The organism is Sporosarcina luteola (genome assembly GCF_023715585.1).
Lineage (GTDB): Bacteria > Bacillota > Bacilli > Bacillales_A > Planococcaceae > Sporosarcina > Sporosarcina luteola_D.
In genome coordinates this window covers 1-57671 of record NZ_JAMBOK010000004.1, presented here as the reverse complement: position 1 = coordinate 57671, position 57671 = coordinate 1, and the positions used below count along the sequence as shown (strand labels likewise).

Sequence of the window (57671 nt, the reverse complement as noted above, 5' to 3'; positions counted from 1 at the left end):
CACATCGATCGGGTTATCTTTATAGGAGTCCCATGTAAATATGACATAGTAAATTCTTGCGCTTATGATGGATAACGGCACTGCCCATATGAGCAGATCCGTTAAGAAATCCGGGTGCATCCCCCGTTTCACCATTTCTTTTTGTACGACAAGAAATGCAAGGATGATGCCGGTCGTGATTAATATTCCATACCACCGTATATCTATTGGCCCCAGACTGAAGGCCGTCGGATCAATTGTCAGTAAATCGAACATTAGTTTACTCTATCCCCTCTACTTCAGAATTCCCTGCCTCTTGGCTGATCGCCAAATCAAGCTTTTTCGAAAACGCTTCCGCTGCATTAATGCCTAACCGTTTCATCCGATAATCCATGGCGGCCACTTCAATGATGACAGATAAATTCCGCCCCGGCCTAACAGGTACAGTTAGCTTCGTCAAATCCGAATCCATGACCTTCATTTTTTCTTCATCGATGCCTAACCGGTCATATACTTTCTCCGGATCCCATACTTCCAAATCAATGACCATGAGAATCCGCTTATCATCCTTCACCGCGCTTGCACCGAACAACGTCATCATATCGATAATGCCGACACCTCGGATTTCAAGCATATGACTCAGAAGCTTCGGCGCATTTCCGATCAGGACGTTTTTCGCCACTTGCCGTATTTCAACAGCATCGTCCGCTACGAGGCGATGTCCGCGTTTTACAAGCTCCAATGCGGTTTCGCTCTTTCCTACACCGCTCTTTCCGGTAATCAAAACACCTATCCCGTAGACATCGACAAGTACCCCGTGAACCGTCGTCATCGGAGCCAGCCGGCCTTCCAGGAAATTCGTCAGCATTCCCGAAAACCGCGTAGTCGGATGCTCGGTCTGCAGCACCGCAATTCCACGCTCTTCCGCAATTTCCTTAAGTTCAATCGGACATTCAATATTATGTGCGAGGATGAAAGCCGGTGTTTCATTCGTGCAAAGGCGATCCATCCGACTCCACCGTTCCGCCTCATTCAATTTGTTGAAAAAGGATATTTCCGTTTTGCCGAGCAGTTGAATCCGTGCCGACGTGTAAAAATCGAAATAGCCAGCCATTTCCAGACCTGGCCTGGAGATGTCGCTCGTAAAGATATTCCGTTCAATACCATTCCCGCCTGCAACGATTTCAAGTCCAAAATGAGTTTGAACGTCTTCCACTGTAACAACCGACATTAGCCCGCCGCCTTTCTATGTTGAACCTGCATTCGATCGCTTCAAGAAGCGAAAGATCTCTGTCAGTTCAAGTATCCCTGCCCTCTATTTTACCATGAACGGATTCAATTGAAATGATTTCGTCCGAATTTGTCCACTAATGATGCGAAACAGACTATATAACTTACGAGGAGGAGATAACATGGCAACAATCATACTGGATGCAGGGCACGGACCCCTTACCCCAGGAAAACGTTCACCTGACGGCAAGCTGTTGGAATTCCATTTCAACGTGGAGCTTGCTGAACGGATTAGGCATTATTTGCTTTTGGAAGGGGTCGACGTCTTTTATTCCCATGAAAACAGCCGGGATGTACCATTAACAGAAAGGGCTGCAATTGCAAACAAGTTGGATGCAGATGCGTTCGTATCACTCCATGCCAATGCATTCGGCAACGGCTGGAATGAAACGCAAGGCATCGAAACGTATATGTACCCGCAAGCGAGCAAACGGACTGCGGCATTGGCTGAACAGGTGCATCGCTCACTGATCGCAGCTTGCGGAAGGAAAGACCGAGGGGTGAAAACCGCAAATTTCTCAGTGTTGAGGGAGACGAGAATGCCGGCAGCATTAGTGGAGTGCGGTTTCATGACGAATCGCGAAGAGGCGGGATTATTGCTCTCGAGTGCGTACCGCGTTCAATGCGCAAGAGCAATCGGCTTCGGCATACTGAATTGGCTTTATCACGAGAAGATCATCTAATTGGCGGCTCGCTTTGAGCGCGGGGGGAGATTTCTTGAGCGCGGGAGCAGAACTCTTGAGCACGGATCCGATTTCTTGAGCGCGGGAGTAGAACTCTTGAGCGCCGATTCAATTTCTTGGGCGCGGGGAGCAGAATTCTTGAGCGAGGATCCAATTTCTTGAGCGCGTGAGCAGACTTCTTGAGCGAGGATCCAATTTCTTGAGCGCGGGAGTAGAACTCTTGAGCGCTGATTCGATTTCTTGAGCGCGGAGCGGCATGATCTCGGTGCGAGCTGCTCGCAGTAACCGTCAGCATAATCGGCGATTTCTAAGGGCATAATAAATTTCATGCTCTGTTACAAAAGGAGAGGGATAGACGTTGAAGAAATACAATTTCTTACTCTTAATCGGGGTATTTTGCTTTTCGCCGATTATTGCAAATGCCCATGTAAAATGGTTTACAGAACTAGAGCCAGAGAAGGTATCTATTGAACAGATCCTTTCGAGGGAATTCATAGTGTTATCCTTGATCATTGCTCTTTTCTTAGCATTATTGTCGCAGTTCATACCGCAGTTGATGAAGATTCCAGGTGTCGCTACTATTGATATGAAATTAGATGAGTATCGCAAATACTCCCGTTATATTTTACAGTACGGTACAGCTGCCTCATTTATTCTGCAAGTTGTAAACAGAACGATGTTTGCACCGGAGTTCACTATCCACCATAGTTGGCAAACAGCCATAATGTGGGCCATTATCGTTTTACTCCTTATTCCATATCATGTAACGACGAAATTGGCCGCATTAGCAATGCTTGGCTTATTTCTTTATATTTGGAGCTACTCCGGTTGGTTCCACATGTTGGATTACGGGTTTTATCTAGCGATTATCGGCGTTTTATTGGTGGGAAGAACGAAATTGGAGACGGCAGGGTTTCCATTCCTGTACCTCGGGACAGGTTTAAGTTTAAGCTGGGTTGCGGTAGAGAAATGGGTTTATCCGTTTATGACCATCGATATTATTCAACGCCATAACGTCCCTACTTTCGGCTTTCCTCCAGATCTGTTTGTTGTTCTATCCGCTTTTATTGAATTTGTTGTTGGTTACCTACTGGTCGTTGGAATCCTCAACCGTGTATTAGCTGTTGTCGTTACAATTTTATTCATCTTGACTACGACCATATTCGGCTACACAGAAGTAGTAGGACATGCCATGATTCATATTGTTTTATTAATCTTTATTATCGAAGGGGTATCCTTTTACCATCCTCCGGTTAAGATGCATAAGAATAGAATGGACCAAATGATATTTGTATTCTTGAACTTTTTATTTGTGCTAAGTACCTTTTTATTGATCTATTACCGATTCGCATAAAAAAGACTGCCACAGATCGTCAGTTTTCACTGACATTCTGGGCAGTCTTTTTGTTATTAATCATGTTTTACATTGTAGCAAACGATAACAGAGCCTGTTTTCGCTTCTCCTTGGATATGGATTGGTGCGGTTTCGCCTTCCACGTCTTTGTTGAAGATAATTGTACGGTGCAGAAACTGTTCTTGTTCAGTCGTTTTGCTGACATCGTTCAGTTGCAGATCCAACCGGCCCATATTCGTAGAGATTTCACCACGAAGTGGCGCGTCCGACGGAATATAGATTTCAACGGATCCACTCACTGTTTTGGCATCGATTGATTGTGCTGTGGCATCAGTCGTCGTCACGACTACATGGCCATTCAACGATTTTGCCTCGACATCTTTCAATTTCCCGGATACATACACGCGGCCGTTGATCGTTTCGGCTTCCAACGTCTCGCCTGTACTGTCATTCAAACGGATCGATCCGTTGCCCGCTTCCAGTTCGGCCTCTTTAAAGTTGATCCGCTCGACATCCACTTTTCCGTTCGCCGTTTTCGTATAGATGCGATCTACAGAAATATCCTTTACATTGAAATTCCCGTTGAGCAGCCGCACAGAAATCTTCCGATAATCCTGTTTCGGTATGAAAAGGTCGACATTGACCTGACTTAATTTCAAATCACTTAAATAACGCAGTTTCCCCTCATCTTTAAGGAAAATTAATTTATCGAGAAATTCTTTCTTTGCATCTTCTTCCGATCTGCCGTTATAGGATTTCACAGTGAATTCAGCCCGAATTTCCGAATTATCCGTTGCATGGATCGAGACACTTCCATGATCCACATCAACAAGAATTTCATCCAGACCCTCCGCCTGCTTCACAATCGAGTGATGGAAAGTGGAGCCACCGCCAAATGGGGCGTCGAAATCGAATCCTTTCATTCGTTCAACTGTCGATTGCATGAATTGCATAAAACGATCTCCGACCGTTACGAAATCCTTCCGGATATCTTCAATGAATTCATCCATCGATGGGTCCTTGTCTTTTGGATTACTTCCGGAATAATCCTTCGTGCTGTCTTGCTCATATTCCTGATTGAAGACTACTTTTTCTTCCGCTTGTGATGAGTCTGTCGTAGATTGTCTCTTCTCCATCGTCTCCAAAAGGGTCAAGGCTTCTTCCATTGAGATTGTACCGTTTTCCAACATTGTCAAGATACGTTTACGTTCATTCTGCATCTTTCCGCCTCCTAGGTATGCTTGAAATTTCCTTTGCAGTAGAGTCCCCGCCATTTCATAACCAATGGAGACTTCTTCAACACTTACTATCTATACGAATCATCGCTCAGAAGGTTTCACTCTTTTCCGGCTGCGGTTTCAATCAGTTCTTTCATTCTTTGCCGGTCCCGTTCCAAAATCGGTTTTAAATAGTGCCCGGTATAGGAGACTTCACTTTCCGCCACTTGCTCCGGAGTTCCAATCGCAATGATTTGGCCGCCTTTGTCCCCGCCTTCCGGTCCTAGATCGATAATATGGTCGACGGTTTTGATAACGTCGAGATTATGTTCGATGACAAGGACTGTATTTCCGGTATCGACGAGCCGTTGCAAGACGAGAAGCAGTTTTTCGATATCGTGTACATGGAGTCCAGTCGTCGGTTCGTCTAGAATATAGAATGATTTGCCGTTGGATCGTTTATGCAGTTCGGAGGCGAGCTTCACCCTTTGTGCTTCACCGCCCGACAACGTCGTAGCGGGTTGTCCAAGTTGAACGTAACCGAGGCCCACATCGACGATTGTTTGCAGTTTTCTGCTGATTTTAGGGATGTTTTCAAAGAATACGAGTGCATCTTCGACAGTCATGGAAAGGACATCCGCAATATTTTTCCCTTTGTACGTTACTTCAAGCGTTTCGCGGTTATATCTTTTCCCGTGACATACTTCACAAGGGACATACACGTCAGGAAGGAAGTGCATTTCAATCTTGATGATCCCGTCTCCGCGGCAAGCTTCACAGCGACCGCCTTTCACGTTGAAACTGAATCGCCCTTTTTTGTAACCTCTCACTTTCGCCTCGTTTGTCATGGCAAAGACATCACGAACGTCATCAAAAACCCCTGTATAGGTTGCAGGGTTCGATCTTGGCGTCCGTCCAATTGGGGATTGGTCGATTTCAATGACCTTTTCCAACTCCTCAAGACCTGTGACGGATGTAAACTTCCCAGGTTTCTGCTTGGATCGGTTCAACTTCTGGGCAAGCACTTTGTATAGCACTTCATTTACGAGCGTACTTTTCCCGGAGCCTGAAACGCCCGTCACGGCAATGAACTGTCCTAATGGAAAGTCCACGTCAACATCCTTCAAATTGTTCTCTGAGGCACCCTTGATCGAAACGATTCTGCCATCAGGCTGGCGCCGTTCTATCGGCAAAGGGATGAATCTCTTGCCGCTTAAATATTGTCCAGTCAATGATTTCGGATCATTCATCACTTCTTCCGGTGTCCCGGCTGAAACGATCTGTCCTCCGGCAGCGCCTGCACCAGGTCCTATATCGATCAAATAATCCGCAGCAATCATAGTATCTTCATCATGCTCAACGACAATTAGCGTATTCCCGATATCCCGCATGCTTTGCAATGTACCGATGAGACGGTCGTTGTCACGCTGATGAAGGCCGATCGAAGGCTCGTCCAATATATAGAGGACGCCTGTCAAACGGGATCCGATCTGCGTGGCAAGCCGGATGCGCTGCGCCTCTCCGCCGGATAATGTTCCCGCGGCCCTCGATAACGTCAAATAATCCAGGCCGACATTGATGAGGAATCCTAGTCTCTCGGCGATTTCCCGTAGGATGAGTCTTGCGATTTGCATATCCTTTTCAGACAGGACTAGATTGTTGAAAAAACGGTCCGCTTCCGTAATGGATAATGACGTCACTTCCCCGATATGCGTCCCGTTCACTTTAACTGCGAGCGTCTCCTCTTTCAATCGGTATCCGTGACATGCCGGACAAGCGCGGCTTGCCATGTATTTCTCCATTTGTTCACGTATATAATCGGAGGATGTCTCCTTGAAGCGGCGCTCCACATTTGCAAGAACACCTTCGAAATAGATGTTGTTCACTCGTGTATTGCCGAATTCATTCGTGTATTGGAATTTGATCTTCTCTTCCCTTGAACCATAGAGGATAACGTTCAGATCATCATCCGGCAAATCTTTCACCGGCACATCCATCGGTATTTTGAAGTGCTTGCAAATTGTTTTCAACAGCTCCGGATAGTATTGGGAACTCGTTGGTATCCATGGGGCAATGGCGTTTTCATTCAATGTGAGTGAATTATCCGGGATGACGAGATCGGGATCCACCTCGAGTTTCGTCCCAAGACCATCACAATCCGGACATGCCCCGAATGGACTGTTGAATGAAAACATGCGCGGTTCCAGTTCCCCAATGGAAAATCCACAGATTGGACACGCATGATGCTCGCTGAACAGCAACTCTTCGACGTCAATTACATCGACCAATACAGTTCCTTCGGCTAACCGTAATGCGGACTCGAGGGAATCGCTCAGACGGGCTTCTATCCCCTCTTTCACAACAATCCGGTCGATAACGACCTCAATCGTGTGTTTCTTATTTTTATTCAACTCGATATTATCGTCGAGATCGATTACATCCCCGTTGACACGGATCCGGACATAGCCTTGCTTTTTAATGTCCTCAATCAGCTTCGCATGTGTTCCCTTCCTGCCGGATATGACAGGCGCAAGGATTTGAAGTCGCGAACGTTCCGGCAGTTGCATTATCCGATCAACCATCTGCTCGATTGTCTGGGAGGAGATTTCAATCCCGTGATTCGGACAGATCGGCTTGCCGACCCGTGCAAAAAGCAATCTCAAATAATCATAGATTTCAGTTACGGTTCCGACGGTGGAGCGCGGATTGCGGCTTGTCGTCTTCTGATCGATCGAAATTGCAGGCGACAGCCCTTCAATTACATCCACATCCGGCTTATCCATCTGACCTAAAAACTGCCTCGCATAAGCGGAGAGCGACTCAACATACCGTCTTTGCCCTTCCGCATAAATCGTATCGAATGCAAGGGAAGATTTTCCCGAACCGGACAAGCCGGTCATGACGACGAGCTTGTCACGCGGGATGCGGACATCAATATCTTTCAGGTTATGGACTCTTGCCCCTTGAATGACTATTTCCGTGTTTTTCATCGCATTATCACCCTTCAGCCTTCAATTCTAGTATCGTATCGCGCAATTCGGCAGCCCTTTCGAAATCAAGCGCTTTTGCCGCTTCCTTCATTTCCTTCTCTAAAGTCGCGAGCAATTTTACTTTTTCTTCCTTCGACAATTTCTTGCCTTGAGTCGCTTTTTCCAAGAAGGAGACTTCCTCTTCCGCTACTTGGGTCGCCCTGATGACGGCGCGAACATCTTTTTTGATCGTCGTCGGAGTGATGCCATGCTTTTCATTGTACGCAATTTGGATTTCCCGACGTCTCGCGGTTTCATCAATCGCTTTTTTCATCGAATCCGTGTAACGGTCCGCATACATGATGACTTTTCCTTCAGAGTTACGCGCCGCCCGGCCAATCGTTTGAATAAGAGCACGCTCAGAACGGAGGAACCCTTCCTTGTCGGCATCAAGAATCGCAACAAGCGACACTTCGGGAATATCAAGTCCTTCCCTCAGCAAGTTGATGCCTACGAGAACGTCGTAGGTGCCCAATCGGAGTTCCCGGATAATTTCAATTCGCTCCAATGTCTTGATCTCAGAATGCAAATATTGGACTTTGATGCCGATATCCTTGAGATAGTCGGTAAGGTCTTCGGACATCTTTTTCGTCAAAGTAGTAATCAATACCCTTTCGTTGCGCTTTGTACGCTCATTGATTTCATCGATCAGATTATCGATCTGCCCTTCGATCGGCCGTACGTCGATGACTGGATCAAGTAAACCGGTAGGCCTGATGATCTGTTGAACCATTTCCGGGGTATGCTCAATTTCATAAGGACCTGGTGTTGCAGATACGTAGATGGCTTTGTTGACATACCGCTCGAATTCATCAAACATGAGCGGCCTGTTGTCCAAGGCGGACGGGAGACGGAAACCATGATCGACCAATACTTGTTTCCGCGCCTGGTCTCCGTTATACATTCCCCGGATTTGCGGCAAGGTGACATGACTTTCATCGATGACCATTAGAAAATCTTCCGGGAAGTAGTCGAGCAGTGTGTAGGGGGTTGCCCCTGCAGGACGTAATGTCAAATGTCTCGAATAGTTCTCGATCCCTGAGCAGAAGCCCATTTCCCGCATCATTTCCAAGTCATAGCGGGTGCGCTGCTCGAGCCGTTGCGCTTCAAGAAGCTTATCTTCCTTGCGCAGCACGGCGAGACGCTCTTCCAATTCCGTTTCAATATTCGCGATCGCCTTCACCATTTTCTCTTCGCCCGTGACAAAGTGGGATGCCGGGAAGATTGCGACATGTTCACGTTCGCCTAAAATTTCTCCTGTAAGGGCATCGACTTCACGGATGCGGTCGATTTCATCGCCAAAAAACTCGATGCGGATGCAATGTTCATCCTGTGAAGCAGGAAATATTTCAACGACGTCCCCCCGTACACGGAATGTCCCCCGCGTGAAATTGATGTCGTTTCTAGAATACTGGATGTCCACGAATCGTCGGAGCAGTTCATTCCGACCGATTTCCATGCCTGATCTAAGCGAAACGACGTGCTTTCCGTACTCCTCCGGCGAACCGAGGCCGTAAATGCAAGATACGGACGCTACGATCAGTACATCATTCCTTTCGAACAAGGCAGATGTCGCGGAGTGGCGCAGCTTATCAATTTCATCGTTGATTGTCGCGTCCTTCTCTATATAAGTGTCCGTATGCGGCATGTATGCTTCCGGTTGGTAGAAATCATAGAAGCTGACGAAATACTCGACCGCATTATTCGGAAAGAACTCTTTAAACTCGCTGTACAATTGGCCAGCGAGTGTTTTATTATGTGCAATGACTAGTGTTGGTTTATTGATTTCTGTTAAAACATTCGAAACGGTGAACGTCTTCCCTGTTCCGGTCGCCCCTAGGAGCGTCTGATGCTTTTTGCCTTCCTTGATGCCTTCCACGAGCTGTGAAATGGCGGCAGGTTGGTCGCCCAGCGGAACGTAAGGAGCGCGTAAATCGAATTTCTGAACCATAACAAGCCCCTCCCCAAATGAATTATTTCCATTTTACCATAGTCAAGTGCGAGACCAAAGAAATAAGAGAACGTATGTTCAAAAATATAAGTGGAGGCGGCCATTCAGCTCCGACAAGTAAACCAAAGATGTGCTCGTAACGCCTTTCTTTGTGAATGCGTTCGATGGAGGGCTTGAATAAAAGGCACTTTTTCGCCCTTTGCTTCAAGGCCGAAGCTACTCGAGGAGCTGGCCGCCGGAACTGCCCAGCCAAAGAATAAAAAAGCGGGTCTGCACAGCTAATCGATTGACGATTAGCAGGCAGCCCGCTTTAGTTGTTTAATTCTCTTCAAGCTTCATCAGTTCATCCGTCAGACTTTTAAAAGCGTACTCGTCCTTATCATCAAGTGCAAGATCAATCAGCCGCAAGAGACGTTTTTTTGTTTGCTCCCGATGAATATGGTTCAGGAATAGATCCATATAAATATCATTCAACAATCTCTCTGCTTGTAGCGTAGTACTACTTTTCCCCACGGCTTTTAAGAACTCGGCATATGAATAATTGTTTTCCATCTCCCTCACCCCTGATGCCTTTTTTTCATTATACATAACTCTGGGGTTCAGTTGCAAGGTTTTTGGGAATATTCTATTTTTATTTTTTCGAGCGAACTTTTCATGCTTCTTCAGGTTTTTCATTGGATGCACGGATTGTCACTTCGGAAACGATGAGAACGAGTACTGCCATAATGACAGGCGGCAAGGATATGCCGAATGTTATCAGCCCCGCTACGAGAACTGAAAATGACTGAAGCAATTGAACGCCGCTAACTGTTTTCCGGATGGCAGGAACCCTCGTATTTTCCGATTCAGGGAACAGCATATCCATTCTGAAATCATCCCCCGCCCGTAATGCATGCATCAATTGGATGGATGATGCAAAAGCCAGTGCACTGATGAAAATATAGACAACAATCGGGAAAGGAATGAGAACGACGCCTACTACCGATAAAGCGGTCAATCGGACCCAAAGCCAAAAAATATCGTCTGTGCGCACAAGAGTCCTCCGGAGCAAATAACGTTGAGGCGATGCTTGTCCGTATTGTGCAGGACGCATAAGGAATCCGAGCCATGCACGGCGGCTTACCGATCCTTTTAAATGTGGAACGTCCGTGAAATAATTTGCGAAACGGTAAAAACGCATCATGCGATTTTGCTCGAGCGTTATGAAATGTTCATAAGGAAACGGGTTTGCAACGCTTCTTTTCTTCCAGAATAAATAATAGACTGCCATCAGCACACCGACGAGGGGTATGAGATATGGACTGCCAGCCAGCATCACATATAGAATAAGCGCCGCCAACACGAATCGGACAAGACGATCTTTCCAGACACCTTCCCCTTCATTGGCACGGCGGTAATGGTATTCCGTCTCGACGTACAGCCATTTCACAAGGAAAATGACGATGGCCGTCAGAATGAATTGCGGTTTTCCTGCGACTTCTGTTGCCGCCAACAACGGCAATAGGACGATAAAAAGGATGTAGGGCACCGGGAGCTGGGAAAATAGTGAATACCGTAGCGACCGTTTCAGATAGTCTTCAAGTTTATTTTCCATCGGAAGGAAGAAGACGATGTCTGCAGGCTTCAGCAACGTAACAGGTGACCCGATGGATAAAGTCGCCCCGATAAGGATAGCCGCTAAGATTGCTGAAGGGAATTCTGATGGCACTTCTTTCAACCATTCACTGTATGCGTACCCGCCCGCCCCTATCGTAAAGAGCAGGACGATTGCCAAGTGTCCGGTGAAAACGAACCGCATATATTTTTGCAGTTCAGTCATGTAGTGGACGAACCGGTTCCCCCAAATTTCACGCAAGTTGTTCATTGTCATTATCCTCGGTCATTGAAATATATAGCTCGTCCAAAGTAGCGCCTGGCCGGTTAAAGGCTTTCCGCAAATCGTCCATCGTCCCTTGCGCCCTCACTCGTCCTTCATGCAGCAGAATAATCCGGTCGCAATGCTTTTCTGCAGTGGAAAGCACATGCGTCGACATCAATACAGAAGCCCCGTTCGCTTTCCGTTCAGATATTTGTTCGAGTAATGAACGGATTCCGATCGGGTCTAGCCCTACAAATGGCTCATCAATGATATATAGCGAAGGCTCCACTAAAAACGCACATAAGATCATGACCTTTTGCCTCATCCCTTTTGAGAAATGAGAAGGAAACCAATTCAACCTCTTCTCCATCATGAATTCTTTCAATAGCATTTCAGTGCGCGCCTCGAATGATTCGCGGTCTAGTCCATATGCCATCGCTGTCAATTCAAGATGTTCCTTCAGCGTCAGCTCTTCATATAGAATTGGTGTTTCCGGAATATATGTGAACGCTTTACGGTAAACTTCAGGGTTTTCGCGAAATGTGACGCCATTAACGACAATTTCGCCATTATGTGGATTCATCAGTCCGATAATATGTTTAATCGTTGTACTTTTCCCGGCACCGTTCAAGCCGATCAAGCCGACGAGCTCGCCCTTGCCGATTTCAAATGATAATTCATGCAGAACAGGCTTGCGTGTATACCCACCTGTCACTTCTTTCACTTCAAGAATTGCCATAGTCATCCTCCATTCTAATTTCCATTTTACCAAACATCAGACCGGAATGCTTTGTCCATCTTTCACGCATTAAATGAAAATATGCTACACTTATGTCATTAATGAATACTTCTCCGCTTTACGGAGACTGACAATCGGAAAGGATGACCGCAAATGACATCATGTATCTTTTGTAAAATTGTAGAAGGCACCCTCCCTAGCGAGAAAATCTATGAAGATGACCACGTCGTCGCTTTCATGGACGTCATGCCAGTGACGAAAGGGCATGTTCAGCTCATTCCGAAAATCCATCGGGAAAACTTGTATGAAATGACGGAAGAAGAAGCTTCCCGCCTTTTTTCGGTCGCCCCGAAAATCGCGAACCTGTTAAAAGAGGAGTTCAAGCCTGCCGGAATGAACTTGCTTCAAAACAATGGAGCTCCAGCTGGACAAGCCGTGTTCCACTTCCATATGCATTTCATCCCGAGATATGACCAAACGGACGGTTTTGATTCAGATTGGAATCCGAAAGTGGAGGAATTTCCCCAAGAACGGATCCAAGAAATCGCGAATCAGATCCGAAGCCGTATCAGCGAATAAAAAGTCTTGCAATTCCATGAAATTACCAGTATACTTTTCATAAGTTTTCGCTGACGATCACGAGGATACGTCTGGAGAACGAAAAATAGAGTCCAGTTGAGGAGAGATGAGAATTGAATACGAAAAATCTTATGTTGATGGCACTATTGGTTTCAGTCGGTGCAGCTTTGTACTTGGTCATTCCGGGGTATGGTGAAGGCATGAAGCCGGACTTCATGCTGACGATGATGTTCATCGGCATCTTTTTATTCCCGGACGTCAAGAGCGTCTTTTTGCTAGGAGCGACAACCGGAGTCCTTTCAGGGATCTTTACAAGTTTCCCAGGTGGATTCATACCGAACATCATCGATAAGTTCATTACGGCGTTTGTTGTTTTTGCGGTCATTGTACTGCTTAGAAAAGCCGCAAACCATATTATCGTTTCAACAATCATCGCTTGCTGCGGAACACTGCTGTCCGGAACAATCTTCCTATCCGTTGCCATTTTCGTTATTGGCGCGAAAGTACCTTTCGGATTATTGTTCATAACAGTCGTCCTACCCGCAATCGCTATGAACGGGATAGTATTCTTCATCATCTACCCAATTATTACAACTTTGTTAAAGCGTACTTCATTTAAAACAGCGTTATCTAATTGATACTAAAAGCTTTCCTCACAGGAGGAAAGCTTTTTTTCATTTGCCCGAAACAGTTTACCATGTTTTAATTAAACTATGAAAAGGAATACTATTCGAAATGAAAGGAGTGCACTTCATGAAAGCATCTACGTTTTTGGCGGGTTTACTTGCAGGTTCGGTGACGGCCGCTGTCACTGTATTATTTTCCACTCCACAAACGGGTAGCGAAATCCGCTCGTCTGTTAGAAGCGCTTCGACTGACATGAAGCATAAATTGAGTGACGTTAAAGGAAGGATCGCTGAGTTGAAAGACTCTATCACACATATGACGAAGGAAGCGAAAGAGTTGGTTCCTGATGCAGTCAATGGCATTAAGGGATCGATCGAAGAATGGCAACTCTCGACGGAATCGAACAGACTCAAGCTCGAAAAGGAACTGTCAGCGATCCAGACTTCTCTAGCAGAGTTGGAACAATCGATAGCAGAGCAACAAAAATGATAGACATGATGATAGCCAAACTCGATATCTATTGAGTTTGGCTATCGTTTTGTTAGTAAAAAGCTGCTTACCAGCAGTGTTCCTTTTTCACCTCAAGTTAAAAATCCCCTTACCAGTTTCCATATTTATAGGCAGAGATGAATGTTCATGAGCGATGACCCATGATCCATTCACTTTTTTCAAACCATACGTGAACCGATTTGTTATTTGACGAATTTTCTCACTAGAATCTTCTTGGTGAGCAGCAAATGTTACCGCGCAATGTACGAATGCGAGATCTGAATTTTCCTCCACAATTTGATCATTAAACTCAACGTTTAGTAAAAAACCATCCTCACTCAGTCCATTAAACCAGTCCACCACATTTTCCTTCCATGAAGAAATACCCTTGCTCTCCCAGTTCCCCCAGCAATCATAAATATGCACTTCTGGAGAATACATGGATAGGAACTTTTCAACATCTTTTTCGTAGATTGCCGTTGTGTAATTCTCAAGTACGTCTTCAACTTTTAAAAAGCCCTCCATCATTACGCGCATCCCCTTTACTAATTCTAGAAATAGAAATATGTTTCTATTCGATTTTACTAATAATGCGAGCGACGGAACGGAAAGCATTTGTATGCTATTATTTAATATAGCTAAAACTAGATTGGAAAACCTAACCACTATAACAGTATAACCTCAAATTATTTATGAATATATAGTATTTTTGGAATTTCAACTTTTTTATTTGATATTTTCCTGCTATAATGAAAAAAGACAAACTATTTGATGTTGGAGGTATTTCATGACTGAGCAAAATTTTTCACCAAAAGAAGCAATGATTTATAGTCAACGCGTTGCCCAGATGTCAAAAGCACTTTGGAAAGCAGTAGAAAAGGATTGGCAGCAATGGATAAAACCTTATGACTTGAATATTAATGAACACCATATCCTCTGGATCGCTTACCATCTTCAAGGAGCAACCATTTCAGACGTCGCAAAATTCGGCGTCATGCATGTCTCTACAGCTTTCAACTTTTCAAAAAAGCTTGAAGAGCGGGGATACCTCCAATTCTTCAAGAAAGACGACGATCGTCGCAATACATATGTATCTGTCACCGCGGAAGGTGAAGAATTACTCAACGGCATGAACGAACGCTATTATGACTCAGATCATGGAATCCTGGACGGCTCGCTTCCGATGAAAAGCATCTACGGGAAGTTCCCTGAGTTTTTAGAAGTCATGTCCGTCATCCGGAATATTTACGGGGAAGATTTCATGGAAATCTTCGAACTTGGTTTCAAACGGATCGATCATACATTTGACGATGACCTTGCCTCCTTGAACCACACTGAAAGAGAATTGCAAGAGACCGCTGAATTGCAGACAGCCGATGAAAAATAATGTCATTCCCGCCATGATTCTGCTATGATGAAGTGAAGGTTGAAAGAGGAGGAATTGATTTGATCCTTATCGTTACAGTCATGTTCTCATTGTTTTATTTATTCCAAATCAACAAGATGACATTCGCGTTATGTCAATCACGCGAGATCCCAGAAGAAAAGCAGCCTAAAATATATCGCACTGTCAACATCCTAATTACGATTTTGATTCTTTCGTTCTATCTTGAAGTGCTGTTGAATGTGTAAAAGCAGAAAAGCCCAACCCCTTTACTAGGGAGTTGGGCATTTTCTATTAGTAAATGAACGCTGCTCCGACGATGATCAACAAAATGAACAACACAACAATCAAAGCGAATCCAGAAGAGCCTTGGCCATATCCACTCATTGCGGCACCTCCTCTCTCCTTGTATCCTATGCAACCATTGATAGACCGTTTTAGGCATTTGGCGAGGAACCTTTTTGTTTTATGATCGTTTTTATGGTATAGTATCAACTGTTGTAGAGAAAAGTTAGGGGAGAAAAAACCATGAAAAAGACAGTCCTTGCTATGACAATGGCAGCCTCCGTATTAACAATGGCTGCATGCAGTGATCAAAAAGCGGCTGATGAGGAAATCATCGCCACAACAAAAGTCGGAACAATTACAAAAGAAGATCTATATGAGGAAATGAAAGATGCAGTTGGCCTACCAGTAATGGAAAACTTGCTTCTTCAACAAGTGTTGGAAACGGAGTATAAAGTTTCGGACAAGGAATGGAAAGATGAAGTTAAATCACAAAAAGAGGCACTTGGAGATAATTTCGATATGTATCTCCAGCAACAAGGCGTCACTGAAAAATTCTTTGAAAAGAACGTAAAATCTCAAATGATTCAGAAGAAAATGATCGAGTCATTGAAAGTGTCTGAAGAAGATGTCGCTAAAGGCGTGGAACGTGCAAAAACGGAACTTCACGCTCGCCATATCGTTGTTAAAGACGAAAAGACCGCTAAAGAGGTATTGGCGAAATTGAAGGAAGGTGGAGATTTCGCTGAATTGGCGAAGGAATATTCCACTGAGCCTGTAGCTGAGCAAACAGGCGGAGACCTCGGATGGTTCGGTCCGGGCAAAATGGTACAAGAGTTTGAAGATGCGGCGTATTCCCTTAAAAAAGGTGAAATCAGCGAACCTGTAAAGACAAGCTTCGGTTACCATATCATTGAATTGCTTGACACTCGTAAAGCGGAAACTGAAAAGACGGAAGAAGAAATAAAAACAGAAATCGAAGATGGATTGAAACGTGTCCAATTCGAAGAGAAGCTTCAAGAATTGATTAAAGCGGCTGATGTTGATATTAAAGTCGATGAGTTCAAAAATGCTTTGGACAGCTACTTGCCTGCAACTGCCGATAAGGAAGATAAAGAAAAGAAATAAGATAGAAGAAAAGGGCTGTCTGCAATTCGATTATCCATCGACTTGCAGCAGCCCTTTTTGTCATTCAATATTCGGTTTGTAGAAAGATCGGTTGTCGAGAGGGAAGATTCTTTCCGTGAATTCACCGTTCGCCGTCTTGGACATCGCCCGATCAAGCATATTCATTTTCGCATCGATATTATCGATATAATGAAGAATTTCCGCTTCCATCAACATCGGACGTTTCGGGCTCCCCCACTCCTCTTTGCCATGGTGGGAAAGGACCATATGCTGAAGAAGCATCACTTCTTCCCCATGAATTTCGAGTTCGTCCGCCGCTTTCGATATTTCATTCACCATAATTGTAATATGGCCGAGCAAGTTCCCTTCCACCGTATATTGCGTACCGACCGGTCCGGATAGCTCGATCACTTTCCCGACATCGTGTAGGATGATGCCTGCATATAAAAGATCCTTATTCAAAGAAGGATATAATTCAGCGATCGACTTTCCGAGCTTTAACATGGAAACGACATGATCTAGAAGCCCGGATACATAATCATGATGGTTCCTTGTCGCAGCAGGGTAAACGAGGAAATCTGCTTGGTGTTTTTTCAATAGATGTCTCGTGATCCGCTGGATATGTGGATTTTTCATTTCGAAGAAGTATTGCAACAACTCTTCATAAAGCACTTCCTTGCTCTTTGCGGAAGATGGGACGAGATCCGAAATCGTCACGCCTTCATCTTCTTTCGCAGGGCGGATGCTTTTAATGCGCAGTTGATTTTTCCCTCTGTATTCATGCACTTCTCCGCCGACTTTGACGATTGTTGCAGCCGCATACAGACGTTCATGCTCTTCACCGGCATCCCAAAGCTTTGCCTCGATATCACCGCTTTTATCTTGCAAAATGAGTGTCATAAACGGACTTCCCTGTTGGGTGATCCCCTTTGTCGATTGTTTAATGAGCAAATAAAGCTCAACCGGCTCCCCGACTTGATGTTCCAATATTTTCTTCACCTTATCATCGCCCCCTTGGCGCTTCCACTGTCGGAAACGTTAATAATCGTTGCATTTGTCCAGTATTCTACTATCTTATCATGACACGTGAAATAGATGAACTGATGCTTCGCACTTAACCGTTCCATTATTTCAAACATACGTGAAGACCTCGTTTCGTCAAAATGGACAAAAGGATCATCCAATAACAGTGGAAATGGAGCTGTCTTTTCTTTTGCCGCTGCAAGCGACAAGCGCAATGCAATATACGCCTGTTCCTTCGTCGCCTGACTCAGCTCAATGATCGGATACCGCCTTCCATCTTGGCCAACCGCCTGGAAGTAACCATTTTCCGATAATGCGAGTGCCATGTAAGTGCCCCCCGTCAGTTCACTAAACAGTTGTTCCGCACTGTTCAGCACTTCGGGCAGCTTCTTCTCCTTCAATTCCCCCATCATGCCTTTGATCGCTTCTACGATTGCCTGGCGGACCGACCATTGTTTCGCAAGCTCGGCAAACTCCGCCTTCTTCGCCTCAAACAGTTGCTGTTTCCGCTGATAGGAATCATCCGTCAACAGCTTCTCCGTTTCAACTTCCAGAGCTGCCTTTTCCGTCACAAGCGAATTGATAACTTCTTCGAGGTCTGCTAAACGACTTTCGGCATTGTGGATTTCTTCCCGAAGCTCTCCTTCCGAACGACCACTACCATCCTCAACTGTGCCATGCACTGCCAACTGGGATTCGATATCTTCAAGTTGCTGCAACAACGTCAACGTTTCCTGATAATCGGCATAAGCTTGATAATACTGCTCTTCCGTCTCCACTTCTGCTTCCGTGAATAAATCAAGTTGTTGGCTGCGCAAAGCAGATAACAGCTCTCCCGCTTCCTGTTTCTGCATTTGAATTTCTTCAATCTTTTTCGTGAGAGCATTAAACGTTTGCGCTTCTTCTTTTAACGACAGATAGTCAGACCGCAATTTCTCATAGATGGATGATTCGGATGCTCCCGCCGGAACAAGCCGGTCAATCTCAGTTTGCCTCATGTGAATTTTTCCTTGTAACTCTTCAGATTGCCGGGCGGCGTCTACGAGCTCGCGTTCTATTTCCTGCAACGAGCGTGCCATGCCGAAAAACTCATGAAGGATGCCCGGATTCGGGATTTTCCGCAAGCCATAGGCAACAAAGAATTCACTGATTGCTTCTTCAAGACGTTCCTTCTTCTGTACAATTGCCCCGTACTCTTCCTCTAGCACACCCATTTTCCGTTCAATCGCCTTGGCTGACTCCGCTAGCAGTCTCTGCCTCTGTTCATAGTCTTGCAATTTTCCGACGAGCGCTTCCATCTCCGCTTCCTGTCCTGCATATTCGTTGATTAGCCGCTCCATTTCAAAAGTCTTCGATGACGGCTGGTCGCTGCGCTTGCCAAATTTTGAAAGGACGGCAATGACCGCTAAGCACGCACCAAGTCCCACGACTAGCCATTGACCCCCGATCAGCCCTACTATGGAGATGATGGCTGCGACAACCAGAAGCATCCAAAGCAGCTGCGGGTTTCCATCCTCCCGACTTGAGCGGCTCATTTGTACATACGCTTTCGCTTCAGCCAATCGTCTTCGGATCGACGGCCACTCTTCCGCTTGTTTCCTCTTCGCTTCCGTGGGGGAATCCTTTTGCAGTGAAAGCTGGTCGGTTCGAATGTCGCGCAGTTCGTTCTCCAATTGGGTAAGCTGCCGATCGATATAACCGATCTGTTGGTTCATTTCATTCATTTCCTGCAGTTGACCGTATAGATACTCTTCCTGATGAATCGAAACGTCCGCTTCCAACAGTTCGTCCGATTCCTCCAATCCTAATCGATCGAGCAGCCGCATCCTCTTCACATTCATTTGGGCTAGCCTTTCACGAATTGAACCAACAGATGACCGCCACTCATGCCATTCCGGCTCGCGTGCAAGCAATCGCTCCATTTCCATGAGCATTTCAGGGCGCGGATCAGTAGGCATTTTCTCCGCCATCACCGTTAGCTCAGCTTGCATACCGCTCCTCTTCGCCTCCAACTCCGTCAATCGGCTGCTGATCATCTCATAGCGGCGTATGCCGTCAGACGGAAAGGAAGACTTTCGTACTTCGTCCAGCCTTCTTGTCAGGTTACGCTTCCGCTCTTTCAACGGCACTAATTGCAGCTCCAGTCCGAGAGCCCGATAATGCGCCCGCAATGATTCATATGCCGCTTTCGCTTCCTGCCTTTCCCGTTCAATGTCATGGATCCTATCCATTTTCGGGGCAAAGGTTGCCATGCGTTCTTGCTCGCTTTTCAGCTCTTTCTCCAATTCTCTTAACTCATTAGCCCGAATGTTCATTTCAGGATTCCGGCCGGATTTCTTGAATAAATCCCCCATTTCCTTCTCCATCTTTTTTTCAACACGCAATAATGTGTCGACCCCTGTCGTGCCCGAAGATAGGAGCGTCCGGCTTAATTCGGTCTCGTCCATCCGTTCGAAGCCTTGCAATTGAAGAATGGAAAACGAGAAGATCGATTCGAATGAAGCACGGTCGTATTGCCGTACCAATGCTTGTAAAGCCTCTTCCCCGCCTTGCGTGCCATCCTCGAAATAGACGGTGACGTCCCCCGATGACTTTCCTTGCACCCGTTCAACTATGCAATTGCCATAGACTTCATCATGCAAATGGACTTGACCGCCGAACTTGCCGCCCGCTTTCGGTTCATAGCGCAACTGCGCGCTATTCTTCTGCGGAAAGCCGAAAAGCGTCTGCACGATGAATTGCTGGATCGTTGTCTTACCCGCTTCATTGTGGCCGTAAATTACATTTATACCGTCACGGAAATCAATCGTCTTGTTTTCATGCTTCCCGAAGCCGTAAATGACTAGCTTTCGAATTTTCACCTATTCACCTCCAGCACTGTCGGCAATTCATTCAATAAGAGCTTCTCCACTTCATTGCGTAAATCCTTAATGTCTTCTTCCTTCAACGGGTCAAGATATCGCGCTGTACGGACATGTTGATAAACGTCTCCAAGCACCCGCTTCCAGTCGTTTTCCGACCAGCTGTCGACATGTCCAAGAACGGATTCCAGAAGCGAATTATTTTCTTGCCGATAGAAAGTATTTGTTACGGTCAAACGCTGTACCCACACAAAAGGTTCATTCATATCCAACATTTCACGGATTGCTTCAAGCCATATGTCTTCGGCTGTCTGTGCAAAAAAGGCGGCGGTCTCCTCGTCTAGATTGAGAATTTCAACATCGACGACGGAAGGCCCATGTTCGGAAACGAATGATAGAAGCGCGTCCTCACAGACGGATAGCAGTTCATTCGCATGGCGTATATCGACGCAAGGGATTTGGATGTTCCCGAAATGAACGGCTGATGTCGGAATGAATGAAAGGATCGCCTCCGATTTACTGAGCTCCACTTCGTAGAATCCTTTTTCACCTGATTCATTCCGATGGCGTCCTTGGATATTCCCCGGATAGACAATCGGTGGATCTTCCGATAAGTGCTGGCGTACATGGATATGGCCCAGTGCCCAGTAATCATAATGCTTCGATTGCAGCTCCCCAATCGTGAAAGGAGAATAGACTGCATGCGTTTCATTTCCGGCGAGACTGCCGTGCAATAGTCCGATATGGAAAAAGTCAGTGTCTGAAGCGGCCGGGTACTTGCTGATCATTTCTTCCCGGACATGCCTGTTCGGATAACTGAAGCCATGGAGTACAACGTCCATGCCTCTGACTGTTAATGATACTTCTTCAACGTCCCCTGAAAATTCGTGGACATTCGGCGGCAGTTCGAAACGGGTCCAATTCCCACTCAGATGATCATGGTTTCCATACGAGACATAGACAGGAATCCGAGCTTCATGGAGTCTTTCCATTCCCTCTTGGAACTTCCGTTGTGCACGTAAGCTACGGTCTTCACCATCATAGATATCGCCTACAATTACGATGAAGTCCGGAGATGTCTCCACTGCATAGTCAATTAATCGGTTGAATGCGGTGAACGTGCTTTCCCGCAATTCATTCAAACGTGCTGGCGGCAGTCCTGTCATCCCTTTAAAAGGACTGTCGAGATGCAAATCAGCCGTATGGAGAAAACGGATTGTAGACAAGGAGCACTCCCCCCTTCCTGACGAATATTTGTTCTAATTTTACCATATGAGGAAGAGTAATAGAAATAAATAAAAGCGGAGCTAGACATCGAAAAAGCCGCTCTCCGTCGAACTTCACGACGAAAAACGGCAAGTATCACTCTTTCCCTAATTGAATTGCTTTTTTGATGTCTTTCAGTGATCGTGAAGGTCCATACATGAGGACGCCGCCACGGTACACTCTCGCTCCGAACCAACCGAGGATGAAAATCGTCAACAATGTAATGAATATAGCCAGCAACGGCTCCCACATCGGCAAATCGAGCATCCCTACCCGGAGAAACATGACGAGCGGTGTGAAGAACGGGAAGTACGATGCATACGTCACATAGCCGAGTTCAGGATTGCTTAAGCCCGTTGCGGAGATGATGAAGGCCGCTACAATAAGCATAGACATCGGCATGATCATTTGCTGGACATCTTCCGTTCTGCTTACCAATGAACCTAACAATGCGGCAAGTGTCGCATATAGGAAATATCCGAGCAGGAAGAACACGACTGCATACACCAATGTGCTGATGCTTACATCCTTTAAACTGAAGAAATCGGAAAATCCGCCAGGCACTTCCGTTGCCGATGTTTTCAGGGCGAAATATCCCGCAATTCCATAAATGATGATCTGAAGAATCCCTAACGTACCGATTCCGAGTACCTTTGCAAACATATGCTTAACCGGCGAGACGCTCGAAATGAGGATTTCCATGACCCTTGAAGATTTTTCATTTGCTACATCCATTGCAATCATTGACGAATACATGATCACAGCCATATAGATGACAAACATGAGGACATAGACAAGGACTCTCGCCTGGTTCAGTTCCTCTTCAGATTTTGCTGAAGGAGAAACATTTTTCTGCTCAAATTGAATGGGTGTAAATAATGTTTGCACTTGTGCACCCGTCAACGAAAGCTCCTCCGCTTTCATTTCCGCCTGGATCGACTGCAATGCATCCTGGATGCGCATCGGCAATGAAAAGTCCATCATGCTCATCGTCGTATAATTTGCATGGATTGTTCCCTGTCCATCGACTGAAAGGCTCAGGAATGAATCGATATCTCCGGAGGAAACTTTATCGGAAAGAATCTGCTCCGATTCATCGGCCTCTTCGATAGTTATTTCATCTTTTCCTTGCGCTAGCTGTGCTTGCAGCCGATCAACGAGCACCCCGCTCGTATCTACCACTTGCAAGACATTTTGGGATTGCCCAGCGCCAGTCAAGTCTTGAACGGTATCAATTATTTTCGATACGTTCGCCAACAGGAATATGGCAGCAACCATAATGACAGTTGTAATCATGAATGATTTTGCTTTGGCCTTCGTCGTAAAAGCCTGTTTAAAAATGATCCAAAACTCACGCATACTCTTTCCCCACCTTTGCGATAAAAATGTCCTGCAAGGAAGGCTCTTCAATTTCAAAATGACGGATCGGCCCCGCTTGCAATGCTGCTGAAAGCAAATCATTCGCGACTTTTTCATCCTCGATCTGGAATACGGCCCCTTCGACTGAATGTGCAACGGTAAGGACTCCCGGCACGGTATCGAGTCCCGTCAAGTCATGATCGGAACGGATTCGCACATTTTGCCTGCCGAATGACCGTTTCACATCCCGGAGCGATCCGCTGACAATCTGCTTGCCGTGATGGATGATGCTCAGCTTCTCACATAATTCTTCCACATGGTCCATCCTATGGCTCGAAAAGAGGATGGTCGCCCCGTTATTCCTGAAATCGGTGATTGCTTTCTTCAACATTTCAACGTTCACCGGGTCAAGGCCCGAGAACGGTTCGTCTAGGATGAGCAGCTTCGGATCATGCATAAGTGCTGCAATGACTTGAATCTTTTGCTGATTCCCTTTCGACAGCTCCTCCACCTTTTTGTTCTTGTTTTGCGTAACTTCAAACCGTTCGAGCCAATAATCAATCGACTTCTTTGCATCCGCCTTTTTCATCCCACGCAGTTCGCCGAGGAAAATAAGCTGATCTTCAACTTTCATCTTTGGATACAGTCCACGCTCTTCAGGCAAATAGCCGATTTCAGGGCTTGTTGCATAGGAAATCGTATTATCGTTCCAGGCAATATTTCCTTCGTTCGCATTCAATAATCCTAGAATCATCCGGAACGTAGTCGTCTTGCCTGCCCCGTTTGCGCCGAGGAATCCGTACATTTGGCCTTTATCTACGCTTAGATTTAATTGATCTACAGCGGTGAAATCCCCGAACCGCTTCGTTACGTTTTCAAGTTGCAATGACATTGTATATCCCCTTCCTTTTCAACCTTCTATTTATTACGTTTCAACTAGGATAATAGTTTCAGTAATTGCACCTGCTTTTTTTATCTCTTTTTCCAAATGAATAACTATTCATTTTTATCGGGGTCGTAGTATAATGGAGAAAAGCACGGGAGGATGAGCAGCTTGAGAACTTATAAATTGACGGCTTATGAAAAGACGGGGAAATTACTTACAGAAGAAACGTTTACAGCGGAAAATGATGATTTGGCAAAAGAAAAAGGCCATGCATTGCTCGAAGAAAAAAATCTTCTTGAACAAACACATCGCCTAGCTTCGCCTGCAGGAAAATTATTGTTGTTTCATGTGTGATGTAAAGTTTGGCGGCAATCTTGCCGCTATGATATGTTAATGGAGCAAGCCACAGTATGGAGGTGCTTCTTTGAACATTGCACTCATTGCACATGATCAGAAAAAGGACGAAATGGTGAATTTCACGATTGCATATGAACACGTATTTTCGAAATTCGAGTTGTATGCAACGGGTACAACCGGCAAACGAATTATGAAAGAGACTGGCCTAAATGTTCACCGGATGATGTCCGGACCTTTAGGCGGGGACCAGCAGATCGGGGCGATGATTGCCACAGGAAAGCTGGACTTGATCCTGTTCTTCCGCGATCCATTGACCGCACAGCCCCATGAGCCTGATGTAAGCGCGTTACTGCGACTTTGTGATGTATACGGAATACCGCTCGCTACGAATATCGCGACTGCCGAATTGTTGATTGCAGCGGTGGAAAAAGGATACTTCACTTGGCGGGACACAGCAGATAAATACAAATCAAAAGAACTTGATCCTGTAGAGGATTAAGTTTTTTAATTTGCGAAATAAATGCTCAGAGCTTGCTGAAGCGTACCGACCATTTGCGTATTCCTCTCGAATTGTACGCCGAGACGAACCATGTTCCGGACGACATCCGGCCGTAAACCGGTAATTGCAGTCGTACAGCCCATCATAGCTGCACCATCAATGATTTTCTTCAACTGATCAATCACTTCAGCTTCCATGAAAGCGATTCCAGATAGGTCCATGAGCAATGTTTGAATATGTAATCGGCCGACTTCCGTCAATACTTTCTCTTCCATCACTTTCGCCCTGTAATAATCGATTGAGCCGATTATAGGCAGAATACAAACATTCGGGTTAATCGGGATGATAGGCACGGATAGGTTTTCCACCAGATCCCTTTGCGCTTTCAGCAACTCATCCTTATAAGCAGAGTAACTAATGAAAAATACATTAAGGAATTGATCGATTGAGCTGTTAATCTGTCTTTCAAACTGAAAGAACTTGATTTCCACATCTTTTTCGGCAATAAATCGTTGAAGGAATGTCCAAAGTGTCCTCCGGATTGCCTGCACCCACTCCAATTTGAACGAGAGTGTCAAGGAATGGGTCGCCCAAGCAATCCCTTCCACTTTGGCGAATTGCCGAAGTTCATCCAATTTAGTTTCCAAAGCATAACTAACAAGTTTATGTGCATTATTAATTAAGTCAATATTGCCCACTTCTAGGATCGTATTAATTTTCTCCCTTACTGTTGACGCTTCGAATAATAATTCCTCTTCAAAACTCTCCCCGTTTTCCTGGATGAATCTTTTCAATTCTAAAGTAAGATCGATAGTCATAAGTATCCTCCGGTGTAATCCCATTTTTATCACGCGAGTACAGCTGTTTCCCTCTCTGGAAGGCAACAGCTGTACATGTATTCATTCTCCTATAAATGCAGGTTTCCGTTTTTCTACAAAGGCACTAATTCCTTCTAAATGATCCTTTGTTTTGCGCATAGCGACTTGCTGTTCACTTTCCATGCGCAATACATTTTCCAATTCATCGATCTTTTGTTCATGTAAAATCTTTTTGGATGCAAGCATTGCCGCGATTGGAGCAGACAGGAATTTTCGGGCTAGCGCCTCGGATGCTTGACTGGCGCTTCCATCCGGAACGATTTGGTCGACGAGACCCTTCTCCTTAGCGGTTTCGGCATGCATCACTTCCCCGGACCAAATGAGTTGCTTAGCTTGCGGGACTCCGATCCGCTCTTTCAAGAAGAAATGGCCGGCTCCATCAGGTACGAGCCCAATACCGATGAAATTCATTGCGAGTTTACTATTCTCTTCTGCAACAATGACATCACAGCCGAGCGCCATACTGAAACCGAGTCCTGCAGCGGCTCCATGGATTGCGGCAATCGTAATTTGCGGAAGTTCGTATAATGCCTTGGCTAAGCGTGACACATCGACCATCACTTTACTGATATCCATTGGCGAATCGGGATCAATCATTTTCTTAATATCCCCGCCTGCCGAGAATGTGCGGCCAGCCCCATTGATTATCAACACTTGAACTTCCTCATTGGATGAAAGAGATTCAAAGGCGTCAGCGAGTTCTTTCATCATCGTATCATCCATTGCATTCATGGATTCCGGCCTATTCATTGTCAGCCGAGCAAGCCGGCCTTCCATTGTCAATTCGATTGTAGAATACAAAAGTAAATACCCCCTCTAAAAGATGAATAAACATTCATTAGTACTTATTCGATGATTAGTAAAAAAATCCTTCTTAAATCGAAATAAAAACCTTAACACTTTTCGAGTGCTAAGGTTTACTTCGACTTCAGTCTACTTGAATGGCTTGTGGGAAAATCCTCTCAAGATGTTCTATTTTCTTTTCGATATATTCTTCAAACGTAAGGATATAGGCAGCTGGATCTTTCGGATTTTGGAATTGAGTGATTTTACCGGTAGCCGGATCCATGAACTTACTGGATGCGCCGCAACCAATTCCGATGATCGTTTGGACTTCTTCCATGATAATTATGTTGTATATGCTTTCCTCGCCCGGTTTCGCGTACCCGACATTCTCCAAGTTGCCGAGGATGTTTTTTTGGCGATACAAATAATAAGGGACATAGCCGTTTTCTTTCGTCCATTGCTCCCCCATCTTCATCATCTGTTCAACTGTTTCCCTGTCAGCGACTTTATATTTCTCTTTGTTCCGCGTCATTTCGGAAGCCCGTTTGAATGAAAGCGTATGGACTGTCAATGACTCCGGCTGCATTTTCGCCGTTTCGTCGAGCGAGTGGCGGAATTCTTCCAGTCCTTCATTCGGCAAACCGATGATCAGATCCATATTGATGTTTTTCATCCCCATGTTTCGGGACAACCAGAATTTATCGATCGTTTCTTGGACGGAATGATGCCTGCCGATCGCTTTCAACGTCTCATCTGTATATGATTGCGGATTGACGCTGATCCGGTCGATGCCCCATTTTTTCAGAACATCGATTTTAGCTGGTGTAATCGTGTCCGGACGTCCTGCTTCGACAGTCACTTCTCTTACTTCCTTCATATGTGGAAATGAATCATACATTGTCTGATAAAGTGCATCCATTTCGTCCGCTTCGATGGAAGTCGGCGTTCCCCCGCCAAAATAGATTGTCGTAATCTTAATGTCCCGTTCCGTCAACCATTTTCCGATTTCGCGGATTTCTTCGTGCAGACCGTCAAGAAATGATTCGACACGTCCGTTTTTCCGATGGATGGCGTAAGCCGGAAATGTGCAATACGCACATTTTGTCGGACAGAACGGGATACCGATGTATATACTGACGTCATTTTGAATCTGATGCAAGTCAGGGATGGCCTCTAGTTGGACATTTTCAATCGTTGCCAGAAGCTCACTTTTCTCTTTGGAAATCCGGTGTTTTTCCATTAAGAGACGTTTTGCCTCTTCAACTGCATAGCCTTGCTGGCGGTATTTATGAAAAAGCTTCATCGGACGGATTCCGGTAAGGATGCCCCATGATTGTTTCATTCCGGTGAGTTGCTCCAGAACTTCAAGGAATACGTGGGAATAAATCCGTTTCAGCTGACGGGTCTCGGTTTCCGAATTGTCCGTTGTCTTTTGTTCAGAAAAAGTGGCGCTGAATTCTTTACCATTATACGTTAGATGGGCGTGGCCAACGATTGCTGCACTGTCTATATTTATGGATAAGTCAACGAGAATGCCTTCTTCTTCCCGGTCTGTGATGACTTTTGATTGCTCGAAAAAAAGATTGGCAAGATGGGTGAACATCCGTATCCAATCTTGTTCGAATGATTTTGTAAGGATTATTTTTTGCATGTTTTACTCCATCTTTCTGTTATCATCTTTAACTACTTGAAATAATAACACAAAAAAACCGGCTGAGCCGGTTTTATTGCATACTTTCATACATTTCCTGAACCGGCTTCATTAAAACGCGGTTCACTTCTTCAATCAGGCCGCTCAGCTTCATTTCCGCTTGGAGCATTTGCATGATCTTCTCATTTTGCTGAGCTAATTGTGCTGTCTTTTGTGCATACTCCAGCTCTTCATGCGCAATTTCTTCGCCTTGCATCTGCTTTTGCTGCAGATCCATTTGGATTTTACGGAAGCTCTTGAACAGCTCAAGCGCCTGCTCATCGTTCTTCACTTCCTCAATCGCGTTTTTCACCTCTGCAAATTCGTCAGTCTTCCGAAGTGTCGACTCCAATTTGTTCAAGTCATCATAAATATTAACAGCCATTAGTTATTCCCCCTATGATAAGTTTGTAAAAAAGACGATCATGCCTTGCACAATACCAATAATACCACCTAACAGTGCTCCGAGGACCGTAATCATTTTGAATTCGCGCCTCGAAATGCCAAGGACGAGATCTTCCAATACAGAAACCGGGAACGTATCAACCTGCTCCTTGACAATTTCGTCAAGCTTCAGCTTTTTCAACGAATCCTCCAGTTGCTTTTGGGCTTGATCGAAAGCGAATTGCATCACTTTCGGTGTCAAATTTTCTGCAGTCCATTCGGAACCTTTCGGCCAGTAATCGTGGATTGTTTTATCCAAACGGGTATCTAGCGCAAGTTCCTTGTTAGCATATGCTTTGATAGAAGTGAACAGTCCCTCCCAATCGAATCCGGCAAGCAGTTCCTCCATTGGACGCTTTTGCAGCTTTGTAAATTCCTTGTCCATCAATGAATACAGCAGATCGTACGTCCCTGGCGCGTTGATGAATTTCAATGCTTCGCGCTGCACTTTCTCAACGAGCGAGTTGGAATCACCGAAAAACATGTTCAACATGCCGCCAAATGTCCCTTTCGACTCGAGGAAGTCATTAATCAATTTTTGGAACATCACTTTTCCTTCATACGAATCTACAAATTGTTCGGCTCGCTGCAGGATATAGTTCGTCATTACAGGAATATGTGCATGCGCCCGTTCCTGCCACTCCAAAGGGACAATCTCTTCAATCGTGCCCGAAGTTAGTTTAGTGCGCACGCTAATGAGCTGGGCATCGATAAGTGATTCGATTCTCCGCTCGGCTTTCTTGACAATGTCGTGTGCGCCCGCCACTTGCAGCCAGTCATGCAACGTCTTGTCCGATTGAAGCACATGCTCTTCCATCTTGCTTTGCAGAAATGCCTCCGCTTTTCTTTCCATTTCAGTCGTCAATAATTTATTGCGCAATACATCGGGAGTGACTAAATAGTTCGTCACTGTCCTCCCAAGTTGCACGGCAAGTTCGTCGCGCCGTTTTGGAATCAACCCTGGTGTGAATGGAAGCCGCCAGCTTCCAATATATTTCGCCTCATGGGGCCTGAACAGCATCTTGATCGCCAGGTGATTCGTAAATCCCCCGATCAATGCCCCGATTACAGCCATAAACAACAATGTCCATAAGAAATTCATTGCTTCACCTAATTTCCAATTCGTTCGGTTTTCATTATAACAGAAGGAGTTGATTTGGAAAAAGCATTCGATATAGTGGGCGACAGCTTGATTGAAAAGAGCCGATCACCTCTATTGGTAATCGGCTAGTGCGGTACATAGTTTCGACCCCTCGCACTGTTGTGCAATAGCTTTATATCCATCCCGCTTTTATACGCTTATGATTTGCTTGGAACCACGTAATTCAAAAGGCCCTTTCTCTTTCAGAAATGAAGAAATCACATCAATAGCTTGATGGTCAAAGTATGTTTTATTTTTTTCACATTCCTTCATTACTTGGCCGCCTCCTCCTGCCACTTTATACGTTGCATGATCGTCAAGTTCTCTTCCTCCTACATGCAAAGTCTGAATTCGGTGCCCCTTTGGATTATATGGCTTGTATGTCATGGAAAGCCCAGATGAACGCAGAATATAGCCACCTTTCTGCTTGAAGGGATTCGCAGAAAATACCATTTCTAAATTTTTCTCCAATGTTTTCCGAAGTGCTTGCCCCTCGATTTCGACCGTGAACAAGTTCGGATTCGTCGGAATGATGCTATACAAATCAAAAATGGACAATGGACCGGCTGCCATCGGAGGACCATACCTCCATCCATGCGAGAAGGCAATATGACAGTCATAGGAATGCAAGTAAGCATCCGTAATAAGCTTATCCATCGGCGATTGCTCTAAGGACATCCGGTGAAGCAGGGTATTCGTTACACCGGCAATCTCATTTATTTCCTTACTGAATGGTTCGAGTGCGGTATTCACCAATTCCGCAACATGAGGATCTTCCTGCATATTTTCATGTACATCAATCAGCTGGTACTCATAGTGAGTTATGCTAGCACCTTCTACTGTGAGATCCAAACGGCCTAAAAATGCAGCGTTAGAACCTGCTTGAACGACAAGAGTTCCTTCCACGTCAATCGGGTTTATAACCCGGTCATGACTATGCCCCGACAGGATAACATCGATTCCTTTCACAAGGGACGCCAACTTCACGTCCAAAGGCAAACCCAAGTGACTGACAACGATGATTAGGTCCACTTTATCTAGGATTGCTTCGACAATTCCGCTTACTTCTTCCACGCCCAATGTAAAGGAAAGTCCATTAGTAAAACTTTCCGGCATTGTCTCCTTTTCATGACCATACGTCAGTCCAATGACGCCAACATTCATTCCCGTCAATTCATAGATCTTATAAGGTGTCAAAAATGGCTCTTGGGTATCATCTTCAAATACGTTACATGCTAGTGTCGAGCAAGGCAATTCGCCAACTAATTTCTTCAGTTGCTTTTTCCCATAAGCAAAATCCCAATTACCCGGCACAAATCCATCTAACTCCATTTCTTTCAAGATAGGGATCAATGCCTCCCCTTTGCTTTTCACTAGCGGCAACGTTCCATGGAACAAATCGCCACCGTCGAAAAACAAGACATTCTTTAGTTGCTTTTTTACATCTTTCACATACTTGCTTATTCTTGCAAGCCCCCCTGCCCTTTTTAGAACAGGGGCATTTCCTTGCCAATAAAATTCATCATGCGCATCTAAACAACCATGTGTATCATTTTGCTGAAATATAGTTATTTTTTTCGTCACGGGATCTCCCCTAACAATACTTATTCAAAATGCTGCCTCCACCCAAAACCAAAACCGATGCACCCTGCCATCCGTCTCCACACCGACTTTTCCTCCATGCCGTTCCACAATCTCCCTTGAGATCGCAAGGCCCAACCCCGCCCCGCCGAGGTCACGGTGCCTGGAAGGTTCCATGCGGGTGAACCTTTCGAACAAGATTTCGGGAGCTTCAGTAGGAATGGGAAGGCCTGGCCCTTTGACGGATATCGTATATCGGCCACCGCCAGAGCGCCCAATAATCCAGATTGGCCCAGGACCGTCATAATAGCGAATTGCATTGTCGAGCAAATTGGCAAGCACTTGGGTAATGGCAGCCCGATTCATCTTAAAAACGGTTGGCTCGATATCCAGTTCCCAAGGGATGCTGCGATCCCTCAACTTCCATTCGAACATGCTAGCTGACTGAGCCACGACGGCCGCGATCTCTGTGCATTCTCTTTCTACGTCATAGCCATGACGTCTGATTTCCCATTCCTTCAGACTGTCAAACTGCTTAAGAAGATCGATAAGCCGGATTGTTTCTTGATGAAGTGCCTCATACATTTCAGGACTCCCATCAACGAGACCCGTTTTCAAAGCATTCATATAGCCATTCAGATTTGTAACAGGTGTCCGAATCTCATGAGATAGATCCGAGATGAATTTCTTTTGTTGGCGGCGGTTGAATTCGAGCTGATCTGTCAATTCATTGAAATGCCGGATCAACTCCTCCATCTCACCGGTTGTTTGAATCTGAACCATCCCCGGATTTCCGCCCGCTTTCAACTCTTTTATCTTTCCAATTAATAGTTGAAGTGGACGGATGAGCTTCTGATTTAGCCAGATATGAAATACGCCTCCGATAAGGATAGCGGAAATGCTAAACACCCAAAGATCTTTACGCAGCGCCTGCCGGAAAGCTTCCGCACGGTTGTTGCTCATTCCTTCGAAAAGAATGCAAGCAGTATTGTAGATGGCCCAACTGCTAATGGCAATGAACAAGGCGGTAATGACAAAGTTTAGGAGTGTGAGCCGCCAAAAGATTGTTTTAGGCAAGTACTCATGAATCTTAGTCCACAACAAATTTATAGCCCATCCCCCTCACAGTCCGTATCCTCTCAGGTGAAGACGGATTTACTTCAATCTTTTCTCTTAGTTTTTTAATATGAGCATCAATCGTCCGATCCATGACAGATTGGCTTCCGTTTGGGTGAAGGTTTTCGATAAGGGATTCCCGGCTCAGAACGATATTTGGATGTTTCATGAAATGATGGAGCATACGAAACTCGTGGGAAGTTAAACAGACAAGCCGATCACCTAGCCACACTTCTCCCTTCATGGGTTTCAGGCAAAGACCGTCATATATAATTTTTTGGCAGAAGCGGCCGGTTCGTCTAAGGACAGCCTCGACATTTGCAAGAAGTTCTTCCGGGTCAAACGGTTTAGTCAAATAGCTGTCTGCCCCTATATGCAGACCACTGATTCTATCTTCAGTGCTCGCCTTGGCGGATAGCATGATGACCGCCGCTTCATCCGGAGACTGCTCCTTCACCCACTTGCACACTTCTTCGCCGCTTAATTTAGGCAGCATGAGGTCCAAGACAAGCAAACACGGCTGCGTCTCTACATACACACGCTTCGCCTCTTCACCGTCTGCAGCTTCCACGACCGTATAGCCCGCCTTTTCAAGATATAGACGCAGCAGATTGCGGATCATCCGGTCATCTTCGACAATCATGATCGTCTCTTTCATTTTCATCCCTCCGCCTTTATCCTACATAATCCGCATCATCATCTCAGCTTATTCAGCTCACGCCGCATCATATCGTAATTCATCGCGCCCATTGCAACAAACTGCACCCTTCCTTCTGAATCAATCAAATAGGAAGTCGGATAAGCAAACACCCGATATTGTTCAGCGAGCTTACCGTCTTCTTCAAGTGGAATTGAAAAAGTGAGGTCCAACTCATCTACGAACCTGGCTGCATCATTCTGGTTTCGCTCGGTGTACGCCAGATTGACAGCGAGAACTACTACATCTCCATCTTCTGAAATCTTCTGGATATCCGGCATTTCCGCGCGGCAAGGCGGGCACCATGTCGCCCAAAAATTAATGAAAACCCGCTGTCCCCGGTAATCCGAAAGCCGAATGGTTTCCCCTTCTAACGTCTGCAGTTCGAAATCAGGGGCAATCTGGCCACGGGAAACGCCGACAGAGTCCAGCGCTTCCGTATCTCCAGTTTCGGTATTGGTTGAAATGACTGGGGTGCGTCCGCTATCCGGCTCAGATATCTTCTTATCGATAAAGTCATATAATACCCAGCCAATTAATGTAATCATCAAAAGACTTACTACTGTACGTTTCATCCATTTATTCTTCCTTTCATCCCAATTTGGATAGCCATGAACCACTGATCAAATCCAAAATATACGCGGCAATTTTCGGCATCCAGCCGAATAACAAGACTAGGCCCATAAGAATCATGAGGGCACCTCCAATTTTCACGATGATGCCGGACTTTCGGACGAGCCATTTGGACGAACCGATAAAGAACGTCAGCACCAAAAAAGGAACCGCAAAGCCAATAACATACATAATGGTATACAGCATGCCTTGCGCCGGTTGGGTGGCAGCAAACAGGAGGATTGAAGCAAAGATCGGACCGATGCACGGCGTCCAGCCGGCAGCAAACCCGACCCCTACAAAAAATGTTCCTGCAAAACTCGTTTTAGACTTTGAATACTGAAAGCGCCGCTCTTTCATAAACAACGGGATTTGAACCCAACCAGCCACTAATAAGCCCATGAAGATAATGAAAATACCGGCAAGCCGCTGAATGAGCAGTCCCGAACTTCCTGAGAGAAGGTCCTGCATCCATTGTCCAACTAAGGAAGCCCCGGCTCCCAGACTGATGAAGACGACCGAAATCCCTGATATGAAAACCAGTGCATGGCTGAGAAGCTTTTTCCTTACAGCAGCCGACCGATCCTCTTGGATGTCCATAACACTCACACCGGTTATATAGGAAAGATAAGCCGGAAAAAGCGGCAGTACACAAGGCGAAAGAAACGATAATGCTCCTGCCCCGAATGCGAGAGCCAAGCCTAAGAGCAAAGCTGTATCTGCAGTAATCATACTCATAAAATCCCCACTTTCTGTTTAGTAAATGTAAGTGAAACAACTATAAAGGAGAGCAATAGAACAAACCATGGAGAGAGAACAATGCCAAACATGGTGATAAGTCCAACAATCTGCAAGATAACGATCGCGCCGATACTCCAAAGCAGGAGTGACAGACGGATGGCTTGCCTCCCAGACAGCCGGAACAGAATCACATTTGCCGCCAGCATGCCGTATAGCAATAGGTTCAGCACTACTGAATCATGTCGCGCATAAAAATATTGAAGGAACTCATAGAAAAAAGCAGACAAATACAAGATTTGTAAGAGAAATACCTTGAATCCGGCGGAATACGTTTCTCGCTTCCGTCTATATAATAAAGAAACAGCAGTCAGCCCTACTGCTATATAAAAAGCATGTGAACCTGCCGGATAAGCCAAGACTGCAACGGGGTCGCGAATAAGGAGGCTAAAATTACCTACAATTTTGCCGATCCAAAGGAACACGATAAAATCAACAAACAAGGAAACCGCTCGTGAAACGAACCCTTTTCCATTCAATAGAAAAGCCACTACCCCCAAACCCGCCGCAAGACTCATGATAATAAGTCCGACTTCCATCATCCTCTCCGACACGTAAATCTTCTCCCCTCTGTTACTAACTCGCCTATCGTACCGGCGCAATATGAAAATTTGATGAATGAACAAAAAAACGAGCAGGGCTTTTTTGGAAGCCTTGCTCGTTTTTTTGTTCTCTCTACAATTCCTTTATTTCTAAATAATATTCGATTGATAAAGCCAATTTAGCAGGATTGTTACCATTCAAAGCCTTCGCAAGCTCTACGTTTAAATGGTAAAACAGCGTTATCCTCTGGCATTTGTATCCGCCTTCACAAACAAGCGGATCATCCAGCCGACTGCTAGGCTGAACACAAGTTGGCCGGCTGTCCAATAGAACCAAGCCATTCCGTCATCTGCAGCGGGCGGCTTTTCTGTGAGCAACGTCAAAAAGTACAGCACTCCGCTACCTGCGGTATATACAGCGACATATGGCCAAATGCTGTAGTGCCAATTAAAGAACGTTAATATGTAAAAAAGGCCAACGACACTAGCGATGCAAAAAACAAGATGAAACGCAAAGCCGAACGAGGAGCTGTCCTTGAAGATATGAATGAAAGGAAAATAATCTACATTATACAGCAAAATGTAGGCTTCGTTTCCTGTCAGTTCAAAGACGAGTTGCATGAGGAGAGCTAAAATGATTCCGCTTGCGATTCCAATTCCAATCAGCTGCAAAAATTTCCTCATCCGTTCTCCTCCCAAATCGATTAAGAAAAGCGCATTTTCGATAGCCGACAATTGTAGCAATGGATAAGACTTTAATGTCATCTCCTGCTTTTCCCCGCTCTACACCGTTCGTGCCAGTTTCTCGGCATTCGGCGTTCCATCTAGAAGGTAAGCTTACCATCTTCATTTAATTTAATATGTGTATCATTCCAAGTCAGTTCAACCGGATATGATTCCGAAACTTTTTTTGAATAATACCAACGGCGCCCAAGCGGGACGAGGACGATGAATGCATCTCCGCGTCCGAGGAAGTTCAGCTCATCCGGTTCCACCTCGATTCCGTCGCGCAAAGGAATTCCGAGATCAAGCAGCTGGTCTCCCACTTCAACGACATGTGGTGTCGCCATGCCCAGCTCGCTAATATTCAAGAACGATTCTTTTGTCAGATCTCCGAATAGATCACGTTTCCTTCTGCCAATCAATTCGACGATATTACCGACCGGGTCTTCAAAATACATAGCATCTGCGTCAAAACTCGGGAAATAGACTTCATTCCTTCCTTCTTCGCGGTTCAGTGTCACACGATCCAGCATCCAATATTTCATCATGGAAAATTGATTGCCCGGGATGTTGATGGCGAAATGATAAAAAGCAGGTTGCTCACTTTGCTTGAAAGATAGATGCGATTCGCCAATCCGCACTGTGAACTGCTCAGCTGTTGCCTCTGTTATATCGAGCTCCAATACGTTCCCGTAAAAACGTCGTAATGCTTTTAGATTGTTTGTATATAATGTCGCAGACTTAATCATCTTGTTTTTTCCCCTATCTCTACTTCTTTATTTATTTTATTTAAACCTTTGTACATCAATAAAAGTAGAACGTAAATGAGTAATGCTCCAATTACTAAGTTCCATAAGTCGAAGAAAACATATCTGAAGTGGTCTGGATGAAAAAGTTCCGATGCGAAAGTAATAGGCGCGTGTCCATTATATTCTATCCATACAAAAGGCCATCCGAATCCATATTCAGTTCGCGGAAGGATGAAAGCTGAAGCCACTGCAATAATGACACTCAATGCAAACATCTTCTTGTATTTTAATAAGCCCTCTTCCCCCTCTAGAAATAGTGCAGGACAATTTCAATTATTCTTGATAAACTACTATACAACAATCTTACCATATATTATGAAAGAAAATGGAGTGATTCTTATGATCCGCTATCCTAAACCGTTGCAGCTAGGAGATACAATCGGCGTGACTGCCCCTTCGTCCGGAGTTGATGAAAGTCTTCACCATCTCGTCCATAATGCAAAACGCCAGTTTGAAAAAAGGGGATGCCGTGTGCATATCGGTGATACTGTGTGGACACAAAATAAATCCGTTTCAGCACCGAAAGAAATCCGAGCGGCTGAGCTTATGGCGATGTTCAAAAATCCAGATATCTGTGCAATCATTCCTCCATGGGGCGGGGAAATCTTAATGGAGATCTTGCCTTTCATTAATTGGGAGGACATTAAACCTAAATGGGTTTTAGGCTATTCCGATATGAGCACCTTCCTTTTTGCATTGACAGTCCAAACTGGCATTGCGACTGCGCATGGACCGAATTTAGTAGAAATGCGCAGTGATGAATGGGAGCCAGTTGCAAGTAAATTCATGGATGTCTTACAAGCGTCTGCAGGATCAACTATTGAGCAGCATTCCTCCGAATTGTTCCAATCCAAATGGCAACACGATGCGCCGGACGATCCTTATGTATATAAACTGGACTCGCCGACAGAATGGAAAACGATTGGAACAGACAACATTGAGATGGAAGGACGATACTTAGGGGGATGCATCGATACAATCCGTCACCTTGTCGGGACTCCCTATGGTGATATTCATTCATTCCAGAAAAAATTCTTGAACAATGAACCAATTTTATGGTATTTCGAGAACTGCGAGATGAATGCGACCGATTTTCACCGAACGATGCTTCAGTTTGTCTATGCAGGATGGTTTACCAATGCCGCAGGAATCATCTTCGGCCGCTCCCGTGCAGGTCAGGAGGTCGGCGGATTTACCGTCTTGGATTCAATGGAAAGAATTAAAGAGCTGACCGGATTGCCGATCGTTTACGATGCCGATATAGGGCATGTTCCTCCGCAAATAACTTTTGTAAACGGGGCAAGCGGAAGAGTGACGGTGGAAAACGGAAAAGGGAAAGTCAGCACTTCGCTTCGATAATTCTCTGAACGAAAAGCGCAAAATATTTATGCTCTTTTTAATGGATATAGGACGGTTCGGTGGTAACGTGCTGAAAGTCGGTGGTAACGCCTCGCAAGTCGGTGGTAAAGGAGCAACGTGCTGACTTTTCTGTCAGTTAACGATAGAATAGAAGAAAGTTATTTTTAAGGGGGAGTACGCCTATGCCAATTTCATTTCGCAAGCATGAAGAATTTTTCACATTCCATGACCCGATGCAAGACGGAAAATTGATCGACAGAAAAACCGAAATCAGATTCGATCCGTTAACCGGTGAAACATCCCGGATCATTTTTGACCCGGGCGCTCCATTTGTTCCGAAGAATTACTCGGAGCTTGCCAAGGCGACAGAAGGCGAAAAATGCCCTTTCTGCTCTGATAATGTATCTAAAATTACGCCGCGATTCCCTGATGAGTTAGTCGAAGGTGGACGGTTCATCGGCAAAGAAGCGGTCGTTTTCCCGAATTTATTCCCATACAGCAAGCATAATGCGGTTGTGCGCATGTCCGAGCAGCATTATGTGAAGCTTGAGGAGTTTACGGAAGCCCTTATCTCAGATGCTTTTAAAGCGGCACATCAGTATATCGAGAGTGTCTTGGAATTTGACTCAAAAACCGAATATGTCTCCATCAACTGGAACTACTTGCCGCCTTCGGGAGGAAGCATCCTTCATCCGCATATCCATGTATTGGCTTCTGAATTGCCGACGAATTATCAGGCTACAGTCACCTCTAACAGTCATACCTTCTATGAAAGCGTCGGTGAAAATTACTTCACTTCGCTCGCAGCGGAAGAACGCACGCTTGGCGAACGTTGGATTGGCAAAGAAGGTTCGATTGATTGGATTCACGCCTATGCTCCTAAGGGCCATTGCGATTTCATCGGAGTTTTCGAAGAGTCGTCTTTCAAAGAATTGACTTCCGAAAGCTATCATGACCTTGCAAAAAGCCTTCTCCGCTATTTCAGCTATTTTAGAGAAAATGGATTGGAAAGCTTTAATGCTGCATTGTTCATTCCAGTGAATAAGCATGCCGCGGAGCAAGTCCATTTCCGATTGATTCCCCGCATGACGATAGGGGCTTTGGAAACGAGCGATATGAATGTGTTCAATTATTTGCATGGAGAGCCTTTATCATTGAAGGCCCCTGAAGAAGTTGCAAAAAAAGCGGCAAAGTTTTTTGTATGAAAGGAAGGACATATCGTATTGAATAAAACAGTTGTGGACAAGGTCGGACGAAGCGTCACGTTTAACTTCCCGCCAAAAAGGATCGTGTCATTATGTCCAGGTATTACGGATACATTATTTGCACTCAATCTTGAAGAGAATATCGTCGGGAGAACCCGTTTTTGCATCTACCCGAAAGGTGAGGTCGAACTTGTACCGGCTGTTGCGGGCACAAAGGACATCAAACTTGAATCGATTCAAGAAGTGCAACCGGAACTAATCATCGTTGAAAAAGAGGAGAACACGAAGGAGATTGTGGAAGAGTTGGAGAAGCACTTCCCTGTCTATGTCGCCGAGGTCCAATCGGTAGATGACGCATTCAGGATGATCGAAGATATGGGAAGCTTGACCGATCGAAGCGAAGCCGCCACAAAGTTAGTACGCTCAATTCAACATCAATTTAACTCCTTGCCTAAGGCTTCCGGAAAACGTGTTGCCTATGTCATTTGGAGAAAACCGTATATGGTCGTGGGAAAAGATACATACATCAATTCGCTATTGGAAAAGATGGGCTTCGACAATCCTTTCGTCGAAGCGGAAGGCAGATATCCAGTAGTCACCGCAGAAGGTTTTAAGAATGCGAATTTGGATTATGTACTGTTGGCATCAGAACCCTTCCCTTTCAAAGAAAAGCATAGTAAAGAGTTTATCGACATGATTCCGGAAACTGAACCTATTCTCATCGACGGAGAAATGTTTTGGTATGGACCGAGAATGCTGGAGGCTTCTAAATATTTTCAGCAACATCTACCTATACTAGACCAGTAAAAAACACGGGATCATCGTAAAGATGGTCTCGTGTTTGCATTCATCTTAAAGAATTATAGATTGTCGACATCCGGATCGCATGCTCCATTTCGTCATGCATAGCAATGAATATCGGATTGTACGCTTGTTGGAAAGGAATCGTCAACAGCATTTCCTTATACGTCTCAACCCCATCCAATTCACCGACAAGCGCTTGTTTGACGCATTGCTTGAAGTTATAGCACGGAATCGGCTTCTTCGGATTTTGTACAAATGTCCCCGTCATCATATAATAGAGTTGCTGCAACATTTCATAATGGCTTTTTTCATCCTCATACGCATGCTGGATGAAATCCCGCCATAGCGGATCGTCGGTTTTTTCATACATCGACTTGTAAAAGTAATAGTCCTTGTATTCACCCTCAATTGCCTGCTTTAATTTATCGACAAACACGTCAGCACCCTTTCGCATCTTTTGTACACTTTATGCGGGTCGGGGCTTGTCTATGAAAGGAGCGATATGATGCTTCAGCATTTCAGTTATAAGCCAATGTTTGCAGGCGGCAGCTTGCCAGGTTGGACGTTTTCATTTTTTTATCAAAATGAGCGATTTACGGGAGATTACAAGCCGGACGGTACAATCGTCTGGACTGGCGGAACACCGTCTGATGAAGAAAACGTCAAAAAAATGATTCATGAGTTAATGACATTCCACGTTTATGAATGATGAAATCATTTCCGTACATACTATCCTTCGATAAGGAGGCGATATGTATGGCTAAAGATAAAGGAAAGACCCCTGAGCAATTGCACAATGAAAAAGAGCAATTGAAGATGCAAAACCAGAAAACCGAAAACGTATTTGAGGATAAAAGCCGGGTGCCTGAAGAGGAAAATGCTTGGAAGGAAACCCAGTATCAACGAGGCGAATAAGAAAAGGGCAGTCCCGAATTTGGGATTGCCCTCTTTTTATTCGCCCGCCAATTTCCTTCTGCCGAAAATGAAATAATAATAGATCGATGAGATGGTGTAAAGTCCGGCCGTGATTGTGAATGCATATGCATAGCCCCAATAAGATCCGTTTACTACGACTAAACCTGTTGCCACCGTTCCCATCGTTGCCCATCCTAGATTGAATACCATCTGATTCATAGAATTGGCGAGTCCTTTGTATTTATCAGACACGACTTCCATCGCAACGGCGCTTTGTATCGGATTGCCGGCGTTCATGAGCGCCTGCCGCAGGAGAAAGCCGAGGGACGCCAACCATAAGGACGTCGTATATGCAGTCAATAGAAGGAAAGGGATCGACAGCGCCTGGAATAAAATAAGCGCCTTCACCTTGCCGACTTTTCGCGAAAGTGCAGGTCCGATCATAGCGGCGACCGCGGTCATGGCTGAACCTAATGATAATACAAACCCAATATAGGAGTTCGATGCATCAAAGCGGTTTGCAAAATATAAATTCAAATACGGAACCACTAAACCGGAGCCGAAACCGATGAGCAAGCTCGCGAATGAAAAGTGGAAGATAACGATCAGATTGCGTTTTAAGTTGTCATCCGCCAGCGACTCTTGTTCATTTCTTTCATTATCTACTTTAACGGACTCCGTGCGGCTCTCCTGTAACTTGAATAACGGAATCAAACCGATTGTAAAAATAGCCGCTCCTAAGAGGAGTGAACAGCGGATCGCTTCCGCTGCACTAATTGCAAATACAGTCTGGAGCATATCCGAAATAATCCCGCCTGCCAAACTGCCGATGACATTCGCAATCGTGATAATTGCAAAGTTGACACTGAATAGCTTTACCCGTTCTGTCGGGGATGAGTTCTCTGCGAGGAACGGGATGCCCGATACTTGAACAAATGCCATAAATAAGCCAGTCAAAAATGCAGCCGTAATAATCGGCGTCTCCGCAACTGCGATCCCCCGATAGAAGAGAGTCGCCACTGTTAAAACGGAACCGCCGACAATCATCCATTTACGGCCGAATCGATCGCTTAAAAACCCGGCAGGCACAAGCATAATCGCGGATGCCATCGCAATCATGGAAATCACTTTCCCATTCACCGTTTCCGGCATTCCGAGCTCCCGTATGTATAAATTATACATGACCATGAAAACACCCATACCGATCTGGATGAGCGCATTCCCTATAATAAAAAGCCTGACATTCCGATTAAAAGAGGAAAATTTGCGTCCCCATTCCCTAACCCATTTCATTCAGATTTCCAACTTTCCATGCGATAATACTTCGACACTCTAAATATACGTGTTAACAAAGTATTTCGCAACGGAATTTTCATTCTAATTAAACCTTTGGGCGCCGATATCCCTTCGTTTTGGGCGCGCTACCACTCTCTTTGGGCTGCTACCACTTACTTTGGGCGCGCTACCACTTACTTTGGGCGCGCAGCCACTCGCTTTGGGCGCGCAGCCACTCGCTTTGGGCGCGTAACCACTCGCTTTGGGCGCGTAGCCACTCGCTTTGGGCGCGCTACCTCTCGCTTTGGGCGCGCTACCTCTCACTTTAGGCGCGCAACCTCTCACTTTGAGCGCGTAACCACTCTCTTTGGGCGCACTACCTCTCACTTTGGGCGCGATCCCCCCCACTTTGGGCGCGCACCCTCTCACTTTCGGCCCACAACCCTCTAAACAACAAAAAAACTGCCACAGAAAGTCAGTTTTCCGACTTTCCGTGACAGCCTCCACCTTTACGTTAACCCACCTTCGAACTAGTTCCCGCCTGCAATTTATACATCTGTGCATACTGCCCGCCGAGCGCGAGCAATTCATCGTGATTGCCTTGCTCGACGATTTCACCACGATCCAAAACTAAAATGCGGTCCGCGTTTTTAATCGTAGACAAACGGTGGGCGATGATGAATGTCGTCCGTCCCTTTTTCAACACATCCATCGCGTGCTGGATAATTTCCTCGGTTTCCGTATCAATATTGGAAGTCGCTTCGTCCAATATCAAGATGGCCGGGTCAAAAGCTAGTGCGCGGGCGAATGAAATGAGCTGGCGTTGGCCGGATGAAAGCGTACTTCCCTTCTCCACGACCGGCTCGTCAATTCCGCCCGGCAAATGCTTCAACACTCGGTCGCCGCCGACTGCATCAAGTGCATCCTGCACCTTTTCACGTGAAATGCGCGAATCGCCAAGGCTGATGTTCGATTCCACAGTGCCACTGAACAAATACGGGTCCTGCAAAACGATTCCCATATGATCGCGGATTGTCTGGCGTGACATATTCCCGATGTTCATTCCATCAATCGTTATTTTCCCTTTTGATACATCATAGAAACGGAAAAGCAAGTTCATGATGGAGCTCTTGCCGGATCCAGTATGACCCACAAGCGCAACCGTCTCTCCTTGTCTCGCCTCGAAGGAAATGTCCTTCAGCACATATTCCTCATCCTTATAAGCGAACCAGACATCCTCGAATCGGACATTTCCGCGATAACGGGCAATCTTCTCATCGCTGACCGGCTCCCCTTGTCGATCCAACAACTTAAAAACGCGTTCTGCGGCGACAAGGGAGTGCTCGAGTCGAGCGAACTGGTTGACGACTCCCGTGATCGGGTTGAACAACCGTGTAATATAATCGACGAATGCATAAAGCATCCCGACAGAAATGACGCTTTCCGCCGACAGGGACGCACCACCGAAATACCAGATCAGAAAGACGAAAGCCAACGACCGGATGATGTCGACGAGGTTATGGGATGTCGCCGCTTCGACTTTCAATAATTTACTTTGATACTTATAATGTTCGTCATTCAATTCATTGAATTCGCCATCCATCTGCTTCTCCCTGCGGAAAGCTTGGATGATCGTCATGCCATTAATCGATTCGTTAATCATCGCATTCATCTCGCTGTTTTTGCTGCGGATGATATGGTTCACCTTCGCTGCGAATCGTCTGTACAGCTTCATCCAAATATAAAGGACTGGCAGGACGAAAAGCGTGATGGCTCCCATTTTCGGATCCAAGTAAAAGAGTGCGATGAAGATCCCAAGCATATACATGCCGCTGATCGCAAACTGTGAAACGACCGTTACATACAAATTCCTGATCGCTTCCGTATCGTTTGTAATCCGCGCGACGACTTTCCCAGCAGGCAAATCATCGAAATAGCGAATCGGCAACGTCTGGATATGCCCATATAATTCGTTTCGCATCTTTTGAATAATCCTGTTTGCTGCTTGCTGAAGCAATAAATATTGGAAATACCTTAGAATCGCTGTAACGACTGCCAAACTGAAAAATACAGCCAACAGTTTGGCGATCGGTGTGAAATTGATCGTTTTATCAAGTGATGTCGCAATATGATCGTCAATAATCTTCTTTGCAATTAACGGCCCCATCAGATCCGCCGCGACGGCGAAACCGAGAAGGACGATTCCTGTAATTAAAAGCTTCTTGTAATCAAGTGCATACTGCACTAAACGTTTGCCGGTACTCATACTTCAACCTCCCCGATCTGCTGGCGGTCGAATTGCTCTTTATACCATCCGTTGTTCGCAAGCAAGTCTTCATGTCTACCTTCTTCTATTACACGTCCGTCATCGAGCACGATGATCCAATCCGCGTGTTGGATAGCGGATAGTCGGTGCGTCGTGATGATCGTCGTTTTCCCAGACCGCTCCGATTGGATGTTCTCGATGATTTTCGCTTCCGTCTTCGCATCGACGGCGGACAGCGAATCATCCAGAATAAGGATTTCAGGATTTTTGACGAGAGCACGCGCAATCGAAATCCGCTGCTTTTGCCCACCTGATAACGCAACACCTTTTTCGCCGACCAATGTATCCAATCCAGCCGGCAGCATCTCTAAGTCTTTTTCGAAATGTGACAGACGGATTGACTCCGAGATATCCTCCTCTGTCGCTTCCGGACGTCCGAACAAAATGTTCTCCCGGACAGAACGCGAGAAGAGCACATGATCCTGCGGCACATAGCCGATCCAATCACGGACTTGATCCTTCTTCAATGATTGAAGTGCGACATCCGAGAACACGATCTGTCCGTCACCCGCAGGATACTCACGCAACAGCTGCTTGACGAACGTCGTTTTTCCGCTTCCCGTCTTTCCGACAATGCCGAGCGTCTGTCCCCGGTCCAACTGAAGATCGATATGATCCAAATTGACCGCGTGCGACATCGGATACGTGAAGCTGACATCGTTGAAACCGACGCTTTCCGGCTGATCAACGTCAATCGGTTTGTCAGGATCTTTCACATCTTCCTCATAATCAAGCGTCTCCATAACCCGGTCAAGAGACGCATTTCCGCGTTGCAACACGTTGATCAGTTCGCCGATTGCAAACATCGGCCAGACGATCATTCCCAAATACACATTGAATGTGACAAGGTTTCCAAGCGTAATTTCACCGGTTGAGACTAAGAATGCCCCATAGCCGAGTCCGATCATGTATGTCATTGCCGTGAGCACTTTCGAAAACGGCATGAACAGCGCGTCAATCTTTTCGACATGCATATTCTTTTTGTACACATCTTCCGTCATATCAGCGAACCGTTGCTCCGATGCACGTTCCTGTACATAGGCACGGACGACGCGCACACCCGCCACAGCTTCCAGCACGTTATCGTTCAACTCCCCGAACGACTCCTGTGCTGTCATATACCGTTCGTGAATCTTCTTTCCGAGCACCTGTAAAATGAATGCCAGGATCGGCAACGGCAAAATGGCAGCCAATGTCAGCTTCCACGACACGACGAACCCCATTGTAATGATGAGTGTGCCTAAATAAGCAGTCGAGTCGACGAGCGTCATGATTCCGAAACCTGCAGTCTCTGAGATAGCGCGAAGGTCATTCGTCGAACGCGCCATCAGATCGCCAGTTTTATTCTTCTCATAAAACGTCGGCGTCATCTTAAGGAAATGACGCATGAGCCGCGTCCTCAATTGCCGTTCAATGACATACGCCCCACCGAACAGCTGGTATTGCCAAACGAAATTGCCGACATACGCGACAAACATGATGAGGAACATCGCCCCAATGAAAAGTGCAAGCAGATGAGTTGTCATCGTCTTCGTATAAATTGCGTCAATCGCCTGGCCGATCAGCCAAGGCGGCAAAATGACGAGCACATTCGCCAACATCAAAAGGACGAGTGCAATCGTGTACCTCTTGCGGTTCTCCTTGAAAAACCACTTTAATTTGAATAAAACCGAAAACATACTTTCAACCTTCTTCCTTCAATTCTGTTTACCTAACCGCTTTCCAGAGATTCCTTCTTTAATAGTTTCCGTTGCTGATTGATAATTTTCATGATCAGCACTCCTTTCTCACAGTTTTTTATGGTTGCACGTTGGTAACGTGTAAACACCGGAAATTCATTCCAATGACAAAAAAGGCACACGCCTCCTAAGATAAGCGTGTGCTCAAAAAAGGGACGACTAAGTCATGCCGCCCCGTTACATTTCATAGAATAGGAAAAGAGCAGGTCAGCACGGAATTCATATATTGTTGTTGTTTGACAAAAGAGACTCTTTGCATTTCCCGCACCTTCCCAACTATTTAGATTTTCGAATAATTCAACAGTACCATTGACAATTTCCATTTGTCAATACATTTCAATACAATTTGTTTTAATGCACCCACGTCAAAGCATATAGAGAAAAACGGGTATGCCAGGAGATGTTTTCCTGGCATTTTTCATTATATGCAGGGAACGTCATCCGTATGTCTCACCCAATCAGCAAATGGGATAGCGCTCCAAATGCCGCTGTAATCAGCACAACGAGCCAAGGGGCCATTTTATAATACAGTAAAAGACCGAAAGCGATGATGGCGATCCCTAAATCGCTCGGATGAACGATCGAACTAGTGAATACGGGATCATACAGTGCGGCGAGCAGAATTCCGACGACTGCCGCATTCACCCCCTTCAAAGCCGCTTGAATACCCGGCTTCGAACGAATGGCGGACCAAAATGGCAATGTGCCGATGACCAGCAGGAATGATGGCAGGAACATGGCGAGTACCGCAACCGCAGCTCCAGAAGGTCCATTCATCAGTTGCCCCAAATAACCGGCCAACGTAAAGAGTGGTCCCGGTACAGCTTGTGCCGCCCCGTATCCCGCGATAAACGTCTCAGCGTCCATCCATCCTGCCGGAACGACTTCCCGTTCAAGCATCGGCAATACGACATGTCCTCCGCCGAATACGATTGAACCGACCCTGTAGAAAATATCGAAGATTGAGAGGAACGTATTTTCAATGAAAGACCTGATTGCAGGAACGCCGATCAGCAGCAGGAAAAAGACCGTCCATGCAGCCATCCCCGTCTTCTTTCCGAATGAAAGATTGATCGATTCTGGCTTCGGTGCCTTCTCCTTCCGATATAGTGCATAACCGATGAGTCCAGCCCCGACGATGATCGCGATTTGACCAACTGCTGTAGGAATCAATAAAGTTAACACAGCCGCAACGAGGGCAAGTGTTATTCGCGGCCGATCAGGCGTCAATGACTTGCTCATGCCGACCAATGCATGTGCGACGACAGCGACTGCAACAATCTTCAATCCTTTAATCCAACCGATATCGAAGGAAGCTGTCGAGGAAACAAGCCAGGCGAATGCCATTAACAGCAAAACCGATGGCAATGTGAAACCGATCCAAGAAAGAATTCCACCAAGTAATCCCCCTCGCATCAAGCCGATTGCAATCCCTACTTGCGAACTTGCAGGTCCGGGTAAAAATTGACACAATGCCACAATATCCGCATACATTTTATCGTCGAGCCATTTCTTCTTCTTCACATATTCATCCCTGAAATAACCGATATGGGCTGCCGGGCCTCCGAATGAGGTTAATCCGAGCAGCAGGGATGTACGCAAGATTTCTAACGCGTTTTTCTGCTTCTTCACAAATCACACCTCCGAATATACTTTATCCATTATACAAGATGTAGGCAAAACCATTTGTTTTTTTCTTGTAAATAATTTATCATTATCTTAACTAACCATTTTAACCTTACAGGAGGTGTGCACTTTGTTCTACCCCTCATTCGGGCGCGGGACAAAGTAAACTTATTTGGAAATTGCCATACGATTGGCAGCCTTTGCTGCCTTGATCGCACTCACCGCATTCTTTGTTGCGAGTGAATTTGCAATAGTGAAAGTTCGAACAACACGGATCAACCAGCTTGTCGCGGAAGGGAACCGACGGGCAATCACAGCAAAAAAAGTCATCGGTAATCTCGATGAATATTTATCGGCTTGTCAATTGGGTATAACGATAACGGCTTTAGGACTGGGTATGTTAGGTGAACCGACCGTAAAATTGCTCATGAAGCCGGTGTTCTCCCATTTTGAAATTGCCCCGAATGCTGCGACAATCCTTTCTTTCATCATTGCATTTACCGTCGTAACATTTTTACATGTGGTAGTAGGTGAATTGGCTCCTAAAACGATCGCCATCCAACGGGCGGAAGCCATTACGCTCGCATCAGCTAAACCGCTCATATTCTTTTATTTAATCATGTATCCTGTCATTAAAGGGATGAATGGATCCGCGCGTTCCATCATCCGGCTGTTCGGTTTCAAATCGGCTTCAGAATCGGAAATGGTTCACTCCGAGGATGAGTTGAGATTGATTCTGACGGATAGCCTAAAGGGCGGGGAGATCAACCAGGCGGAATATAAATTCGTTAATAAGATATTCGAATTCGACGATCGGGTCGCAAAAGAGATCATGGTTCCGCGTACCGAAATGATGACGATCGAGAAAGACGTCTCATTGCGGGAAATGTTTGAAATGATGGGCGTCGAGCAATTCACTCGGTACCCTGTCACAGATGGTGATAAAGACCATGTCATCGGCTTGGTCAATATGAAAAATCTGCTGACGGCGTTCATCAAAGATCCAACTACGGGAGATCAGCCCGTCAGTGAATATATGCAACCGATCATCCGAGTCATCGAAACGATGCCAATCGGCGACCTGTTACTGAAGATTCAACGCGAACGAATCCATATGGCAATTCTTATGGATGAATATGGCGGGACATCCGGACTCGTTACGATCGAAGATATTTTAGAAGAGATCGTCGGAGAAATCCAAGATGAGTTTGATATGGATGAAGTGCCTGAAGTTCAAATGATCAATGAAAACCATTATATCCTGGACGCTAAAATGTTAATCGAAAACGTTAATGATGTCCTCGATATTGATATCGACGAAGAGGATATCGATACGATCGGCGGATGGTTCATGTCCGAAAAATTCGAAGCGGTCCCTGGTGAGAAGATCATTGAACAAGGATATGAATTCACCGTGAAAGATGTGGAAGGACATCACATCCTTTACTTGGAAGCGGTGAAAAATGAAAAAGCAATCGGATCGGCAGACCTACAGGTTGAATCGTAAAAACAAACGGCATTTCCCTACTAAAAGGGAAATGCCGTTTTTACATTCACTGATCTTTCTTATAGACTACACTGTAAATATCATGGCGACGGTCCTTCAACTGTTTCACTGTCCCGTCCTGACGCTGGCGGCGTAAAATCTCGAGATCGACATCCCCGATTAGGACCATTTCCAAATTGGGGTTCGTTTCTCCGACGATCCCATCACGCGCAAACTCGAAATCTGACGGAGAGAAAATGGCTGACTGTGCATATTGGATATCCATATTTTCCGTCTGCGGCAAATTGCCGACCGTTCCGGAAATGACTGTGTAGATCTGATTCTCAATCGCACGTGCCTGGGCACAATACCGGACGCGCAAATATCCTTGGCGATCCTCTGTACAGAACGGAGTGAAAATGATATTCGCCCCTTTATCCGTCGCAATTCTCGCAAGTTCCGGAAATTCGATGTCATAACAGACCTGGATTGCAATTTTCCCGCAGTCCGTATCGAATACTTGGATTTCATCCCCTTGGCTGATCCCCCACCATTTCCGTTCATTCGGTGTAATATGGATCTTGTATTGCTTCTCGATTGACCCATCCCTTCTGAAAAGATAGGCGATGTTGTAAATCTCCTCATCTTCTTCCTCGACGAAATGGGACCCACCAATAATATTCACATTGTAGCGGACCGCAAGATTCGTGAACATTTCAATATACTGAGGCGTATATTCCGTCATTTTCCGAACCGCCCTGCTTGGCGATGGCTCATCCAGGAAAGACATCAGCTGGGTCGTGAAGATTTCCGGGAAGACGACGAAATCCGAACCTGCATCGGACGCGACGTCTACAAAGTATTCACATTGATTGGCCATTTCCTCGAATGATGATATTTTCCTCATCAAATATTGAACAACGCAAATACGGACAGGGTAACTTGTCTTATAATGCCGCTTCGTCGTTGCTTTATAATCGACATTATTCCATTCCATCAACGTTGCATATTTTTTGGACGCTTTGTCATCCGGTAAATAATTTGGATTGATCCGCATGAGGGTAAAATCATTCAATATCTGGAAAGTGAGCACAGGGTCATAGATTTTATGACGTGATACCGCCTCCACGTACTCCCTTGCCGACATCTCAGCTGCATACCGATGATAGTTCGGTATCCTTCCCCCGATAATGATCGACTTCAAATTCAATCGTTGGACGAGCTCTTTCCTCGCTTCGTACAGCCGCTGTCCAACTTTCATCCTTCTATAATCAGGATGGACCATCACTTCAATGCCATATAGATTATATCCTTCTGGATTGTGGTTCGTTATATAGCCTTTCGCGGAAATATCATCCCACGTATGGCGATCATCGTATTCGTCGAAATTAATGATCAAGCTCGAACAGGAACCGATGATTTCCCCATCAAGCTCAGCGACGAATTGCCCTTCCGGAAAGATTGCCAGATGGCTTTTTAGATGATCTTCCTCCCATGGGTCCATGCCTGGGAAACAGACCTCCTGCATCTTTACTATTTTTACGATGTCATCTTCTCTCATCTCTCGGATAATCATGCTCATTTCAAATGATGATAAATCTATTTCTTCACTCATCCATAGTTCACCCTTTCTACATAATATGTACCCATAATTGACTAGGAAAAGTCATGTAGTTCCGATTATTTTACATGAATACACCCACACCGTATAATCAAAGAGGAATCTTAGAAACAGGAGTTGACACTATGCACAAACGGTTGGAAAATGGCCTAGTTTTCATATTCACCATTTCCCTCATCGCAACACTCGGCTCTTTATACTTTTCTATTGTTCGGGGTTATGAACCTTGCACTCTATGCTGGTATCAGCGCATCCTTATGTACCCGATCGTTTTGATGTCGGGTGTCGCTTTATACCAGAAAAACGCAAAAATCGCGTTGACGACAGCTGTTTTTGCAATTGTCGGCGGTTCCATTTCACTTTATCATTATGGAATCCAGAAGCTCAGTTTTTTACGTGACAGTGCACCGGCTTGCGGAAATGTCTCCTGCACTGGCCAGTATGTGAACTATCTAGGATTCATCACAATACCGTTCATGGCTTTGACGGCATTCGTGCTGATCCTCATTACAAGCCTCTTCTTATTGAAATGGCAAAAGGAGTCTAATTGAATTGAAGAAATTACTGATCATCGGCGGTATCATCATCGCCATCTTCGCTTTAATTGTCGTATTGAACACTCAATCCAACAAAGAAAAGTTGAAGGACAATCCATATGGTACGAAGCAACTTAAACAAGCAACGATCGATTTGATCGGCAATAAAAATTACAGCAATATCGTCCTCCCGGATGAACTATATGAAAAAGTCTCTTCCGGAGAATCTGTCACTGCGTACTTCTTCTCTCCCGAATGTATGTATTGCATGGAGATGACGCCAATCCTCATGCCGATTGCAAAAGAGAAAGGGATCCACGTGTATCAATATAATATGCTGGAATTCGAAAAAGAAGCCCAGCCATACGGCATCAAGTCTTGGCCGACGTTGATCCATTATGAGGACGGAAAAGAAGTTAAACGATCTGTTGGTTTACCGGTGAATCCTGAGAAAGATATCCGTGCTTTCTTCGATGAGTATGATAAAAAATGATGGATAAACTGAATACGGCTTTCCGTTATCAAATAACCCGGGATGGACTTACGGTCGAGGAACTGCTACGGGATGAGTGGAAAGCTGGCAAAAAGACCGTCCACCAGATGAGGATGGATAAGGCGGTAACGGATACAGCCGGACAACCTTTCGAATGGCGGACACCATTGGAAGCAGGGACGGAACTTGTCTTTCATTTTAAAGACGCCGTATCATCGTACAAGCCGGATGAGCACGCGGATGTTTCCGTATTGTTCGAGGATGAACATTTCCTTGCGGCTCTGAAACCTGCCGACATTGCCACCCATCCAGATGAACACGATGAGGGCGGTACTTTCATGAATGCCATCATGGCTTATGTAGCGAAGAACGGCGGAGCTTATGCAGAGCATATCAATCGCCTCGATAAAGGTACTGCGGGAATTGTTCTTGTTGCGAAACATCCGATTGCAAAAGCGCTTTTTGATCGGATGATCGAGGAACGTGCCATTACACGCATCTATCACGCAGAAGTCGACGGGCGCTTAAAACGGATGAGAGGGACGCTTCAATATCCGATTGGACGGGACCGCCATCATCCGACGAGACGCCGTGTCTCCCCAGGCGGGCAGGATGCCGTCACCCGCTACCGGGTCATTGAGCGGAATGATGAGTCGACAGTTGTTGAAGCAAGTCTTGAAACAGGCAGGACGCATCAGATTCGCGTTCATTTTTCACACATTGGGCATCCCGTCACAGGTGACACACTCTATGGCGGAAGCGAAACTGATGATGGAAACTATCGGTTGGTTGCAAAGAAAGTTTCCTTTAAACATCCATTTACAGAAGAGCAGACAACAATAGAAATCATATGAAAAAACCCGCGGAATCGAATTCTGCGGGTTTTTCATATGACTTATTCATACTTCATCGAACTTCTCTGGATTTGTCCCCGTTCTCTCATCACGGTTCAAGGCATCGATTTTCATCATGTCTTCCGGTGTCAACTCGAAGTCTTTCACGTCAATGTTTGACTTGATCCTGGCGGGAGTCACCGATTTTGGGATGACTACCAATCCATGTTGCAGATGCCACTTAATAATGACTTGTGCCGGCGTCTTGCCATATGTTAACCCGATCTGCTGCAAAGTAGGCTCATCCATGAGTCCTCCTCTTGCAAGCGGCGACCAGGAAGTGACAACGATGCCATGTTCATTGCAAAAATTCCGCAATGGCTCCTGGGTAAGACGCGGATGCAATTCAATCTGATTCACCATCGGCTTCACATTCGCAACGTTGAACACTTGCTCCAGATGATGGATATGATGATTGGACACTCCAGTGGCCCTGATCAGCTTTTCTTCATAGAGCCGCTCAATTGCACGGTATGTATCCACGAATGTCTCAGCGACTGGCCAATGAGTCATATACAGATCCAAATATTCCATTCCAAGTCTTTTCAAAGAAGCTTCGAACGCTTTTAATGTTGCATCATATCCTTGATCGGTGTTCCATACTTTTGAAGTGATGAACAGCTGCTCCCTCGGAATGCCCGATTGCCGGATTGCCTCGCCCGTCTCTATCTCATTCTCGTAAATAGCAGCAGTATCGATAGCCCGATAGCCAACTTCCAAGGCATATGAAATCGCTTTGATTGTCTCATCTGAATCAGTCATCTTGTAAACGCCGAGACCAAGCTGAGGCATATCCACACCGTTCGATAGAGTCATCTTGCCGTCAAAATAATCCATTCTATTCCCCTCCTATACGGTTTGTATACGTTTATTGTACCTGTATTCCATGGCTTTGACGAATGATGGCAGCCAGTTGTTAATCAGAATGACACAATTTTTCAGTACGGTCATTTCAATTTGTTATTCTTTAGGGTATACTATGTGAAGGACTAATGATTTTACAGGAGGTACATTCGATGAATCTTATCCTTATTCTAGCCGTTTCCTTTGCATTCCTCTCGGCGATTTTCACAGGTGGATATGAAGACAAACCTGGTAAAGTGAAAAAATAAGAACTCCTAAAAACGGGACATGCCTTAAATGGCAGTCCCGTTTTTTATTTTAAATCTAAAAATGTTTGTTGCCGCAGGGCTTCGTAAATCAGAATAGCGGCTGTGTTGGATAAGTTGAGCGATCTGATATGATCATTCATCGGGATGCGCAGGCAGTTTTCGATGTTCTGTTCAATCACTTCGTCAGGCAATCCGGTCGTCTCTTTCCCGAAAACGAAGAAGACATCCTTTGAAGGATCTGAGTAATCAAAGTCCGAGTAGGTCCTCTCCCCGAATTTTGTAATGAAGAAAAACTGCGCTTCAGGATAAGCGTCAAGAAACTCCTGTATATTTTCATGATACGTAATATCGACATATTGCCAATAATCCAGACCTGCACGCTTGAGCATCTTATCATCAGTAGAAAATCCAAGCGGCTTTATCAGATGCAATTTCGTTCCTGTCCCCGCGCATGTACGGGCGATATTCCCAGTATTCGCTGGAATCAATGGTTCAAATAATGCGACATGTATCGCCATTTCAGCACTTCCTTCAATTAGTCTCCAATACGTTTTCCATCTCGGCGCGAACGTTGGGATCCTCTTCCTTCTGTATTGCCAATTCAATTGCTTTAATACCTTCGATCGTTCCAATCTTACCGAGTGCCCATGCAGCAGTCCCACGAATAAGCGGACGCTGATCGTTTACTAGCAGATCTGTCAAAGTCGGTACAGCCGTCTCGTCCTTAAAGTGTGCAAGTGCAAGGATCGCATTCCGCTGTATCGGATTCTTGCCTCTCCATGAACCCGACATATGACCGTACGTCTCCTTGAACTCTCGATTTGACAACCTGAGCATCGGCACGAGCAATGGTTTTGCTAATTCGGGCTCCGGCTGAAATGCAGGCTGATGAAGATTGTATTTGCCTTTATTTTTCGGACAAACAGTTTGGCATGTGTCGCAGCCATACACCCGGTTTCCGATTTTCGCACGAAATTCTTCGGGAATCGGTTTTTTCGTCTGTGTCAAAAAGGCGATGCATCGTTGGGCGTTGAGCTGCCCTCCTTGAATCAAAGCCCCTGTAGGACACGCGTCCAAACAGAGCGTGCAATCACCGCATTGATCCTCCATCGGAATATCCGGTTCAAACGGGATATTCGTAATCATCTCTCCTAGGTAGACATACGAACCGAATTCCGGTGTGATGACAGAACAGTTTTTAGCGGACCAGCCGATTCCCGCACGAACCGCGACAGCCCGGTCGACAAGCTCTCCAGTGTCCACCATCGAACGCATTTGAGCATTTGGCAGCTTTTCGGAAATAAACCTTTCGAGCAGCTGCAGCTTTTCGCGGAGTACGTGATGATAATCAGTTCCCCAGGATGCCCTTGCGAAAATGCCACGCCGTTCCCCCTTCCTCCCTCTTGGTGAATCTGTCATTTTAGAAGGGTAAGCGACCGCTATGGAGATGATGCTTTCAGCGCGTTCAAGCAACATGACAGGCTCTGTACGTTTCTCGATATCACTTTCTTCGAAACCGGATTGAAAGCCCAATTCCTGTTGACGCCTCAAACGGTTTTTTAATTCCAGAAAAGGGGCTGCGGTCGTAAAGCCGATTTTATCAATGCCGATCGTGGCTGCATATTCTTTTATTGATGACTGTAGCTGAGCGACATTCACAACGTTCCGCCTCCTTTATGATAGGATTGAAAATAAAAGATGACAAAGGTGATAAAATGAAAATAACAATAGATGAAAAACTCTTTCAACAAATACCCGGTTTGAAATTGGGCATTATCCATTATAACAAAATTACTGTGTCCGAATCTCCACAAATGCTAAAAGGGAGACTCCAATTATTCCAGGAACAGCTTTACTTCGAATTGGACACCAAACCTTTCAACGACTTTCCAGGCATAAAGGAATGGCGCGAGACGTGGAAAACATTTGGAGCAGATCCTAATCGATACCGGCCATCCGTGGAAGCCTTTTACCGAAGGATCAAAAAGCAGAATTACTTGCATACCATCCATACTGCGGTTGACCTGAATACGTTCTTCTCTCTTCAGTATGAAATTCCGGCAGGCATCTACGATTTAGCAAAAGTTGTAGGGGATGTCCAATTGACCCTTGGTGGCGAGGACGACGGTTATGACGGGTTGAATGGCCGCTTTACCTCATTGAACCATATACTTCAAGTAAAAGACGATTACAGCCCTTTCGGCAGCCCTTATGTAGATTCCATCAGAACGGCCGTAACCGAAGAGACAACGGATGCCCTCCATATCCTATTCCTCCGGCCTTCGATGACCAAGGAAGAGGCGCTGCAGCTGACTACGGCATGCGGTAAGATGTTCACCTCCATCAGCGGAGGAGATGCCTCTTGCTACGTAATTGACAAAGAGACTCATTCCGTATTCTTGAAAGGAGCCAACCCATTCCCATTATGATCGGTTGCAATCCATTCGCAATAAACTATTCCATTCCATAGAAAACGCTCCTATCCGTGAAAGCGGAAGGAGCGTTTGTAGGTTTAAACGAAAATCCCAAATTGGGAAAGAGAAAAGATGCAACCTGGGTTGCATCTTTTCAATGTGGATACCCGAGGCCGGACTTGAACCGGCACGCCTCGCGGCATCGCATTTTGAGTGCGACGTGTCTGCCATTCCACCACTCGGGCATAATAACAATTTACTTACAGCATACATGAAATATGGAGGCGGCAACCGGAATCGAACCGGTGGTAAGGGTGTTGCAGACCCGTGCCTTACCGCTTGGCTATGCCGCCGTAAGAAAGTGGAGCGGAAGACGGGATTCGAACCCGCGACCCCGACCTTGGCAAGGTCGTATTCTACCACTGAACTACTTCCGCAAACTGGGGTAGCTGGATTCGAACCAACGAATGACGGAGTCAAAGTCCGTTGCCTTACCGCTTGGCTATACCCCAAAAATAAATGGGGCGGACGAGGGGAATCGAACCCCCGAATGTCGGAACCACAATCCGATGCGTTAACCACTTCGCCACGACCGCCATGATTATTAGATATTCTTCAATTGTATACTGCATAGAATGGGGCGGACGAGGGGAATCGAACCCCCGAATGTCGGAACCACAATCCGATGCGTTAACCACTTCGCCACGACCGCCATGAAATTGAGCTTAAACAGAAATGGCAGGGGCAGTAGGAATCGAACCCACACCAAAGGTTTTGGAGACCTCTATTCTACCGTTAAACTATGCCCCTGTATAAATGGTGGTGGGGGACGGATTCGAACCGCCGAACCCGGAGGGAGCGGATTTACAGTCCGCCGCGTTTAGCCACTTCGCTACCCCACCAAGAGAAGCATATGCCGGCGATAGGAGTCGAACCCACGACCTACTGATTACAAGTCAGTTGCTCTACCAACTGAGCTACACCGGCATAATATAAAAATGGTGGCTCAGGACGGAATCGAACCGCCGACACAAGGATTTTCAGTCCTTTGCTCTACCGACTGAGCTACTGAGCCACATAAAAATGGCGGTCCCGACCGGGATCGAACCGGCGATCTCCTGCGTGACAGGCAGGCATGTTAACCGCTACACCACGGGACCATTTGGTTGCGGGGGCAGGATTTGAACCTGCGACCTTCGGGTTATGA

General features: G+C 45.6%; 57 protein-coding genes and 11 tRNA genes (1 of these 68 running past the window's edge). 20 read left to right on the top strand and 48 right to left on the bottom strand.

Going from position 1 to position 57671, the window contains the following annotated elements; translation table 11 throughout:
- Nucleotides 1-255: the start of a prolipoprotein diacylglyceryl transferase gene (gene lgt, locus M3193_RS14475; RefSeq protein ID WP_251629097.1), read on the bottom strand. It extends 552 nt beyond the left edge of the window; the window shows 255 of its 807 coding nt (coding positions 1-255); the start codon lies at nucleotides 253-255; its stop codon lies beyond the left edge, outside the window.
- A 4-nt stretch (nucleotides 256-259) separates the two neighbouring features.
- Nucleotides 260-1210 (bottom strand): HPr(Ser) kinase/phosphatase, encoded by a 951-nt coding sequence (hprK, locus tag M3193_RS14470; protein WP_251629095.1) that lies wholly within the window; start codon nucleotides 1208-1210, stop codon nucleotides 260-262.
- A 181-nt stretch (nucleotides 1211-1391) separates the two neighbouring features.
- On the opposite strand from hprK, the gene M3193_RS14465 reads away from it, so the two are divergent.
- A complete protein-coding gene (locus tag M3193_RS14465; RefSeq protein WP_251629094.1) occupies nucleotides 1392-1952 on the top strand; it encodes an N-acetylmuramoyl-L-alanine amidase family protein in 561 nt (186 codons plus the stop codon).
- Between the two features lie 358 nt (nucleotides 1953-2310).
- A complete protein-coding gene (locus M3193_RS14460; RefSeq protein WP_251629092.1) occupies nucleotides 2311-3306 on the top strand; it encodes a DoxX family membrane protein in 996 nt (331 codons plus the stop codon).
- 56 nt (nucleotides 3307-3362) lie between these two features.
- Here M3193_RS14460 and M3193_RS14455 read toward each other — a convergent pair whose 3' ends face one another.
- From M3193_RS14455 to M3193_RS14430, 6 genes are all read right to left on the bottom strand, one after another.
- On the bottom strand, nucleotides 3363-4526 hold the full coding sequence (locus M3193_RS14455; protein ID WP_251629082.1) for a DUF4097 family beta strand repeat-containing protein: 1164 nt from the start codon (nucleotides 4524-4526) through the stop codon (nucleotides 3363-3365).
- A gap of 116 nt (nucleotides 4527-4642) precedes the next feature.
- Nucleotides 4643-7513, bottom strand: coding sequence for an excinuclease ABC subunit UvrA (gene uvrA, locus M3193_RS14450; protein WP_251629080.1), 2871 nt, complete (start codon nucleotides 7511-7513; stop codon nucleotides 4643-4645).
- A 7-nt stretch (nucleotides 7514-7520) separates the two neighbouring features.
- Nucleotides 7521-9503: an excinuclease ABC subunit UvrB gene (gene uvrB / locus M3193_RS14445; protein WP_251629078.1), complete on the bottom strand. Its 1983-nt coding sequence runs from the start codon at nucleotides 9501-9503 to the stop codon at nucleotides 7521-7523.
- Between the two features lie 318 nt (nucleotides 9504-9821).
- On the bottom strand, nucleotides 9822-10055 hold the full coding sequence (locus M3193_RS14440) for an IDEAL domain-containing protein (protein ID WP_251629076.1): 234 nt from the start codon (nucleotides 10053-10055) through the stop codon (nucleotides 9822-9824).
- A gap of 100 nt (nucleotides 10056-10155) precedes the next feature.
- The gene (locus M3193_RS14435) at nucleotides 10156-11367 is read right to left on the bottom strand and encodes an ABC transporter permease (protein WP_251629074.1); all 1212 of its coding nucleotides are present in this window, start codon (nucleotides 11365-11367) and stop codon (nucleotides 10156-10158) included.
- On the bottom strand, nucleotides 11351-12100 hold the full coding sequence (locus M3193_RS14430) for an ABC transporter ATP-binding protein (RefSeq protein ID WP_251629073.1): 750 nt from the start codon (nucleotides 12098-12100) through the stop codon (nucleotides 11351-11353). The genes M3193_RS14435 and M3193_RS14430 overlap by 17 nt, the downstream gene beginning before the upstream one ends.
- 153 nt (nucleotides 12101-12253) lie before the next feature.
- Between M3193_RS14430 and M3193_RS14425 the strand changes: the two genes are divergently transcribed.
- The 3 genes from M3193_RS14425 to M3193_RS14415 all read left to right on the top strand — a co-directional run bounded on the left by M3193_RS14425 (nucleotide 12254) and on the right by M3193_RS14415 (nucleotide 13795).
- Nucleotides 12254-12679, top strand: coding sequence for an HIT family protein (locus M3193_RS14425; RefSeq protein WP_251629071.1), 426 nt, complete (start codon nucleotides 12254-12256; stop codon nucleotides 12677-12679).
- Nucleotides 12680-12792: 113 nt separating this feature from the next.
- Nucleotides 12793-13317 (top strand): tryptophan transporter, encoded by a 525-nt coding sequence (locus M3193_RS14420; protein ID WP_251629069.1) that lies wholly within the window; start codon nucleotides 12793-12795, stop codon nucleotides 13315-13317.
- Between the two features lie 115 nt (nucleotides 13318-13432).
- Nucleotides 13433-13795 (top strand): YtxH domain-containing protein, encoded by a 363-nt coding sequence (locus tag M3193_RS14415; RefSeq protein WP_251629067.1) that lies wholly within the window; start codon nucleotides 13433-13435, stop codon nucleotides 13793-13795.
- An 87-nt stretch (nucleotides 13796-13882) separates the two neighbouring features.
- Here the strand turns inward: M3193_RS14415 and M3193_RS14410 are convergent, their stop codons facing one another.
- Complete coding sequence (locus M3193_RS14410; protein WP_251629065.1) at nucleotides 13883-14323, bottom strand: YybH family protein; 441 nt, start codon at nucleotides 14321-14323, stop codon at nucleotides 13883-13885.
- Nucleotides 14324-14582: 259 nt separating this feature from the next.
- Between M3193_RS14410 and M3193_RS14405 the strand changes: the two genes are divergently transcribed.
- Entirely contained in the window at nucleotides 14583-15182 is a 600-nt protein-coding gene (locus M3193_RS14405) for an HTH-type transcriptional regulator Hpr (protein WP_251629063.1), read from the top strand.
- Nucleotides 15183-15241: 59 nt separating this feature from the next.
- Complete coding sequence (locus tag M3193_RS14400) at nucleotides 15242-15427, top strand: hypothetical protein (protein WP_060210602.1); 186 nt, start codon at nucleotides 15242-15244, stop codon at nucleotides 15425-15427.
- Nucleotides 15428-15473: 46 nt separating this feature from the next.
- On the opposite strand, the gene M3193_RS14395 is transcribed toward M3193_RS14400, so the two are convergent.
- Nucleotides 15474-15566 (bottom strand): YjcZ family sporulation protein, encoded by a 93-nt coding sequence (locus M3193_RS14395; protein WP_153010094.1) that lies wholly within the window; start codon nucleotides 15564-15566, stop codon nucleotides 15474-15476.
- A 141-nt stretch (nucleotides 15567-15707) separates the two neighbouring features.
- On the opposite strand from M3193_RS14395, the gene M3193_RS14390 reads away from it, so the two are divergent.
- Nucleotides 15708-16592 (top strand): peptidylprolyl isomerase, encoded by an 885-nt coding sequence (locus M3193_RS14390; RefSeq protein WP_251629061.1) that lies wholly within the window; start codon nucleotides 15708-15710, stop codon nucleotides 16590-16592.
- 60 nt (nucleotides 16593-16652) lie between these two features.
- On the opposite strand, the gene yhaM is transcribed toward M3193_RS14390, so the two are convergent.
- From yhaM to M3193_RS14365, 5 genes are all read right to left on the bottom strand, one after another.
- The gene (yhaM, locus tag M3193_RS14385; RefSeq protein ID WP_251629059.1) at nucleotides 16653-17591 is read right to left on the bottom strand and encodes a 3'-5' exoribonuclease YhaM; all 939 of its coding nucleotides are present in this window, start codon (nucleotides 17589-17591) and stop codon (nucleotides 16653-16655) included.
- Nucleotides 17588-20476, bottom strand: coding sequence for an ATP-binding protein (locus tag M3193_RS14380; RefSeq protein ID WP_251629057.1), 2889 nt, complete (start codon nucleotides 20474-20476; stop codon nucleotides 17588-17590). Before M3193_RS14380 ends, yhaM begins: the two co-directional genes overlap by 4 nt.
- Nucleotides 20473-21702 (bottom strand): metallophosphoesterase family protein, encoded by a 1230-nt coding sequence (locus M3193_RS14375; RefSeq protein ID WP_251629055.1) that lies wholly within the window; start codon nucleotides 21700-21702, stop codon nucleotides 20473-20475. Before M3193_RS14375 ends, M3193_RS14380 begins: the two co-directional genes overlap by 4 nt.
- Before the next feature lie 136 nt (nucleotides 21703-21838).
- A complete protein-coding gene (locus M3193_RS14370) occupies nucleotides 21839-23101 on the bottom strand; it encodes an ABC transporter permease (RefSeq protein ID WP_251629053.1) in 1263 nt (420 codons plus the stop codon).
- A complete protein-coding gene (locus M3193_RS14365; protein WP_251629051.1) occupies nucleotides 23094-23993 on the bottom strand; it encodes an ABC transporter ATP-binding protein in 900 nt (299 codons plus the stop codon). Before M3193_RS14365 ends, M3193_RS14370 begins: the two co-directional genes overlap by 8 nt.
- Nucleotides 23994-24155: 162 nt before the next feature.
- Here M3193_RS14365 and M3193_RS14360 point away from each other — a divergent pair, with 162 nt between their 5' ends.
- Nucleotides 24156-24341 (top strand): YhzD family protein, encoded by a 186-nt coding sequence (locus M3193_RS14360; RefSeq protein WP_251629049.1) that lies wholly within the window; start codon nucleotides 24156-24158, stop codon nucleotides 24339-24341.
- Between the two features lie 70 nt (nucleotides 24342-24411).
- Nucleotides 24412-24843, top strand: coding sequence for a methylglyoxal synthase (mgsA, locus tag M3193_RS14355; RefSeq protein WP_285852010.1), 432 nt, complete (start codon nucleotides 24412-24414; stop codon nucleotides 24841-24843).
- A 5-nt stretch (nucleotides 24844-24848) separates the two neighbouring features.
- On the opposite strand, the gene M3193_RS14350 is transcribed toward mgsA, so the two are convergent.
- The 13 genes from M3193_RS14350 to M3193_RS14290 all read right to left on the bottom strand — a co-directional run bounded on the left by M3193_RS14350 (nucleotide 24849) and on the right by M3193_RS14290 (nucleotide 36600).
- A complete protein-coding gene (locus M3193_RS14350; RefSeq protein ID WP_251629047.1) occupies nucleotides 24849-25661 on the bottom strand; it encodes an STAS domain-containing protein in 813 nt (270 codons plus the stop codon).
- An 81-nt stretch (nucleotides 25662-25742) separates the two neighbouring features.
- Nucleotides 25743-26522 carry an enoyl-CoA hydratase gene (locus M3193_RS14345; protein ID WP_251629044.1) on the bottom strand — a complete coding sequence of 260 codons (780 nt, stop codon included), beginning with the start codon at nucleotides 26520-26522 and terminating at the stop codon, nucleotides 25743-25745.
- A gap of 127 nt (nucleotides 26523-26649) precedes the next feature.
- A complete protein-coding gene (locus M3193_RS14340) occupies nucleotides 26650-28158 on the bottom strand; it encodes a coproporphyrinogen III oxidase (protein ID WP_251629042.1) in 1509 nt (502 codons plus the stop codon).
- A 73-nt stretch (nucleotides 28159-28231) separates the two neighbouring features.
- On the bottom strand, nucleotides 28232-28582 hold the full coding sequence (locus M3193_RS14335; protein ID WP_251629040.1) for a YlbF family regulator: 351 nt from the start codon (nucleotides 28580-28582) through the stop codon (nucleotides 28232-28234).
- A gap of 12 nt (nucleotides 28583-28594) precedes the next feature.
- On the bottom strand, nucleotides 28595-29743 hold the full coding sequence (locus M3193_RS14330) for a DUF445 domain-containing protein (RefSeq protein WP_251629038.1): 1149 nt from the start codon (nucleotides 29741-29743) through the stop codon (nucleotides 28595-28597).
- Nucleotides 29744-29932: 189 nt separating this feature from the next.
- Complete coding sequence (locus tag M3193_RS16840) at nucleotides 29933-31366, bottom strand: bifunctional metallophosphatase/5'-nucleotidase (protein ID WP_251629036.1); 1434 nt, start codon at nucleotides 31364-31366, stop codon at nucleotides 29933-29935.
- A 24-nt stretch (nucleotides 31367-31390) separates the two neighbouring features.
- Nucleotides 31391-32467, bottom strand: coding sequence for a sensor histidine kinase (locus M3193_RS14320; protein ID WP_251629034.1), 1077 nt, complete (start codon nucleotides 32465-32467; stop codon nucleotides 31391-31393).
- Nucleotides 32454-33137 (bottom strand): response regulator transcription factor, encoded by a 684-nt coding sequence (locus M3193_RS14315; protein ID WP_251629032.1) that lies wholly within the window; start codon nucleotides 33135-33137, stop codon nucleotides 32454-32456. The genes M3193_RS14320 and M3193_RS14315 overlap by 14 nt, the downstream gene beginning before the upstream one ends.
- Before the next feature lie 38 nt (nucleotides 33138-33175).
- A complete protein-coding gene (locus M3193_RS14310; RefSeq protein WP_251629030.1) occupies nucleotides 33176-33751 on the bottom strand; it encodes a TlpA family protein disulfide reductase in 576 nt (191 codons plus the stop codon).
- A 16-nt stretch (nucleotides 33752-33767) separates the two neighbouring features.
- Nucleotides 33768-34526: a cytochrome c biogenesis CcdA family protein gene (locus M3193_RS14305; RefSeq protein ID WP_251629028.1), complete on the bottom strand. Its 759-nt coding sequence runs from the start codon at nucleotides 34524-34526 to the stop codon at nucleotides 33768-33770.
- Entirely contained in the window at nucleotides 34523-35140 is a 618-nt protein-coding gene (locus M3193_RS14300) for a hypothetical protein (protein WP_251629027.1), read from the bottom strand. Before M3193_RS14300 ends, M3193_RS14305 begins: the two co-directional genes overlap by 4 nt.
- A 228-nt stretch (nucleotides 35141-35368) precedes the next feature.
- Nucleotides 35369-35812: a hypothetical protein gene (locus tag M3193_RS14295; protein WP_251629025.1), complete on the bottom strand. Its 444-nt coding sequence runs from the start codon at nucleotides 35810-35812 to the stop codon at nucleotides 35369-35371.
- 140 nt (nucleotides 35813-35952) lie between these two features.
- Nucleotides 35953-36600 carry a glyoxalase gene (locus M3193_RS14290; RefSeq protein ID WP_251629023.1) on the bottom strand — a complete coding sequence of 216 codons (648 nt, stop codon included), beginning with the start codon at nucleotides 36598-36600 and terminating at the stop codon, nucleotides 35953-35955.
- Nucleotides 36601-36999: 399 nt separating this feature from the next.
- Between M3193_RS14290 and M3193_RS14285 the strand changes: the two genes are divergently transcribed.
- The 3 genes from M3193_RS14285 to M3193_RS14275 all read left to right on the top strand — a co-directional run bounded on the left by M3193_RS14285 (nucleotide 37000) and on the right by M3193_RS14275 (nucleotide 40031).
- A complete protein-coding gene (locus M3193_RS14285) occupies nucleotides 37000-38019 on the top strand; it encodes a S66 family peptidase (protein WP_251629021.1) in 1020 nt (339 codons plus the stop codon).
- Between the two features lie 182 nt (nucleotides 38020-38201).
- Complete coding sequence (locus M3193_RS14280) at nucleotides 38202-39224, top strand: hypothetical protein (RefSeq protein WP_251629019.1); 1023 nt, start codon at nucleotides 38202-38204, stop codon at nucleotides 39222-39224.
- A gap of 18 nt (nucleotides 39225-39242) precedes the next feature.
- Nucleotides 39243-40031 (top strand): ABC transporter substrate-binding protein, encoded by a 789-nt coding sequence (locus M3193_RS14275; RefSeq protein ID WP_251629017.1) that lies wholly within the window; start codon nucleotides 39243-39245, stop codon nucleotides 40029-40031.
- A gap of 40 nt (nucleotides 40032-40071) precedes the next feature.
- Here the strand turns inward: M3193_RS14275 and M3193_RS14270 are convergent, their stop codons facing one another.
- Nucleotides 40072-40482, bottom strand: a complete 411-nt coding sequence (locus M3193_RS14270) for a ferritin-like domain-containing protein (RefSeq protein WP_251629015.1) — start codon at nucleotides 40480-40482, stop codon at nucleotides 40072-40074.
- 51 nt (nucleotides 40483-40533) lie between these two features.
- Between M3193_RS14270 and M3193_RS14265 the strand changes: the two genes are divergently transcribed.
- On the top strand, nucleotides 40534-40737 hold the full coding sequence (locus M3193_RS14265; protein WP_251629013.1) for a YheE family protein: 204 nt from the start codon (nucleotides 40534-40536) through the stop codon (nucleotides 40735-40737).
- A 47-nt stretch (nucleotides 40738-40784) separates the two neighbouring features.
- On the top strand, nucleotides 40785-40943 hold the full coding sequence (locus tag M3193_RS14260; RefSeq protein ID WP_251629011.1) for a hypothetical protein: 159 nt from the start codon (nucleotides 40785-40787) through the stop codon (nucleotides 40941-40943).
- 36 nt (nucleotides 40944-40979) lie between these two features.
- On the opposite strand, the gene M3193_RS14255 is transcribed toward M3193_RS14260, so the two are convergent.
- The 4 genes from M3193_RS14255 to chrA all read right to left on the bottom strand — a co-directional run bounded on the left by M3193_RS14255 (nucleotide 40980) and on the right by chrA (nucleotide 47915).
- Nucleotides 40980-42236 (bottom strand): MFS transporter, encoded by a 1257-nt coding sequence (locus tag M3193_RS14255; RefSeq protein WP_251629009.1) that lies wholly within the window; start codon nucleotides 42234-42236, stop codon nucleotides 40980-40982.
- A gap of 496 nt (nucleotides 42237-42732) precedes the next feature.
- Nucleotides 42733-44484 (bottom strand): ABC transporter ATP-binding protein, encoded by a 1752-nt coding sequence (locus M3193_RS14250; RefSeq protein WP_251629007.1) that lies wholly within the window; start codon nucleotides 44482-44484, stop codon nucleotides 42733-42735.
- Nucleotides 44481-46223, bottom strand: coding sequence for an ABC transporter ATP-binding protein (locus M3193_RS14245; RefSeq protein WP_251629005.1), 1743 nt, complete (start codon nucleotides 46221-46223; stop codon nucleotides 44481-44483). The genes M3193_RS14250 and M3193_RS14245 overlap by 4 nt, the downstream gene beginning before the upstream one ends.
- A gap of 510 nt (nucleotides 46224-46733) precedes the next feature.
- Nucleotides 46734-47915 carry a chromate efflux transporter gene (gene chrA / locus M3193_RS14240; protein ID WP_251629003.1) on the bottom strand — a complete coding sequence of 394 codons (1182 nt, stop codon included), beginning with the start codon at nucleotides 47913-47915 and terminating at the stop codon, nucleotides 46734-46736.
- Nucleotides 47916-48081: 166 nt separating this feature from the next.
- Between chrA and M3193_RS14235 the strand changes: the two genes are divergently transcribed.
- Complete coding sequence (locus M3193_RS14235) at nucleotides 48082-49416, top strand: hemolysin family protein (protein ID WP_251629001.1); 1335 nt, start codon at nucleotides 48082-48084, stop codon at nucleotides 49414-49416.
- A gap of 46 nt (nucleotides 49417-49462) precedes the next feature.
- Here M3193_RS14235 and M3193_RS14230 read toward each other — a convergent pair whose 3' ends face one another.
- The gene (locus tag M3193_RS14230; protein WP_251628998.1) at nucleotides 49463-51010 is read right to left on the bottom strand and encodes a carbon-nitrogen hydrolase family protein; all 1548 of its coding nucleotides are present in this window, start codon (nucleotides 51008-51010) and stop codon (nucleotides 49463-49465) included.
- Between the two features lie 131 nt (nucleotides 51011-51141).
- Between M3193_RS14230 and M3193_RS14225 the strand changes: the two genes are divergently transcribed.
- From M3193_RS14225 to M3193_RS14215, 3 genes are read left to right on the top strand one after another with little or no spacing between them, the layout of a single operon-like run.
- Nucleotides 51142-51567, top strand: coding sequence for a disulfide oxidoreductase (locus tag M3193_RS14225; protein WP_251628996.1), 426 nt, complete (start codon nucleotides 51142-51144; stop codon nucleotides 51565-51567).
- Between the two features lies 1 nt (nucleotide 51568).
- Nucleotides 51569-52045, top strand: a complete 477-nt coding sequence (locus M3193_RS14220) for a thioredoxin family protein (protein WP_251628994.1) — start codon at nucleotides 51569-51571, stop codon at nucleotides 52043-52045.
- Nucleotides 52042-52899, top strand: coding sequence for an RluA family pseudouridine synthase (locus M3193_RS14215; RefSeq protein ID WP_251628992.1), 858 nt, complete (start codon nucleotides 52042-52044; stop codon nucleotides 52897-52899). Before M3193_RS14220 ends, M3193_RS14215 begins: the two co-directional genes overlap by 4 nt.
- 45 nt (nucleotides 52900-52944) lie before the next feature.
- On the opposite strand, the gene M3193_RS14210 is transcribed toward M3193_RS14215, so the two are convergent.
- The 3 genes from M3193_RS14210 to queG all read right to left on the bottom strand — a co-directional run bounded on the left by M3193_RS14210 (nucleotide 52945) and on the right by queG (nucleotide 55709).
- On the bottom strand, nucleotides 52945-53775 hold the full coding sequence (locus M3193_RS14210) for an aldo/keto reductase (protein ID WP_251628990.1): 831 nt from the start codon (nucleotides 53773-53775) through the stop codon (nucleotides 52945-52947).
- A 319-nt stretch (nucleotides 53776-54094) separates the two neighbouring features.
- Complete coding sequence (gene trmL / locus M3193_RS14205; protein WP_251628988.1) at nucleotides 54095-54568, bottom strand: tRNA (uridine(34)/cytosine(34)/5-carboxymethylaminomethyluridine(34)-2'-O)-methyltransferase TrmL; 474 nt, start codon at nucleotides 54566-54568, stop codon at nucleotides 54095-54097.
- Nucleotides 54569-54581: 13 nt separating this feature from the next.
- Nucleotides 54582-55709, bottom strand: coding sequence for a tRNA epoxyqueuosine(34) reductase QueG (gene queG, locus M3193_RS14200; protein WP_251628980.1), 1128 nt, complete (start codon nucleotides 55707-55709; stop codon nucleotides 54582-54584).
- Between the two features lie 56 nt (nucleotides 55710-55765).
- On the opposite strand from queG, the gene M3193_RS14195 reads away from it, so the two are divergent.
- Complete coding sequence (locus M3193_RS14195; protein ID WP_251628978.1) at nucleotides 55766-56479, top strand: B3/B4 domain-containing protein; 714 nt, start codon at nucleotides 55766-55768, stop codon at nucleotides 56477-56479.
- Between the two features lie 149 nt (nucleotides 56480-56628).
- Here M3193_RS14195 and M3193_RS14190 read toward each other — a convergent pair.
- From M3193_RS14190 to M3193_RS14140, 11 genes are all read right to left on the bottom strand, one after another.
- Nucleotides 56629-56709, bottom strand: a tRNA-Leu gene (locus M3193_RS14190).
- Nucleotides 56710-56743: 34 nt separating this feature from the next.
- Nucleotides 56744-56817 (bottom strand) — tRNA-Cys (locus tag M3193_RS14185).
- Nucleotides 56818-56826: 9 nt separating this feature from the next.
- Nucleotides 56827-56901, bottom strand: a tRNA-Gly gene (locus tag M3193_RS14180).
- Nucleotides 56902-56904: 3 nt separating this feature from the next.
- Nucleotides 56905-56976, bottom strand: a tRNA-Gln gene (locus tag M3193_RS14175).
- Nucleotides 56977-56984: 8 nt separating this feature from the next.
- A tRNA-His gene (locus M3193_RS14170) sits at nucleotides 56985-57060 on the bottom strand.
- Nucleotides 57061-57100: 40 nt separating this feature from the next.
- Nucleotides 57101-57176 (bottom strand) — tRNA-His (locus tag M3193_RS14165).
- A gap of 24 nt (nucleotides 57177-57200) precedes the next feature.
- Nucleotides 57201-57274: transfer RNA gene (locus M3193_RS14160), tRNA-Trp, on the bottom strand.
- A 7-nt stretch (nucleotides 57275-57281) separates the two neighbouring features.
- A tRNA-Tyr gene (locus M3193_RS14155) sits at nucleotides 57282-57366 on the bottom strand.
- Between the two features lie 12 nt (nucleotides 57367-57378).
- A tRNA-Thr gene (locus M3193_RS14150) sits at nucleotides 57379-57451 on the bottom strand.
- A 12-nt stretch (nucleotides 57452-57463) separates the two neighbouring features.
- A tRNA-Phe gene (locus M3193_RS14145) sits at nucleotides 57464-57539 on the bottom strand.
- A gap of 9 nt (nucleotides 57540-57548) precedes the next feature.
- Nucleotides 57549-57624 (bottom strand) — tRNA-Asp (locus M3193_RS14140).
- Between the last annotated feature and the right edge of the window lie 47 nt (nucleotides 57625-57671).

What these genes read in the sequence shown, in the direction of transcription:
- hprK (WP_251629095.1), bottom strand. Translation starts at nt 1,210, where the DNA reads ATGTCGGTTGTTACAGTGGAAGACGTTCAAACTCATTTTGGACTTGAA.
- M3193_RS14465 (WP_251629094.1), top strand. Translation starts at nt 1,392, where the DNA reads ATGGCAACAATCATACTGGATGCAGGGCACGGACCCCTTACCCCAGGA.
- M3193_RS14455 (WP_251629082.1), bottom strand. Translation starts at nt 4,526, where the DNA reads ATGCAGAATGAACGTAAACGTATCTTGACAATGTTGGAAAACGGTACA.
- uvrA (WP_251629080.1), bottom strand. Translation starts at nt 7,513, where the DNA reads ATGAAAAACACGGAAATAGTCATTCAAGGGGCAAGAGTCCATAACCTG.
- uvrB (WP_251629078.1), bottom strand. Translation starts at nt 9,503, where the DNA reads ATGGTTCAGAAATTCGATTTACGCGCTCCTTACGTTCCGCTGGGCGAC.
- M3193_RS14440 (WP_251629076.1), bottom strand. Translation starts at nt 10,055, where the DNA reads ATGGAAAACAATTATTCATATGCCGAGTTCTTAAAAGCCGTGGGGAAA.
- M3193_RS14435 (WP_251629074.1), bottom strand. Translation starts at nt 11,367, where the DNA reads ATGAACAACTTGCGTGAAATTTGGGGGAACCGGTTCGTCCACTACATG.
- M3193_RS14430 (WP_251629073.1), bottom strand. Translation starts at nt 12,100, where the DNA reads ATGGCAATTCTTGAAGTGAAAGAAGTGACAGGTGGGTATACACGCAAG.
- M3193_RS14425 (WP_251629071.1), top strand. Translation starts at nt 12,254, where the DNA reads ATGACATCATGTATCTTTTGTAAAATTGTAGAAGGCACCCTCCCTAGC.
- M3193_RS14415 (WP_251629067.1), top strand. Translation starts at nt 13,433, where the DNA reads ATGAAAGCATCTACGTTTTTGGCGGGTTTACTTGCAGGTTCGGTGACG.
- M3193_RS14410 (WP_251629065.1), bottom strand. Translation starts at nt 14,323, where the DNA reads ATGATGGAGGGCTTTTTAAAAGTTGAAGACGTACTTGAGAATTACACA.
- M3193_RS14405 (WP_251629063.1), top strand. Translation starts at nt 14,583, where the DNA reads ATGACTGAGCAAAATTTTTCACCAAAAGAAGCAATGATTTATAGTCAA.
- M3193_RS14395 (WP_153010094.1), bottom strand. Translation starts at nt 15,566, where the DNA reads ATGAGTGGATATGGCCAAGGCTCTTCTGGATTCGCTTTGATTGTTGTG.
- M3193_RS14390 (WP_251629061.1), top strand. Translation starts at nt 15,708, where the DNA reads ATGAAAAAGACAGTCCTTGCTATGACAATGGCAGCCTCCGTATTAACA.
- M3193_RS14370 (WP_251629053.1), bottom strand. Translation starts at nt 23,101, where the DNA reads ATGCGTGAGTTTTGGATCATTTTTAAACAGGCTTTTACGACGAAGGCC.
- M3193_RS14365 (WP_251629051.1), bottom strand. Translation starts at nt 23,993, where the DNA reads ATGTCATTGCAACTTGAAAACGTAACGAAGCGGTTCGGGGATTTCACC.
- M3193_RS14350 (WP_251629047.1), bottom strand. Translation starts at nt 25,661, where the DNA reads ATGACTATCGATCTTACTTTAGAATTGAAAAGATTCATCCAGGAAAAC.
- M3193_RS14340 (WP_251629042.1), bottom strand. Translation starts at nt 28,158, where the DNA reads ATGCAAAAAATAATCCTTACAAAATCATTCGAACAAGATTGGATACGG.
- M3193_RS14335 (WP_251629040.1), bottom strand. Translation starts at nt 28,582, where the DNA reads ATGGCTGTTAATATTTATGATGACTTGAACAAATTGGAGTCGACACTT.
- M3193_RS14330 (WP_251629038.1), bottom strand. Translation starts at nt 29,743, where the DNA reads ATGAATTTCTTATGGACATTGTTGTTTATGGCTGTAATCGGGGCATTG.
- M3193_RS14315 (WP_251629032.1), bottom strand. Translation starts at nt 33,137, where the DNA reads ATGAAAGAGACGATCATGATTGTCGAAGATGACCGGATGATCCGCAAT.
- M3193_RS14310 (WP_251629030.1), bottom strand. Translation starts at nt 33,751, where the DNA reads ATGAAACGTACAGTAGTAAGTCTTTTGATGATTACATTAATTGGCTGG.
- M3193_RS14305 (WP_251629028.1), bottom strand. Translation starts at nt 34,526, where the DNA reads ATGAGTATGATTACTGCAGATACAGCTTTGCTCTTAGGCTTGGCTCTC.
- M3193_RS14295 (WP_251629025.1), bottom strand. Translation starts at nt 35,812, where the DNA reads ATGAGGAAATTTTTGCAGCTGATTGGAATTGGAATCGCAAGCGGAATC.
- M3193_RS14290 (WP_251629023.1), bottom strand. Translation starts at nt 36,600, where the DNA reads ATGATTAAGTCTGCGACATTATATACAAACAATCTAAAAGCATTACGA.
- M3193_RS14285 (WP_251629021.1), top strand. Translation starts at nt 37,000, where the DNA reads ATGATCCGCTATCCTAAACCGTTGCAGCTAGGAGATACAATCGGCGTG.
- M3193_RS14280 (WP_251629019.1), top strand. Translation starts at nt 38,202, where the DNA reads ATGCCAATTTCATTTCGCAAGCATGAAGAATTTTTCACATTCCATGAC.
- M3193_RS14270 (WP_251629015.1), bottom strand. Translation starts at nt 40,482, where the DNA reads ATGCGAAAGGGTGCTGACGTGTTTGTCGATAAATTAAAGCAGGCAATT.
- M3193_RS14265 (WP_251629013.1), top strand. Translation starts at nt 40,534, where the DNA reads ATGCTTCAGCATTTCAGTTATAAGCCAATGTTTGCAGGCGGCAGCTTG.
- M3193_RS14260 (WP_251629011.1), top strand. Translation starts at nt 40,785, where the DNA reads ATGGCTAAAGATAAAGGAAAGACCCCTGAGCAATTGCACAATGAAAAA.
- M3193_RS14255 (WP_251629009.1), bottom strand. Translation starts at nt 42,236, where the DNA reads ATGAAATGGGTTAGGGAATGGGGACGCAAATTTTCCTCTTTTAATCGG.
- M3193_RS14250 (WP_251629007.1), bottom strand. Translation starts at nt 44,484, where the DNA reads ATGAGTACCGGCAAACGTTTAGTGCAGTATGCACTTGATTACAAGAAG.
- M3193_RS14245 (WP_251629005.1), bottom strand. Translation starts at nt 46,223, where the DNA reads ATGTTTTCGGTTTTATTCAAATTAAAGTGGTTTTTCAAGGAGAACCGC.
- M3193_RS14230 (WP_251628998.1), bottom strand. Translation starts at nt 51,010, where the DNA reads ATGAGTGAAGAAATAGATTTATCATCATTTGAAATGAGCATGATTATC.
- M3193_RS14225 (WP_251628996.1), top strand. Translation starts at nt 51,142, where the DNA reads ATGCACAAACGGTTGGAAAATGGCCTAGTTTTCATATTCACCATTTCC.
- M3193_RS14215 (WP_251628992.1), top strand. Translation starts at nt 52,042, where the DNA reads ATGATGGATAAACTGAATACGGCTTTCCGTTATCAAATAACCCGGGAT.
- M3193_RS14210 (WP_251628990.1), bottom strand. Translation starts at nt 53,775, where the DNA reads ATGGATTATTTTGACGGCAAGATGACTCTATCGAACGGTGTGGATATG.
- trmL (WP_251628988.1), bottom strand. Translation starts at nt 54,568, where the DNA reads ATGGCGATACATGTCGCATTATTTGAACCATTGATTCCAGCGAATACT.
- M3193_RS14195 (WP_251628978.1), top strand. Translation starts at nt 55,766, where the DNA reads ATGAAAATAACAATAGATGAAAAACTCTTTCAACAAATACCCGGTTTG.